At 69.7% G+C, this 55433-nt stretch carries 54 protein-coding genes, 2 tRNA genes and 1 riboswitch (2 of these 57 only partly in view); of the genes, 32 read left to right on the top strand and 24 right to left on the bottom strand.

The annotated features are described in order from the left end of the window. From pknB to Pka01_RS20100, 6 genes are all read right to left on the bottom strand, one after another. On the bottom strand, window positions 1-1030 hold the 5' portion of the coding sequence (gene pknB / locus Pka01_RS20125; RefSeq protein ID WP_203884349.1) for a Stk1 family PASTA domain-containing Ser/Thr kinase. 824 nt of this gene lie to the left of the window's left edge; only the first 1030 of its 1854 coding nucleotides appear in the window; its start codon is at window positions 1028-1030; the stop codon falls past the left edge of the window. Between the two features lie 318 nt (window positions 1031-1348). Beyond that, window positions 1349-2806, bottom strand: coding sequence for a peptidoglycan D,D-transpeptidase FtsI family protein (locus Pka01_RS20120; protein WP_203884348.1), 1458 nt, complete (start codon window positions 2804-2806; stop codon window positions 1349-1351). Then, window positions 2803-4146, bottom strand: a complete 1344-nt coding sequence (locus Pka01_RS20115) for an FtsW/RodA/SpoVE family cell cycle protein (RefSeq protein ID WP_203884405.1) — start codon at window positions 4144-4146, stop codon at window positions 2803-2805. Before Pka01_RS20115 ends, Pka01_RS20120 begins: the two co-directional genes overlap by 4 nt. 26 nt (window positions 4147-4172) lie before the next feature. Continuing rightward, the gene (locus tag Pka01_RS20110; RefSeq protein ID WP_203884347.1) at window positions 4173-5456 is read right to left on the bottom strand and encodes a Stp1/IreP family PP2C-type Ser/Thr phosphatase; all 1284 of its coding nucleotides are present in this window, start codon (window positions 5454-5456) and stop codon (window positions 4173-4175) included. Further along, window positions 5453-5917, bottom strand: a complete 465-nt coding sequence (locus Pka01_RS20105) for an FHA domain-containing protein FhaB/FipA (RefSeq protein WP_203884346.1) — start codon at window positions 5915-5917, stop codon at window positions 5453-5455. Before Pka01_RS20105 ends, Pka01_RS20110 begins: the two co-directional genes overlap by 4 nt. Window positions 5918-5934: 17 nt before the next feature. After that, entirely contained in the window at window positions 5935-6675 is a 741-nt protein-coding gene (locus Pka01_RS20100) for an FHA domain-containing protein (RefSeq protein WP_203884345.1), read from the bottom strand. 158 nt (window positions 6676-6833) lie between these two features. Between Pka01_RS20100 and Pka01_RS20095 the strand changes: the two genes are divergently transcribed. Together Pka01_RS20095 and Pka01_RS20090 are read left to right on the top strand one after the other, a co-directional pair. Beyond that, window positions 6834-6916 (top strand) — tRNA-Leu (locus Pka01_RS20095). 351 nt (window positions 6917-7267) lie between these two features. Further along, window positions 7268-8461 carry an MFS transporter gene (locus Pka01_RS20090; RefSeq protein WP_203884344.1) on the top strand — a complete coding sequence of 398 codons (1194 nt, stop codon included), beginning with the start codon at window positions 7268-7270 and terminating at the stop codon, window positions 8459-8461. Here Pka01_RS20090 and Pka01_RS20085 read toward each other — a convergent pair. Both Pka01_RS20085 and Pka01_RS20080 read right to left on the bottom strand, forming a co-directional pair. Continuing rightward, window positions 8421-9425, bottom strand: a complete 1005-nt coding sequence (locus Pka01_RS20085) for a hemolysin family protein (RefSeq protein ID WP_203884343.1) — start codon at window positions 9423-9425, stop codon at window positions 8421-8423. The genes Pka01_RS20090 and Pka01_RS20085 overlap by 41 nt on opposite strands. Beyond that, window positions 9422-10867 carry a hemolysin family protein gene (locus Pka01_RS20080; RefSeq protein WP_203884342.1) on the bottom strand — a complete coding sequence of 482 codons (1446 nt, stop codon included), beginning with the start codon at window positions 10865-10867 and terminating at the stop codon, window positions 9422-9424. The genes Pka01_RS20085 and Pka01_RS20080 overlap by 4 nt, the downstream gene beginning before the upstream one ends. A gap of 191 nt (window positions 10868-11058) precedes the next feature. On the opposite strand from Pka01_RS20080, the gene Pka01_RS20075 reads away from it, so the two are divergent. The 4 genes from Pka01_RS20075 (at window position 11059) to Pka01_RS20060 (ending at window position 15722) form a co-directional block, all read left to right on the top strand. Then, entirely contained in the window at window positions 11059-12657 is a 1599-nt protein-coding gene (locus tag Pka01_RS20075) for an LCP family protein (protein WP_239115145.1), read from the top strand. 167 nt (window positions 12658-12824) lie between these two features. Next, on the top strand, window positions 12825-13703 hold the full coding sequence (locus Pka01_RS20070) for an Fpg/Nei family DNA glycosylase (RefSeq protein ID WP_203884340.1): 879 nt from the start codon (window positions 12825-12827) through the stop codon (window positions 13701-13703). A gap of 199 nt (window positions 13704-13902) precedes the next feature. Beyond that, window positions 13903-14226, top strand: coding sequence for a rhodanese-like domain-containing protein (locus Pka01_RS20065; protein WP_203884339.1), 324 nt, complete (start codon window positions 13903-13905; stop codon window positions 14224-14226). Between the two features lie 46 nt (window positions 14227-14272). Next, a riboswitch (TPP riboswitch) is annotated at window positions 14273-14395 on the top strand. Beyond that, window positions 14385-15722: a purine-cytosine permease family protein gene (locus tag Pka01_RS20060; protein WP_203884338.1), complete on the top strand. Its 1338-nt coding sequence runs from the start codon at window positions 14385-14387 to the stop codon at window positions 15720-15722. It overlaps the preceding riboswitch by 11 nt. Here the strand turns inward: Pka01_RS20060 and Pka01_RS20055 are convergent. Next, window positions 15676-16602 carry a DMT family transporter gene (locus Pka01_RS20055; RefSeq protein ID WP_203884337.1) on the bottom strand — a complete coding sequence of 309 codons (927 nt, stop codon included), beginning with the start codon at window positions 16600-16602 and terminating at the stop codon, window positions 15676-15678. The genes Pka01_RS20060 and Pka01_RS20055 overlap by 47 nt on opposite strands. Window positions 16603-16683: 81 nt before the next feature. Between Pka01_RS20055 and Pka01_RS20050 the strand changes: the two genes are divergently transcribed. Next, window positions 16684-17241 carry a CGNR zinc finger domain-containing protein gene (locus tag Pka01_RS20050; protein WP_203884336.1) on the top strand — a complete coding sequence of 186 codons (558 nt, stop codon included), beginning with the start codon at window positions 16684-16686 and terminating at the stop codon, window positions 17239-17241. A 78-nt stretch (window positions 17242-17319) separates the two neighbouring features. Here the strand turns inward: Pka01_RS20050 and Pka01_RS20045 are convergent, their stop codons facing one another. Further along, window positions 17320-17916: a methylated-DNA--[protein]-cysteine S-methyltransferase gene (locus Pka01_RS20045; RefSeq protein WP_203884335.1), complete on the bottom strand. Its 597-nt coding sequence runs from the start codon at window positions 17914-17916 to the stop codon at window positions 17320-17322. A gap of 101 nt (window positions 17917-18017) precedes the next feature. Here Pka01_RS20045 and Pka01_RS20040 point away from each other — a divergent pair, with 101 nt between their 5' ends. Continuing rightward, window positions 18018-19919, top strand: a complete 1902-nt coding sequence (locus tag Pka01_RS20040; RefSeq protein ID WP_203884334.1) for a PAS domain S-box protein — start codon at window positions 18018-18020, stop codon at window positions 19917-19919. 123 nt (window positions 19920-20042) lie between these two features. After that, a complete protein-coding gene (locus Pka01_RS20035) occupies window positions 20043-20495 on the top strand; it encodes an ATP-binding protein (RefSeq protein ID WP_239115144.1) in 453 nt (150 codons plus the stop codon). 75 nt (window positions 20496-20570) lie between these two features. Here Pka01_RS20035 and Pka01_RS20030 read toward each other — a convergent pair whose 3' ends face one another. Beyond that, on the bottom strand, window positions 20571-20738 hold the full coding sequence (locus Pka01_RS20030) for a hypothetical protein (protein WP_203884333.1): 168 nt from the start codon (window positions 20736-20738) through the stop codon (window positions 20571-20573). A 686-nt stretch (window positions 20739-21424) separates the two neighbouring features. Here Pka01_RS20030 and Pka01_RS20025 point away from each other — a divergent pair. Beyond that, window positions 21425-22123, top strand: a complete 699-nt coding sequence (locus tag Pka01_RS20025; protein WP_203884332.1) for a response regulator transcription factor — start codon at window positions 21425-21427, stop codon at window positions 22121-22123. Continuing rightward, the gene (locus tag Pka01_RS20020; RefSeq protein WP_203884331.1) at window positions 22120-23238 is read left to right on the top strand and encodes a sensor histidine kinase; all 1119 of its coding nucleotides are present in this window, start codon (window positions 22120-22122) and stop codon (window positions 23236-23238) included. The genes Pka01_RS20025 and Pka01_RS20020 overlap by 4 nt, the downstream gene beginning before the upstream one ends. On the opposite strand, the gene Pka01_RS40830 is transcribed toward Pka01_RS20020, so the two are convergent. Continuing rightward, the gene (locus Pka01_RS40830) at window positions 23230-23709 is read right to left on the bottom strand and encodes a hypothetical protein (protein WP_239115143.1); all 480 of its coding nucleotides are present in this window, start codon (window positions 23707-23709) and stop codon (window positions 23230-23232) included. The genes Pka01_RS20020 and Pka01_RS40830 overlap by 9 nt on opposite strands. 222 nt (window positions 23710-23931) lie before the next feature. On the opposite strand from Pka01_RS40830, the gene Pka01_RS20010 reads away from it, so the two are divergent. From Pka01_RS20010 to mptB, 3 genes are all read left to right on the top strand, one after another. After that, window positions 23932-24282: an STAS domain-containing protein gene (locus tag Pka01_RS20010; protein ID WP_203884330.1), complete on the top strand. Its 351-nt coding sequence runs from the start codon at window positions 23932-23934 to the stop codon at window positions 24280-24282. 6 nt (window positions 24283-24288) lie between these two features. Next, window positions 24289-25053 carry a glycosyltransferase gene (locus tag Pka01_RS20005; protein ID WP_203884329.1) on the top strand — a complete coding sequence of 255 codons (765 nt, stop codon included), beginning with the start codon at window positions 24289-24291 and terminating at the stop codon, window positions 25051-25053. A 464-nt stretch (window positions 25054-25517) separates the two neighbouring features. Continuing rightward, a complete protein-coding gene (gene mptB, locus Pka01_RS20000; protein ID WP_203884328.1) occupies window positions 25518-26927 on the top strand; it encodes a polyprenol phosphomannose-dependent alpha 1,6 mannosyltransferase MptB in 1410 nt (469 codons plus the stop codon). On the opposite strand, the gene Pka01_RS19995 is transcribed toward mptB, so the two are convergent. Then, complete coding sequence (locus Pka01_RS19995; RefSeq protein WP_203884327.1) at window positions 26818-29103, bottom strand: hypothetical protein; 2286 nt, start codon at window positions 29101-29103, stop codon at window positions 26818-26820. The two genes, mptB and Pka01_RS19995, sit on opposite strands and share 110 nt — an antisense overlap. A 151-nt stretch (window positions 29104-29254) precedes the next feature. Between Pka01_RS19995 and Pka01_RS19990 the strand changes: the two genes are divergently transcribed. From Pka01_RS19990 to serS, 4 genes are all read left to right on the top strand, one after another. Beyond that, the gene (locus tag Pka01_RS19990) at window positions 29255-30532 is read left to right on the top strand and encodes a glycosyltransferase 87 family protein (RefSeq protein WP_203884326.1); all 1278 of its coding nucleotides are present in this window, start codon (window positions 29255-29257) and stop codon (window positions 30530-30532) included. 22 nt (window positions 30533-30554) lie between these two features. Then, complete coding sequence (locus Pka01_RS19985) at window positions 30555-30995, top strand: DUF4446 family protein (protein WP_203884325.1); 441 nt, start codon at window positions 30555-30557, stop codon at window positions 30993-30995. A 109-nt stretch (window positions 30996-31104) separates the two neighbouring features. Further along, window positions 31105-32025: a prephenate dehydratase gene (gene pheA / locus Pka01_RS19980; protein WP_203884324.1), complete on the top strand. Its 921-nt coding sequence runs from the start codon at window positions 31105-31107 to the stop codon at window positions 32023-32025. 78 nt (window positions 32026-32103) lie between these two features. Then, window positions 32104-33378, top strand: coding sequence for a serine--tRNA ligase (gene serS, locus Pka01_RS19975; RefSeq protein WP_203884323.1), 1275 nt, complete (start codon window positions 32104-32106; stop codon window positions 33376-33378). Window positions 33379-33583: 205 nt separating this feature from the next. Here the strand turns inward: serS and Pka01_RS19970 are convergent, their stop codons facing one another. Next, complete coding sequence (locus tag Pka01_RS19970; RefSeq protein ID WP_061255882.1) at window positions 33584-33787, bottom strand: cold-shock protein; 204 nt, start codon at window positions 33785-33787, stop codon at window positions 33584-33586. Window positions 33788-34029: 242 nt separating this feature from the next. Between Pka01_RS19970 and Pka01_RS19965 the strand changes: the two genes are divergently transcribed. Beyond that, the gene (locus tag Pka01_RS19965) at window positions 34030-34824 is read left to right on the top strand and encodes an HAD family hydrolase (protein WP_203884322.1); all 795 of its coding nucleotides are present in this window, start codon (window positions 34030-34032) and stop codon (window positions 34822-34824) included. A gap of 53 nt (window positions 34825-34877) precedes the next feature. Here Pka01_RS19965 and Pka01_RS19960 read toward each other — a convergent pair whose 3' ends face one another. Both Pka01_RS19960 and Pka01_RS19955 read right to left on the bottom strand, forming a co-directional pair. Continuing rightward, on the bottom strand, window positions 34878-35408 hold the full coding sequence (locus Pka01_RS19960; protein ID WP_203884321.1) for a bacterial proteasome activator family protein: 531 nt from the start codon (window positions 35406-35408) through the stop codon (window positions 34878-34880). 119 nt (window positions 35409-35527) lie between these two features. Then, complete coding sequence (locus tag Pka01_RS19955; RefSeq protein WP_203884320.1) at window positions 35528-36490, bottom strand: NAD(P)H-quinone oxidoreductase; 963 nt, start codon at window positions 36488-36490, stop codon at window positions 35528-35530. Window positions 36491-36605: 115 nt separating this feature from the next. On the opposite strand from Pka01_RS19955, the gene Pka01_RS41620 reads away from it, so the two are divergent. Both Pka01_RS41620 and Pka01_RS19945 read left to right on the top strand, forming a co-directional pair. Beyond that, window positions 36606-39134 carry a MinD/ParA family ATP-binding protein gene (locus Pka01_RS41620; RefSeq protein ID WP_373318174.1) on the top strand — a complete coding sequence of 843 codons (2529 nt, stop codon included), beginning with the start codon at window positions 36606-36608 and terminating at the stop codon, window positions 39132-39134. Window positions 39135-39243: 109 nt separating this feature from the next. After that, window positions 39244-39332, top strand: a tRNA-Ser gene (locus tag Pka01_RS19945). Between the two features lie 112 nt (window positions 39333-39444). On the opposite strand, the gene Pka01_RS19940 is transcribed toward Pka01_RS19945, so the two are convergent. Further along, window positions 39445-40323, bottom strand: a complete 879-nt coding sequence (locus Pka01_RS19940) for a hypothetical protein (RefSeq protein WP_203884319.1) — start codon at window positions 40321-40323, stop codon at window positions 39445-39447. Then, window positions 40323-41567, bottom strand: coding sequence for a VWA domain-containing protein (locus Pka01_RS19935; protein ID WP_203884318.1), 1245 nt, complete (start codon window positions 41565-41567; stop codon window positions 40323-40325). The genes Pka01_RS19940 and Pka01_RS19935 overlap by 1 nt, the downstream gene beginning before the upstream one ends. 226 nt (window positions 41568-41793) lie before the next feature. Between Pka01_RS19935 and Pka01_RS19930 the strand changes: the two genes are divergently transcribed. Next, entirely contained in the window at window positions 41794-42459 is a 666-nt protein-coding gene (locus Pka01_RS19930) for a TOPRIM nucleotidyl transferase/hydrolase domain-containing protein (protein WP_239115142.1), read from the top strand. A gap of 30 nt (window positions 42460-42489) precedes the next feature. Here the strand turns inward: Pka01_RS19930 and Pka01_RS19925 are convergent, their stop codons facing one another. The 4 genes from Pka01_RS19925 to Pka01_RS19910 form a co-directional block, all read right to left on the bottom strand. Continuing rightward, window positions 42490-42945, bottom strand: coding sequence for a VOC family protein (locus Pka01_RS19925; protein ID WP_203884317.1), 456 nt, complete (start codon window positions 42943-42945; stop codon window positions 42490-42492). A gap of 78 nt (window positions 42946-43023) precedes the next feature. Further along, window positions 43024-43722, bottom strand: a complete 699-nt coding sequence (locus Pka01_RS19920; protein WP_203884316.1) for a TMEM175 family protein — start codon at window positions 43720-43722, stop codon at window positions 43024-43026. A gap of 248 nt (window positions 43723-43970) precedes the next feature. Beyond that, window positions 43971-44471 (bottom strand): HAD domain-containing protein, encoded by a 501-nt coding sequence (locus Pka01_RS19915; RefSeq protein WP_203884315.1) that lies wholly within the window; start codon window positions 44469-44471, stop codon window positions 43971-43973. 51 nt (window positions 44472-44522) lie between these two features. After that, complete coding sequence (locus tag Pka01_RS19910; RefSeq protein WP_203884314.1) at window positions 44523-45170, bottom strand: TetR/AcrR family transcriptional regulator; 648 nt, start codon at window positions 45168-45170, stop codon at window positions 44523-44525. A 64-nt stretch (window positions 45171-45234) separates the two neighbouring features. On the opposite strand from Pka01_RS19910, the gene Pka01_RS19905 reads away from it, so the two are divergent. The 5 genes from Pka01_RS19905 (at window position 45235) to Pka01_RS19885 (ending at window position 47789) form a co-directional block, all read left to right on the top strand. Continuing rightward, a complete protein-coding gene (locus Pka01_RS19905; protein WP_203884313.1) occupies window positions 45235-45681 on the top strand; it encodes a hypothetical protein in 447 nt (148 codons plus the stop codon). Beyond that, window positions 45678-46088, top strand: a complete 411-nt coding sequence (locus tag Pka01_RS19900) for an ester cyclase (RefSeq protein ID WP_203884312.1) — start codon at window positions 45678-45680, stop codon at window positions 46086-46088. The genes Pka01_RS19905 and Pka01_RS19900 overlap by 4 nt, the downstream gene beginning before the upstream one ends. A gap of 127 nt (window positions 46089-46215) precedes the next feature. After that, window positions 46216-46743 carry an EF-hand domain-containing protein gene (locus Pka01_RS19895; RefSeq protein ID WP_203884311.1) on the top strand — a complete coding sequence of 176 codons (528 nt, stop codon included), beginning with the start codon at window positions 46216-46218 and terminating at the stop codon, window positions 46741-46743. A gap of 138 nt (window positions 46744-46881) precedes the next feature. Beyond that, on the top strand, window positions 46882-47427 hold the full coding sequence (locus Pka01_RS19890; protein WP_203884310.1) for a MarR family winged helix-turn-helix transcriptional regulator: 546 nt from the start codon (window positions 46882-46884) through the stop codon (window positions 47425-47427). Then, window positions 47424-47789, top strand: a complete 366-nt coding sequence (locus tag Pka01_RS19885; RefSeq protein WP_203884309.1) for a hypothetical protein — start codon at window positions 47424-47426, stop codon at window positions 47787-47789. The genes Pka01_RS19890 and Pka01_RS19885 overlap by 4 nt, the downstream gene beginning before the upstream one ends. 12 nt (window positions 47790-47801) lie before the next feature. Here Pka01_RS19885 and Pka01_RS19880 read toward each other — a convergent pair whose 3' ends face one another. Then, the gene (locus Pka01_RS19880; RefSeq protein WP_203884308.1) at window positions 47802-48395 is read right to left on the bottom strand and encodes a TetR/AcrR family transcriptional regulator; all 594 of its coding nucleotides are present in this window, start codon (window positions 48393-48395) and stop codon (window positions 47802-47804) included. A gap of 80 nt (window positions 48396-48475) precedes the next feature. Here Pka01_RS19880 and Pka01_RS19875 point away from each other — a divergent pair, with 80 nt between their 5' ends. From Pka01_RS19875 to Pka01_RS19855, 5 genes are all read left to right on the top strand, one after another. Further along, complete coding sequence (locus Pka01_RS19875; protein ID WP_203884307.1) at window positions 48476-49294, top strand: class I SAM-dependent methyltransferase; 819 nt, start codon at window positions 48476-48478, stop codon at window positions 49292-49294. A 178-nt stretch (window positions 49295-49472) separates the two neighbouring features. After that, window positions 49473-50483: an aldo/keto reductase gene (locus Pka01_RS19870; protein WP_203884306.1), complete on the top strand. Its 1011-nt coding sequence runs from the start codon at window positions 49473-49475 to the stop codon at window positions 50481-50483. A 130-nt stretch (window positions 50484-50613) separates the two neighbouring features. Beyond that, the gene (locus Pka01_RS19865; protein ID WP_203884305.1) at window positions 50614-51690 is read left to right on the top strand and encodes an LLM class flavin-dependent oxidoreductase; all 1077 of its coding nucleotides are present in this window, start codon (window positions 50614-50616) and stop codon (window positions 51688-51690) included. After that, on the top strand, window positions 51687-52304 hold the full coding sequence (locus Pka01_RS19860) for a CE1759 family FMN reductase (RefSeq protein ID WP_203884304.1): 618 nt from the start codon (window positions 51687-51689) through the stop codon (window positions 52302-52304). Before Pka01_RS19865 ends, Pka01_RS19860 begins: the two co-directional genes overlap by 4 nt. 160 nt (window positions 52305-52464) lie before the next feature. Then, window positions 52465-54306 carry an AfsR/SARP family transcriptional regulator gene (locus Pka01_RS19855; protein WP_203884303.1) on the top strand — a complete coding sequence of 614 codons (1842 nt, stop codon included), beginning with the start codon at window positions 52465-52467 and terminating at the stop codon, window positions 54304-54306. 13 nt (window positions 54307-54319) lie between these two features. On the opposite strand, the gene Pka01_RS19850 is transcribed toward Pka01_RS19855, so the two are convergent. Then, window positions 54320-55433, bottom strand: the 3' portion of a protein-coding gene (locus Pka01_RS19850) for a DUF5919 domain-containing protein (protein ID WP_203884302.1). Its footprint extends 194 nt past the window's final position; the window shows 1114 of its 1308 coding nt (coding positions 195-1308); its start codon lies off the right edge, out of view; the stop codon is at window positions 54320-54322.

Below are 55433 nucleotides of genomic sequence, written 5' to 3'. Positions count from 1 at the left end.
TGTTGTCGTTGTCCTGCCGGCGGTGCCCGTCGTAACGGCCGCCCCGCTCCTCAGCCCCGTAGTTGTACTGCGGGATCGACCGGGTGCCCTGGCCGTTGGGGCCCTGCCCCGCGGCCATCGTCCGGGTGCGGTCCTGCCCGCCGTACGAGTTGTAGTTGCTGGCCATGGCCATGGTCTGCGGGTCGACCGGCATGCCGGACATCGCGCGCTGGATGTCGCGCCGCATCTCCTCGGCGCTCTGGTAGCGCTGGACGGGGTCCTTCGCCATCGCCTTGAGCACGATCGCGTCGGCCCACTTGGGAATCTCCGGGTCGATCCGCGACGGCGGAATCGGGTCCTCCCGGACGTGCTGGTAGGCGATCGCCACGGGGGAGTCGCCGGTGAACGGCGGCTGCCCGGTGAGCAGTTCGTAGAGCACGCAGCCGGTCGAGTAGATGTCGCTGCGGGCGTCGACGCGCTCACCGCGCGCCTGCTCAGGCGACAGATACTGCGCGGTGCCGATCACCTGGGCGGTCTGCGTCATCGTCGCGGCTGAGTCGGCCATCGCGCGGGCGATGCCGAAGTCCATGACCTTGACCTCGCCGTTGCGGGTCAACATGATGTTCGCCGGCTTGATGTCCCGGTGGACGATGCCGCCCCTGTGGCTGTAGTCGAGGGCCCGGAGGATGCCGTCGACCAGCTCCATCGCGCGCTCGGGCAGCAGTCGCCTGTCGGCGCGCAGCAGGTCCCGCAGCGTCCGCCCGTCGACGAACTCCATCACGATGTACGGCACGGGCGTCGCTTCCATCATGTCCTCGCCCGTGTCGTACACGGCGATGATCGATGGATGGTTCAGCGAGGCGGCCGACTGGGCCTCCCGCCGGAACCGCGCCTGGAAGGTGTGGTCGCGCGCCAGGTCGGAGCGGAGCGTCTTGATCGCGACAATACGGTCCAGCCGGATGTCCCGGGCGCGATACACCTCGGCCATGCCGCCACGCCCGACGACGCCGTCGAGCTGATAGCGTCCGCCGAGAAGTCGTGGCTGAGTCATTTCCTGCACTGTCCCTTGCCGTTCATCTTGGGGTGCCACCGCTGTCCATCATCGGTCCCTTTCCCCATCACGTCTCCTCATTCAGAGGTCTTGTGCCTTTTGGGGACCCCGGGGGGCCGGGAGCATCACCTGGCGTCGCGGTTGAGGCGGTCTGAATGGGGGTCGGGGTCGGGGACGGAGCCGGTGTGGGCGTCCGGGTGGATTGTGCCGCGGTGCTTACCATAGCCGACCGCGTCGCGTACGGGAGTGCCGACGTCACGTGAGCGGCGATGGTGCCGGTCCGACCAGGCCACCTGTCCGACAACGATTTCATTGAGATCATTTCTTGAGTACCGCCTGCATGACGTCACGGGCGATCGGGGCGGCGACGCCTCCGCCTGACGCGTCGTTGCCCGCGCTGCCGGATTCGACGAAGACCGCCACGGCGACCCGCGGGTTGTCCGCGGGGGCGAACGAGATGAACCACGCGTGTGACGCCTGGCCGGGCGAGGTCTCGGCGGTGCCGGTCTTGCCGGCCACCGTGATGCCGGGCAACTGGGCCGCGGTGCCGGTTCCGGACCGCACCACGTTCACCATCATCTTCGTCAACTGCGAGGCGACCTCGGGATCGACCGCCTCGGAGAACTCCTCGGGGTCGGTGGAGGTGACCTCGCTGCCGTCCGGTCCCATGATCTTGTTGACGAGGTAGGGCGTCATGACCGTGCCCTTGTTCGCGATCCCGGCGGCGACCATCGCCATCTGCATCGGGGTCATCTGGTTGCTGCGCTGCCCGATGGAGGTCTGGGCGAGAGCGGTCTCCCCCTCGTCCTTGCCGATGCTGCTTCCCGCGACGCTCAGCGGGATGGCGAGTTTCTTGCCGATGCCGAACTTCTCCGCCTGGTCCTTCAGCTTGTCGTAGCCGAGACCGACTCCGATGATGCCGAAGGGCGTGTTGCAGGAGATGGTCAGCGCCTCGAGCAGCGTGGCCCGGCCGCCGCACGACTCGCCGTGGTAGTTGACCAGCGGCGTGTTGCTGTCCTTGAAGGTCTTCGAGTCCGGCGCGTCGACCTCGGTCTCGGCGCTCCGGGACGAGTCGTCGCTGAGGAACGCCGCCGACGTGATCGTCTTGAAGGTCGAGCCCGGTGCGTAGGTCAGGTCGATGGCCCGGTCGAGCAACGGGTGGTTCGGATCCTTTTCGAGCTTGGCGTAGGCCTTGTTGACGTTGTCCTTGTTGGCCACCGCGAGGGGGTCGGGGTCGTAGGAGGGGACCGAGACCATCGTCAGGATCGCCCCCGTACGCGGGTCGAGCGCCACGACCGCTCCGCGCTTGCCCGTGTTCGCCAGGTCCTTGTAGGCGATCTGCTGGGCGTCGACGTTGAGCGTCAGGTCGACGCTGGCGCCCTTGGCCGGCTTGTTGGTGATCAGGTCGATCGCGCGCCGGACGACCAGGTCGGGGTGGCTGCCGTCGAGGTACTTGCCCTCCGCGCCCTCGATCCCCGTCGCGCTCTCGGGCGCGAAATAACCGACGGCGTGGGCGAAGGCCTTGCCCTGCGGATATCTCCGTTCGAACCGGTACGTGGGGTCCCCGGAGTCGACGGTCTTGGCCAGCGTCACCTTGCCGTTGTCGGCGGTGATCCACCCGCGGTCGACGGCGTAGCGCTCGTAGAAGGACCGCACGTTGCGGTTGTCGTGGCGCAGGCTGTCGCCCTTCACCGCCCCGAGATAGGTCACATTGGCCATGAGGAGGCCGAACATGAGGAGGCAGGCCACCGCGGCTCGCTTGAGCGTGCCGTTCATCGCTGCATCACCTGGGTGAGCCCCTCGTCCTGGATGGCCTGTGGCGGCGGCCGGCGGGCCGCGTCCGACATGCGTACCAGAACAGCGATAAGCATCCAGTTAGCCAGCAGTGCCGATCCTCCCGCGGACATGAACGGCGTCACCAGGCCGGTGAGCGGGATCAGCCTGGTCACGCCGCCGACGATGATGAAGACCTGCCAGGCGAGGATGAACGACAGGCCCCCCGCCAGCAGCTTGGAGAACGGGTCGCGGGCCGCTATCGCCGTCCGCAGCCCGCGCTGGACGATCAGCGCGTAGACCAGGAGGAGGGCCATCAGGCCGGTGAGGCCGAGTTCCTCGCCCGTCGCGGGGAAGATGAAGTCGGAGAACGCCAGCGGGATCAGGTTGGGGTGACCCTGCCCGAGACCTGTGCCGAGGATGCCTCCCGAGCCCATGGCGAACAGCCCCTGCATGAGCTGGAAACCGGCGGTCTCGTAGAGTTCCGGCGAGTCCGCGTGCAGCCAGGCGTCGAAGCGGGCCTCGACGTGGCTGAAGGCCATCCCGGCCAGTACGGCGCCGCCGGCGAAGAGCAGGATCCCGATGAGCACCCACGAGGTGCGCTGGGTGGCGATGTACAACATCGCGATGAACGTGCCGAACAGCAGCAGCGAGGTGCCGAGGTCCTTCTCCAGGATCAGCGTGGCGATCGCGAAGCCCCACGTGATGAGAACCGGGCCGAGGTCGCGGGCTCTGGGCAGGTCGATGAACAGCAGACGGCGGCCGGCGAGGGCGAGGACGTCGCGCTTGGCGACGAGGTAGCCGGCGAAGAAGACGACGAGCGCGAGCTTGGCGAACTCGCCCGGCTGGATGGAGAACTGGCCCAGGCGGATCCAGATCTTCGCGCCCTGCACCTCGCTCAGGCTGGCGGGCAGAACGGCGGGGATCGCCAGAAGGATCACTCCGGCGAAACCGGCGGTGTACGTCAGGCGTTGCAAGGCGCGCTGGTCCTTCAACACGATCAAAGTCGCGGAGAACATCACGACGCCGAGCGCCGTCCACATCAGCTGGGTCGTGGCGTTGGCGCCGGGCATGGGCGCCTGCTCCAGCCGGTAGATCATGACGATCCCGATGCCGTTGACCAGGGTCACCAGGGGAAGCAGGAGCGGATCGGCCCAGGGGGCGAATTTCGCGAGCACGAGGTAGGCGGCGAGCATCAGCGCGCCGAGACCGAGACCGTAGGTCAGCATGCCCGAGGGGATCTTGCCGTCCAACCCCAGGCCGACGCTGGCGTAGGCGCCCATGACGATCAGCACGGCGAAGGCCAGCATCGCCAGCTGGGCCCCGCGCCGCTTCGCGGTCATCGGGACGGGGGCGCCGTCGACAGCACTCACTTAGCGGACCTCGAGGGGGTCGGAGTGGCGCCGCCGTCCTGCGGGGGCGTGTTCGTGTCCGTCGTGCCGGTGGTGAAGCCCTTGAGCGTGGAGATCCCGGCCTGAAGGGTGTCGACGGGGATCCCGCTGTGGATCTGGTCCTGCTGGACGGCGGACAACGACGAGAGCTTCACGTGATCGGTGTAGGCGACCTTGTTCAGCGACAGCGGACCGAGTTGCGCGTCGACGCCGCGGAAGACCACGAGCTCGCCCCCGCTGGCGCCGACGTAGAACTGGTCCTGGGTCCACTTGTAGCCGAAGTAGCCGCCGGCCCCGAGCACGGCGGCCACGATCACGATCATGGTGGTCACGAGCGGCCAGGACCGGCGCTTCTTGGAAGGCCTCGCCGCCCGCGCGTCGGCCAGCGGCTCCCCGTCGAGGTCGTCGTCCACGATCACGGGCTGCGGAGCGGTGATGACGGTGGCACGGCCTGCCGGTGTGTCCGGCGGAACGCCGCGCACCCGTCCGGATCCCGCGGCCCCGACGACCGCGGCCGCGGTGAGCGGAGGCTGGGTGTCGTCGACCTCGATCACGTCGGCCAGCACGCAGGTGATGTTGTCGGGCCCGCCGCCCCTGTTGGCCAGGTCGATGAGCTGGCGGACGGTCTCTTCCGGGTCCTCGACCGTGCTGAGCGTGTGGTGCAGGGTCTCAGCGCTGACCACGGTGGACAGACCGTCGGAGCAGAGCAGGTACCGGTCGCCCACCTGGGCCTCACGGTCCTGCAGATCGGGGTCGACCTCGCCGCTGCCGTCCAGGGCGCGCAGCAGGATGGACCGCTGGGGATGGTTGGCGGCCTCCTCCTGGGTGATGCGGCCGTCGTCCACCAGCGACTGCACGAGGGTGTGGTCGTGGGTGATCTGGTAGAGCTCGCCGTTGCGCAGCAGGTACGCGCGGGAGTCGCCGACGTGGATCAGCGCGAACCGGGGCCCGTTCCAGAGCATCGCGGTGAGGGTGGTGCCCATGCCCTTGAGGCTCGGGTCCCGGGCCACCATCGCGTGGAGCTGATGGTTGGCGTCCCGGACCGCCGCTTCGATTTCGGTGAGCAGGTCACCCCCGAATGCGTCCTTGTCAAGGGACGACATGGCGGCGATGGCGACCGAACTGGCCACCTCGCCGTGAGCATGCCCGCCCATGCCGTCGGCGACGGCGAGCAGGCGCGCGCTGGCGTACGCGGAGTCCTCGTTGCCTTCGCGGAGGAGGCCGACGTCCGAGCGGGCGGCGTAGCGGAGTGCGATTGTCATTTGCGCAATTCGATGACGGTTTTGCCGATGCGGATCGGAACTCCGAGAGGCACCGGCGTCGGGCGGGTCACTTTAGAGCGTTCAAGGTACGTGCCGTTGGTCGAGCCGAGATCTTCCACGATCCACTGGCCGTCCTGGGGGAAGAGCCGGGCGTGCCGGCTCGAAGCGTAGTCATCGCTGAGGACCAGCGTGGCATCGTTCGCTCGGCCGATGGTGATGGGAGTCTCCGTGAGGTTGATGATGGTCCCTTGCAGGGGGCCACCGGTGACGATCAGCTGACGAGGATCCCCCTTCTTGGCCCGGGACGGGGGTTTGGCCACTTTGGCCGGCTTCCGTGCGACCGCGGGCGCCGTACGGGGGCCGAACAAGTCTGTCCGGATGACGCCGACCGCGGCAATCACGAAGAACCACAGCGCCGCCAGGAAGGCGAGCCGGATCAGCAGCAGCGTTAGCTCGGACATGGACGGTTTGTCTACCTCTAATCGCGGCGGAACACCAGTGTCGTGCGGCCCAACGTCACCCTCGTCCCGTCCTGCATCTCGATCCTGCGGATCGGCTGGCCGTTGATGAAGGTGCCGTTCGTGGAACCCAGATCGACGAGTACGACCTGCTGCCCCTCGACTCGTAGCTCGGCATGATGCCGTGAGACGCCGGGATCCACCAATCGGAGATCGCAGTCGGTGCCTCGGCCGAGCAGCGTGACCGGAGTTGTCAGCTCGTACGACCGCTGCCCCTGAGGGTCGTCCTGGGTGGAGACCAGAAGCCGAGGGCGTCCGCCGAAGGCGCCTGGGCGGCCCGCGGGCAGGTCGCTCACCGGCTGGCGGATCTCGTCCTGCTCGACCGTCGCCCCCCGGATGACGCCCGAACGGATCCGGAACAGCCCGACCGCGAGGTCGTCGGCCGTCTCGAACCGCATCCTGACCGGTCCCACGAACGAGTAGCCCTGCTCCGTGGCGTACTCCCGGGCGAGGTTGGCCAGCTCGTGGCCGATGCTGTCGGCGTAAACCTCGAGCCGCTCGCTGTCGGTCGTCGAGAGTTCCACCACGAAGTCGTTCGGCACGAGGGTCCGGCCCTGGGCGACGATCGCCGCCCGTTCGTCCATCTCCCTCTGCACGGCGCTTGCAACCTCGACCGGCTGGAGGTCGGACTTGAAGGCCCGCGCAAAGGCACCTTCAACCAAGCCTTCGAGCCTGCGCTCGAAGCGCTGAAGGACTCCCACCGGCTACCTCCCTTCCATTCTGTCTATGGTCGCGACCCGCTCCGGGGCTTCAGCGAGCTCCTTCGCTCCGTCGTCTAGAAGGATCGTATCCGGGTTCGGTAGCACCGGCGGTTGCGTGCTAACCTTTCCAGGCACCCAGCGATGGGAGCACCCGTAAGGGGCAAGTGGCGGAATGGCAGACGCGCACGGTTCAGGTCCGTGTGTCCGAAAGGACGTGGGGGTTCAACTCCCCCCTTGCCCACAGATTCATCGACGGCCTCAGGTGGCGGAAGCAAAGCTTCCATCCTGAGGCCTTTTCTGTTGCGTCATGCCCGGGCGTGTTTCCGTCGGACCCATGGTGGCGGGGGCGTTTCCGCCCTCCGCCGAGGATCCGCGGGGAGCCCGGAGAAGACGGATCGGCGGTGTGGCCGATCGCCATGATTCCTCCCCCGTCGTCCGGCCGATTTGTGATCACCATTGTCCCGGCCGGCCTTGCACTGCGCTTTCTGCCGGCTTGCGGCACTCTCCGGAGCGGCTTAGATCACTTTTCCATGTGTCTCATGATATGAACATATTTGTCTTAAATGGAGAGATACGGCCTAGCATGCCTGGCATGGGAAGACCGAATCGCTGGGCCATGCTGAGCCTCGGCATGGCGGCACAGGGCGCCGGATGCGTGTTCATGTACGGCCTGCCGTTCCTGCTCCCCGCCCTCGAGGCCGAGCACGGGCTCACACTCGCCGAGGCCGGGGTCGTCGTCGGCGCGCCCAGCGCGGGCATGCTCTTCACCCTCATCGCGTGGGGCTGGGTCGCCGACAGGTACGGCGAGAGGCTCGCGATGACCAGCGGACTCGCCCTCGCCACGGTCTTCCTGGGGGCGGCGGCGTTCGCCGGCCATCCCGCCGTGCTCGCGGCCCTTCTGGGCCTGGCAGGCGCCGCGGGCGCCTCGGCGAACGCCGCGAGCGGACGGGTCGTCCTCGGCTGGTTCCCGAAGGAGCGGCGCGGGGTCGCGATGGGCTGGCGGCAGACCGCGCAACCCCTCGGCGTGGCCCTCGCCGGAGTGATCGCCCCACCCGCCCTCCACCTCGGGGGCGTCCGGGGCGCCCTGCTGGCCATGGCCGCGATCTGCCTCGTCACGACCTGCTGTGTCGGGCTGATGGTGGTGGACCCCCCTCGTTCCGAGACGTCCGGCGGCTCACGTTCCGCCTCGCCGTACACCGACCCGGCGCTGTGGCGGGTGCACGCGGCCAGCATGTTGCTCGTCGTCCCCCAGTTCGCCACCGCCGCCTTCGCGCTGACCTACCTGGTGGCCGAGCGCCACTGGGCCGCCGCGACGGCCAGTCAGGTGATCGCGGCCGCGCAGCTCGCCGGCGCGGGCGGCAGGCTCCTGTGCGGCAGGTGGTCGGACCTCGCAGGCAGCCGGGTCGGTCCCATGCGGCGGCTCGCCCTGGTCAACGCCGCCGTCATGCTCGTGCTGGCGGCGGCCGTGCAGGCCGGGAACACCGCGGCTCCCGCCCTGCTCGTCGCGGCGTTGGTGATCTCGATGAGCGGGAACGGCCTTGCCTTCACCGCCGTCTCAGAACTCGCCGGCCCGGCCTGGGCCGGCCGGGCCATGGGAGCGCAGAACACGGGGCAGAACCTGATCGCCGCCGGCACGCCCCCGATCCTCGGCGCCCTGATCACGCACGCCGGGTTCGGCACGGCCTTCGCCCTCGCGGGGGCGCTGGCGCTGGCCGCGTCGACCGCGACGCCCGGCGTGCCGATGATCACGCCGCGAGCAGTTCGCCGACCAGTGTCGCCAGACTGATCATCCCGATCGCCTCGCCGTTCCTGTCGGTCACCAGTCCCAGCTCCGCGTGGGCGTCCTGGAGCACCGTCACGGCGTCGGGCACCGTCGTCACGCTCGGGAGCCGGGGGGCCGGGGTGGCGAGTTCGGCCAGTGGCCGTCCCGGCTGGACCAGCACGTCCCGGACGTGCAGGACCCCGACCACGTCCTGGTGTGAGACGACGAGCATGCGGAGATCCCCGCTGCGGGCCGCCGTCTGCCGCGCCTGGAAGTCGTCCGCGTCCACGGACACCACGGGCGCCTCGTCGAGCGGCACCGTCAGCCGCTCGATCGTCTGCGACTGGACCCGCAGAGCCCGCGTGAGCAGATCGTGCTCGTCCCGGTCGAGCATGCCCATCCGGCCCGACTCGGCGACCAGCATGGCGAGCTGGTGCGGCGTGCGCGTCGTGGCCAGCTCGTCGCGCGGCCGGACGCCGAACAGCCGCAGCAGCCCGTTGGTCGCGCCGTTCAGCACGGCGAGCAGGGGGCGGACGACCCACGTGAAGCCGCGGAACGGCAGCGCCAGAGCCATCGCGGCCCGCTCGGGGCGGGTCAGCGCCCACGACTTGGGCGCCATCTCCCCCACGACCATGTGGAGGAAGGTCACGAGCGCGAGCGCCACCACGTAGGCGACGGGGGTGCGCGCCGACTCGGGCAGGAGGCCGAGCACAGGCTCGAGCACGTGCTCGATGGCGGGCTCCGCGACCATGCCGAGTCCCAGGGACGACAGCGTGATGCCGAGCTGGGCGCCGGCGAGCATCAACGGCAGCTGCCTGCCCCCGCGGACGGCTCCGCGGGCGGCCAGCTTGACCAGGTTGCCGCCGGACAGCGCCGCCTCCTCCAGGCGGTGCCGCTTCGAGGACACCAGGGCGAACTCGGTGGCCACGAAGAAGCCGTTGGCGATCAGCAGGAAGACGCCGAGCAGGATCGCGCCGAACTCGCTCATGCGGGCCTCCCCTGGAACAGGGCGGAGAAGAGCTCGGGCGCGTAGTCGACGTGGTTGTCGTTGTCGGCCGCGGGCTCCTCGCCGGGCCGCTCGCCGTCCGCCTCCTCGTCGTGGAGCCCGAGCCGCACCCATTCGGGGACGTGGCGGTGGACGCTCAGGACCTTGAGCCTGGCCCGGTGGACTTCCGGCTCGTCGTCGCGGAACAGGTCGGCCTCCTGGGCGACGGCGGTGGTGACCTCGTCCCCCGGCTCGGCGATCCGGCCGAGGGAGGCGAGCACCAGGCCGGCGATCGTCTCGTAGTCCTCGCTCTCGGGGAGGGCCACGCCGGTGGCGCGCTCGACCTCGTCGAGGCGGAGCGTGCCCGGCACGTCCCACGTCCCGTCCCGGTGGCGTACGACGCCGAGGGGCTCGGGGTCGTTTTCGTCGACCAGTTCGCCGACGAGCTCCTCCGCGAGGTCCTCGATGGTCAGCACGCCGGCCAGCCCGCCGTACTCGTCGATCACGCACGCGAACGTGTCGCCCGACGCGGACATGCGCCGGAGCAGCTGGGGCAGGGGGAGCGTCGTGGGGACCAGCAGGGGCGGGCGGGTGAGGTCGCCGATGAGGCCGGCGGAGGGAGACCCGGCCTCCAGGTACTCCCGCACGCCGGTGACGCCGACCACGTCGTCGGTGTCGGTCCCGAGCACGGGGTATCGCGAGCGGCCGTGCTCGCGCAGGCTCTGGAGCAGGTCGGCGACCGGCCGGTCCGCGCGCAGCGAGACCACCCGGGGGCGGGGGACCATGACGTCCTCGGCGACGTGGTCGCCGAACTCGAGCGACCGCTTCAGGAGCTCGGCCAGCCGCGGCGGCACCTCGCCCGCCGAGGCGGAGTCGGCCACGATGCGGGACAGCTCGTCGGGCGTCGCACCGTGTTCGAGCTCCTCGACGGGCTCGATGCCCACGAGGCGGACGAGCCTGGTCGCGGCCGCGTCGAACAGGTGGATCACCGGACCGGCGATCTTCAGATAGAGCAGCGTGGAGCGGGCGAGGAACTTCGCGACCGCCTCGGGACGGGCGATGCCGACGTTCTTGGGCGCGAGCTCACCGAAGATCATCTGTATGATCGTCGCGACGGCGACACCGATGGCGACGGCGAGTCCGGCAACCACCGTGTCCGGCACGCCGAGGTCCCTCAGCGGGCTCCTGATGACGTCGGCGATCGCCGGTTGGGCGACGAAGCCCACGAGCAGGGTGGTGACGGTGATGCCCAGTTGCGCGCCCGACAACATGAAGGACAGGCGGCCGGTGACCTCGAGGGCCCGGCGGGCGGCGGCGTCGCCACTCGCCGCCTGGTCACGCAGTGCGCCCCGGTCGGACGCCACGAAGGCGAACTCCTGCGCGACGAAGTAACCGGTGGCGAGGGTGAGGATGAGGACGGCCAGTAGGCCTGCGGCGGCGCTCATCGCGCGTCGACCGAATGATCAAGCGATCCCGTGCATACGCACGGGCAAGTACTCCACGGGTCCGAGCCGGACACGGTAATCCTTTCGAGCGGAGGTCTAATACCGTAACGGCTGCGTCGGCTCAGGTGTTTCCGGTGTCTCTTAGTTGGCCGGTACGAGATGGTCTGGGTACCTTTCGCGGGAAAAGCTTGGTGAGCGATCTGCGTTCCCGCGAGGATGGAGACGTACCGTTCAAGGCAGGGGCGGTGGCCGCCCACATCGAGGTCAAGGCACTAAGGACGGGGATTCACGTGGCCGAGGACGACGACGACGCGACTCGCGCGCTTCGCCGCCCCGGGGGTGGCGGCTCACGACCGGCGGGACGGCCCGCCGACGATCCGTGGGCACGTGGAGGGTCCCCGCAGGATCCCCGATCTGCGGGACGGGACGACCCCTGGGCGGGTGGCGGATCCGCATCGGACCCCCGGCCGGAGACACGACCCGTCGACGATCCGTGGCAGGCGGGACCGTCCGCGCGCGACCCCTGGTCGAGGCCGCCGGCGGACGACGCCTGGGGCGCGCGCCAACCCGCGGGGGATGCCGGACGGGCACGGCCACCCGCGGAGGACGCCTGGACGGCCGCGGGGCAGCCCGCGCACCCCGTCCCCGACGCCGCTCGCGGGGCCGCCTCGCGCGCCGAGAGTGACGACCTGGGGAACACCACGCCTCGGGTCACCTCCAAGGTGTACGGCAAGCCGCGATCGGGCCAGGCGCCCGTCCGCCCGCTTGGCGGGCAGCACGGCGGACCGCCCGGTGGAGACGTCCCGGGATCCTCGAGTGGCGGCGGGGGCGTCAGGCGCCCCCGGAACATCGGCAAGATCGTGCTGCGGTCCGTCGCCGTGCTGCTGGTCGTCCTGATCGTCGCCACCGTGGGCGGATATTTCTGGATCGGTTCCAAGCTGCAGACGGTCGAGGCGTTCACCGACTACAGCGGCAGGCCGGCGGCCACTCCGGGTGAGGACTGGCTGCTCGTCGGCTCGGACAGCCGGGCGGGGCTGTCGGCCGAGCAGCGCAAGAAGCTCGCCACGGGTAAGGCCGTGGGCAAGCGGACCGACACCATGATGTTGCTCCACATCCCGGACAGCGGACAGCCGACGCTCGTCAGCCTGCCCCGCGACTCGTACGTGCCGATCCCCGGGCACGGCAACGACAAGCTGAACGCCGCCTATGCCTTCGGCGGCCCGAAGTTGCTGACCAGGACCGTGGAGCAGGTCACCGGGATCCGGATCGACCACTACATGGAGATCGGCTTCGGCGGGTTCGTCGGCATCGTCGACGCGGTCGGCGGCGTGAACATCTGCGTGAAGCAGAACATCAAGGACAAGAAGGCTGGGATCAACCTGAAGAAGGGTTGCCAGGACATGGACGGCGGGACCGCGCTCGGCTACGTCCGGACGCGCAAGACCGGCGCCATCCCCGACTTCGACCGCACCCAGCGGCAGCGTCAGTTCTTCTCCGCGGTCGTGCAGAAGGCGGCGAGCCCCGGCACGCTGCTCAACCCGTTCACGTCCGTTCCGCTGGCGCTGAGCGCGGCGGACTCCGTCGCCGTCGACCCGGACTCGGGCCTGTTCAACCTGCTCTCGGTCGGCCTCGCGATGAAGGGCGGCCCGGTGACCACCGCCGTGCCCATCGGCTCGCTGCCCACGATCAACGGCGCGGCAGTGGTGAAGTGGGACACGGCCAAGGCGGTGCGCCTGTTCGACGCCCTCGCCGAGGACAAGCCCATCCCGAAGGACACCATCACCAAGTGACGACGCGCGCCGGGGCCGTTCCCTCCGGAACGGCCCTCGCGTGTGCGACCCCGGGCCGGCGGCCGGGGCGCGAGCTCGCTCTGGGCATGCCCTGACGCCCGGCTGACGGCTCAGCGGCTCGCGTCGGGTCCTCGCCCACGGGGACGCGCGCGGATTACTGTGGGGGCATGCCCGAGCTACCCGAGGTGGAGGCGCTGGCGGAATTCCTCCGTGAGCGAGCCGTGGGGCGTGCGGTCCTCGGCGTCGACGTGGTGGCCTTCCAGGCGCTGAAGACGGTCGACCCCCCGGTGAGCGCGCTCGGCGGGGTGACCGTCACCGGAGTTTCCCGGCACGGCAAGTTCCTCGACATCGACTGCGACGGGGTGCACTTCATCACGCACCTCGCCCGTGGCGGATGGTTGCGCTGGCGCGAAGACCTCACGGGCGCCAAGCCCGTCCGCCCCGGCAAGGGTCCCCTCGCCGTCCGCGTACGGCTGTCGCCCGGAGACGACGGCCAGGCTCCCGGGTTCGAGCTCACCGAGGCCGGTACGCAAAAGCGCCTGGCCGTCTACGTGGTGAGGGATCCGGCCGAGGTCCCCGGCATCGCCGGCCTCGGTCCGGACCCGCTCGCCGAGGAGTTCACCCCCGAGGTGCTCAAGCGGATCGTGGATGGGAACCGCACACAGATCAAGGGGCTCCTGCGCGACCAGAAGGTGATCGCGGGGATCGGCAACGCCTACTCCGACGAGGTGCTCCACGTCGCGAAGATGTCGCCGTTCAAGATCGCCGCATCGTTGACCGACGAGCAGATCGCCGGTCTGCACGAGGCGATCGTGACGACCCTCCGCGACGCGGTCGGCCGGGCGAGGGGACTCGCCGCCAAGGACCTCAAGGCGGAGAAGAAGTCCGGTCTCCGCGTGCACGGCCGTACCGGGGAGAAGTGCGACGTGTGCGGCGACACGATCAGGGAGGTGTCGTTCGCCGACTCGTCCCTGCAGTACTGCCCGACGTGCCAGACGGGCGGCAAGCCCCTCGCGGACCGCCGCATGTCCAGACTGCTCAAATAGCTGATCGAGCCCCTCGAACAGGCGTCACACGGACCACGGCGGCGTGATGGTCGTTTCGGGAGCTCCAGCTGGTCGGCGCGGGTTTCGGGCGGCTCCAGTTCGGGGTGGGGGCCGTCCTGGCGCGTTCCATTCCGCCCTCTGGCGCCGCCGTCCGGCCAAGGCGGCCCGAGCTCTCCGCGCAAAGCCGCACAATGAACTCATGACGATGCCTGAGGTTGAGGCGAAAGCCGTTCCCGACGACGCTTACCTGCTCGACGTGCGTGAAATCGACGAGTGGCGGGCCGGCCATGCCCCGGCCGCCGCACATATCCCCCTGGGCGACCTGCAGAACCGGGTCGCCGAAGTGCCCCAGGGCCGGACGGTCTACGTGATCTGCCGGGTGGGCGGCCGGTCCGCCCACGCGACCGCCTGGCTCAACCACGTCGGCTGGGAGGCGATCAACGTCGACGGCGGTATGCAGTCCTGGGCGGCCGCGGGGTTGCCGATGGTGAGCGAGACCGGCCAGCCCCCGTTCGTCGCCTGAGCACCTTTGGACAATCCTGGATCAGATGTCATAATCCCGTTCAACATTTAAATACCGCGGGAGCTCGGGCGATACCGGGCTGAGAGGGCGGCTCCTCCACGAGGCGCGCCGCCGACCGCCTGAACCTGTCCGGATAATGCCGGCGTAGGGAGTGTGCGATGACGTCCGCCCTTGTCGATCCGCAGCACGCGGAAGTGCCGCTGACGCTCGAGGAGAAGGCTCCGAAGACCCTCGGTCTGCTCGATCAGGGAGCCTTCTGGGCCAACCTCGGAGTCAGTCTCCTCGGATTCTCGGGAGCGCTGTTCCTGCTCGACCCGTTGGGCGGCAAGCCGCTGACCTTCACGGGCGCCGTCCTCGCCGCAATCGTCGGCAGCCTCATCGGCACGGCGATGGTCGGCCTCGCCGCCATCCCCGGCGTGCGGACCGGCAAGCCCGCGATGGTGCTGCTGCGCGGCCTGTTCGGCGCGCGGCTGTCGTACGTCCCCACCGTTCTCAACATCGTGCAGATGCTCGGGTGGGGGGCCTTCGAGCTGTGGGTCATCGCCACGGGCGCGCAGGCGGTCTTCGGCACGGCCGTGCCGTACTGGGTGTGGGCGACGCTGGCCGGGGTGGTGACGATCGCGCTCACGATCTGGCCCCTGGGATCGGTCCGGCTGCTGCGCCGGTACGTCACCGTCGGCGTGGTGGTCTCGATGATCTGGCTGACGGTCGCGCTGTTCAGCCGAGGACCGTCGCTGTCCGAAGGATCGTGGGACGCCTTCGCCCCGGCGGTCGACTACGTGATCGCGCTGTCGGTCTCCTGGGTGCCCATGGCCGCCGACTACGCCCGGCACTCCAGGTCGAGCCGTACGGCCTTCGCGGGAGTGGTGGGCGGGTACACGATCGCGCAGGTCGCCTGTCTCGCCCTCGGCATCGCCGCCCTGGCCCTCGTCGGCAACGACACCGACAAGGTGTGGGACCCGTTCGTGGCCGCCCCGCTGGGCGCGCTCTTCTTCGGCATCCTCGTGCTGCGCGAGGCGGACCAGTCGTTCGCCAACGTGTACTCGACGACGGTCTCCCTGCAGAACCTCATGCCGCGGGTGGACCGGCGGATCATCTCGGTGGTGATCGGCGTGTTCACGATCGGCATCGCGCTGTTCGCCGACGTGAACTCCTACGGCGCGTTCCTCAGCGTGATCGGCGCGGTGTTCGTGCCGATGTTCGCCGTGCTCGCCGTCGACTACTTCCTCCTCGGGGGCGCCTCGCGCTGGAACACCGCGGAGGACGCCCCGTCGAGGTGGCTCATGGTGGTGCCCTGGGTCCTCGGCTTCTGCGCCTACTGGATCGTCACGGCGACGCCGACGGTCGGCTGGTGGGACACGATCTGGGAGAACGTCCGCTCGGCCGTCGGCTTCACCCACCAGCCGTGGACGAACGCGGCGCTCGCCGCCTCCCTCGTCGCCGGCCTGGTCACGCTCGCGCTGGGACGGCTGAGCCGGAGGACGGCTTCCGCGTAGCGAGGGCGACGCCGGAGCCGCTGACCACCAGGCCGAGCACGATGAGCGGGCTCAGCGGCTGATTCAGGATCGCCCAGGCCATCACGGCGGTGACCGAGGGCGTGAGGAAGAACAGGCTGCTGGCCCGGCTCGCCTGAGACCTGCGCAACATCAGGTAGAGCAGGGAGAACGCGCCGATCGAGTTGACCAGGGCCAGCCACAGGACGGCGGCCGTGAAGGGCCCCCACGCGCTCACGTGGGGGCTCTCCACCGTCAGCGCGAGCACGCCGATGACCGGCACGCTCGCGAGCAACTGGACGGCCTGGCCGCTGCGCAGGTCCATGTCGGCGCAGAACCGCTTCTGGTAGAGCGTGCCGAGGCTGAGCCCGAGCAGTCCGCCCACGCACAGCAGCAGCGCGGGGCCGGCGGACGACAACTTCTCGGCCACGGCGAGGACGACTCCGAGCGCTCCCAGACCGAAGCCCGCCCACTGCCGTGAGCTCACGCGCTCGCCGAGAAGCGGCACCGCGAGTATCGCGGTGAGCACCGGATGCAGACCCTGCACGAGCGCGGCCATGGCGCCGGTGACGCCCAGCGACATGGCGGTGTAGAAGGCGCCGAACTGCACCGCCTGCAGCAGCAGTCCGGCCACGACGACGTGCCCGAGCTTCCTCCCCCGAGGCCACCGGGCACGTGTCGCCAGGGCCGCGACGGCGAGCAGGACGCCCGCGAGCGCGAAGCGGCACAAGGTCAGCAGCAGCGGCGGTGCCGCTCCGAGCCCGATCACCCCCGCGATGAACGCGCTGCTCCACAACACGACGAACGTCCCAGGCGTCGTCGCCGCGGCCAGCCGTGCCAGGCGTGTGCCGGACTCCGCCGACGCGCCCCGCGTGATGACCATGCCGCCCCCCGATAACCACTCAAGATGGTTATTACGATGTCGGGCCGACCGATAACCTGTCAAGCTGGTTAGCATGGCGACGTGTTCACCTTCTGGAGCGGCAACCTGGCCCTGGACTTCGCCGGCACGGTCGGGCATCGGGACACCGACCGGCAGGAGTTCGTCGGCACGCCCCGGCTGCTCGCCGACTGGGTGAAGGCCGCCGGGCTCCTGGACGAACCTCCGGTTCTGGACGAGCGCGACCACGCCCAGGCCGTGCGGCTGCGGGAGGCGGTCTATCGCCTGGGGGTGGCCGCGCTGCGCGGGCGGGCGCGGACGGCGCGGGATGTGGCGGTGGTCAACGAGTTCGCCGGCCACGTCCCTGTTCGGCCGCTGCTCGTCATGGACGGCACCGGCGAACTGCGGCTGAGCCGTACGGGGTCGATGGACGAGGTGCTCGCGGTCGTCGCCAGGTCCGCGGCGGAACTCCTGGGCGGACCCGACCTCGCCCGCGTGCGCGAATGCGAGAGCGCGCCGTGCACCCGGCTCTACGTCGACACGTCGAGGGGCGGTTCACGGCGCTGGTGCGACATGCGCGAGTGCGGCAACCGCGAGAAGGCGGCCGCCTTCCGCTCACGACGGCGACCGCAGGACGGATGAGGTTCCTGCGTGACCTGCCCGGCTCGCATGCGCGCGGGCCTCTCCGGCGCCTGCGCGCCTTCCCGGCCGCGGACGACGCTACGCGTGAGTGTGGTCCGATGCGCCGGAGGGGCGGGGTGACAGGCCCTCCAGGCTGAGCAGGTGCTCCTTGGCCACGACGCCTCCGGCGTACGAGCCGAGCGCGCCGGACGAGTCGACCGCGCGATGGCACGGAGCGAAGATGCACACCGGATTGCCGGTGAGCGCGTTCTTCACCGCGTGCAGAGCCTGCGGCCGCCCGATCCGTTCTGCGATTTCCTGATATGTCGTGACACTGCCGTACGGCACGGCCAACATCATCTGCATGACCGTCCGGGTGAAACCGGTCACGAGCTGGAAGTCCACCTGGGTCGCGAAGGTCCGGACCCTCCCCGCGAAGTACGCCTCGAGCTCACGCTTCACCGGGTCGAGGCGCCGGGGGTCGGGGCCGATGAACGAGCCGATGGCCCTCGACACCCGGAGGAAGACCGCGTGTTCGTCGTCGTAGCTGCAGGCCAGCACGCCTCGTCCGGTGACGGCGAGCGTCAGCCGTCCCACTGGGGTGTCGGTGGTGCCGAAGGCGACATCCGGCGGGGCCTCGCCGACATAGCCCGGCGCGGTCACGCGTAGCAGGGCTTCAAGGTCCCCAGTGGACATGGACCCACTTCCTCTCACTACGTGAGTGAAAGCGTATCGGAGGAGTCCCGACCCAGCGGAAAAGGCCATGATCACAGTGTGAAAGGAGGCACGATGGTGGCGTGGGTGATACCAGGGCGCACGATGGCGGGGACGACGAGATCGCCCGCGCGGTCGTCGCGAGCTCTCCCGACGCGATCGTCGCCCTCGACCGGGACATGGCGGTCCTGATCTGGAACGCCGCCGCGGAGAAGCTTTTCGGCTGGCCGGCCGACCAGCTCATGGGCAGGAGGGCGCCCATCGTCCCCGCCGAGCTGATGGCCGAGCACAACGCGGTGCTCGAACGGGTCCGCACGGGCGGCCCCGTCTCGCTCCGCACCCGGCGGTTCCACCGGGACGGCCGCCTCCTGGACCTTCGCGTGGACACCAGCGCCCTGCGGACGGCCTCCGGAGCGCTCCTCGGCTACGTCAACGTGTTCCACTCCACCCAGGACGACGACGCCGCCCGCGGCCGGGTCGCGAGGCGGGCCCGGCTCGTCAGCCGCCTGACCGACGTCGTCGGCGACATCAACGCCGAGCTGGACCTGCCCGTCGTCCTCGACCGCATCGCCGCGAGCCTCACCGAGCTCACCGGGGCCGACGCGGGTGGTTTCGTGTCGATCGAAGGAGACCTGCTCCGGCTCGTCGGCGTGCACGAACTGCCGGAGTCGATGCGGGGGATGACCGCCGACCTGCACACCAGCCTCGTCGGAAAGCTCCTGCGCACCGGCAAGACCGTGCTGCTGGAGACAGGCCCGGAGGGACTCCAGGACCTCATCTGGGCCCGCGTCGACGGGCTGCACACCATCGCGGTCGGCATCGCGGCAGTCGGCGGGCGTCCGTATGGAGCGCTCTACGCGCTGTTCGCCTCGAGCAAGGCGAGCCATCTTGAGCTCGAACTCCTGGAACTGCTCGCGGGACACGCCGGCATCGCCGTCGGCAACGCCATGGCCTACCAGGACGCCGTACGGCAGCGGGCCCATGAGCGGGCCGTCTTCGACGCGAGCGCGGACGGCATCGCCGTTCTCGACGGCGCGGGCCGGGTCATCCAGTGGAATCCCGCGGCCGCCGAGCTGACCGGCCTGCGCGCGCGTGAACTGATCGGAGGCCCGCCGCCCTTCCCGCTGCCCGCCCCCGGCGAGAAGCTCACCATCCAGTTGTCGTCGGGCCGCTGGCTCGACGTGCTCTGCGCGGAGATCCCCGAGACCGGCGAGAGCGTCGTCGACTTCCGTGACGTCACCAGGGCCAAGGAGCTGGAGGAGGCCAAGGACCTGTTCCTCGCCACCACGAGCCACGAGCTGCGCACTCCCATCACGATCGTGCGCGGCTTCGCCAGCACGCTCGACTCGCGGTGGGACCACCTGTCCGACGGCGAACGCCGCTCCGCCGTACACACCATCGCGGAACGTGCCAGGTCGCTCGGTCAGCTCATGGATCACCTGCTGCTCGGCTCGCGGGCCGGAGCCGACGAGCTCAAGGTCAAGGTGGAGGTCTTCGACCTCGGCGAGAGGGTCCGCGCGGCGACCCTGGGCCTTCCGGTCCTGTCCGACCGGCACCGCGTGGAGGTGGACATCCCTCCCGATCTCCCTGCCGTGTACGGCGACGAACTCGCGACCGACATCGTCCTCGGGCAACTCCTGGAGAACGCCTTCAAGTACTCCCCCGATGGCGGGCTCATCCGGGTCGAGGCCTGGGCCGAGGGCGAACGCGTCGTCCTCGCCGTCGACGACGAAGGGGTCGGCATCGAGCCTGCGGACCGGGAGCGCGTCTTCGAGCGGTTCGTTCAGGCGGACAGCGGGAACCGGCGCAGGTTCGGGGGAGTCGGCCTGGGCCTCTACATCGTTCGCAGCCTGGCCAGAGCCCAGGGAGGCGACGTCACCGCACTTCCCCGTCCCGGCGGAGGCACCCGGATGCGGGTCGCTCTGACAGGGGCCGGCCTAATACCTGATCCGACACACCGGCGGGGTAACGAGGTCGCCACGTAAGAGCTGATCTATCGTCCAATGTGCACAAGCTGTGATCGGAGCACGGTTTCCTGGACGATCGAACGGGGCATTTCGGTCCTACTGGGAGGCTCGTCTCCACTGGGGGATCGGGAAATCGGGGAGGTGAGTGCGTCGAGCGTCGTGATGTTGCCCTACGCACTGTCGAGCGTCGCCGCCGCACGCCAACGCCTCAGCGCCGAAATGCTGGCAGGGGGAATGCTTGTCGGCGCCGTGGACGATGTGGTCCTCGTGATGAGCGAGCTCTTGAGCAACTCGCTCCGGCATGCCCACCCGCTGGCGTCCGGCCAGCTCAGGGTGGCCTGGACCTGCTCCGACGACCAGGTCGAGGTGTCGGTGAGCGACGGAGGCGCGACCACGGAGCCGCGCGCAGGACGTCCCACGCTCTCGTCGCTCGGCGGCCGTGGGCTCGGGATCGTCGAGTACATCGCCGACCGCTGGGGAGTCCGCCACGAAGGGGACTCGACCACGGTATGGGCCGTCGTCCACGTCGCCTGGCAGGCCCGAAACGCAAACCCTAGAACGACCGAAACCCCGGCCCTGCGCGAGGTGGGGTGACGGTCTGACGGGTTTTTGGCGGGCCTCGGTCGTCCGGTCGGCGTGGGTTGCTTCGGTGGTGTCGGCTGGACGGTCCTAGCGGGACATCTTCCCGACGACGGTGATCACCGCGACGACCACCACGGCGATGAGCGCGACGAGGAGCAGGAACTTCAGCGTCGCGAACAGCGCGGGGATCACGAATCCGAAGATCAGCCAGAGGGCGAGAATGACGCCCACGACGGTCAGCACAGCACGGGCCATGCCCCCAAGGTACGGTCTGACGCCCCCGGTCGCGAGGTTGATCGCCGAAGACTCACGACCTTGTCCCAACCGTGACACGCTGCGTGTTGAACAGGTCACACCCACCCCAAGAGTTTCACGTGAATCCTCTTCCTGGCGTGATCATGCACAAGCTCGCGGGCCCTCTGGTGGTGTGATCATGCACAAGTTCGGAGACTTGGCGTTTGACGTGCGTATTGGCAGGTCGTGATCATGCGCGCCTTCGGACCAGGGGCCGCCGGCCTGGGCGCATGCCATCCGTGATCATGCAGCGACCCCGCATGGCGGGTGTGATGGGCAGGCGGGAGCCGTACGGGGTCGTCGGTATCGAGACCACTCTGTGTGCATGATCACGCAGGGTGGACGGCTAGGTCGATGCGCGTCGGCTCGAACCTGTGCATGATCAAAAAATGGGAAGGTGCAGGTCGGGCGGCCTGCCGCCGAACGTGTGCATGATCACGAAAAGTGAAAGCGCAGGCCATGGCCGACAACGCCGAACCTGTGCATGATCACGGCAGGAGTGTGCGCAGGTCAGCTTCGCCGTCCCCGAACCTGTGCATGATCACGCGGGAGAAACGGCGCGGGGAAGTCTTACGGTCTGGTGACGGGCTTCGGAGGGGACGGCATGCCGGTCATACCTTGGGGTTAGGCCATTCCCGAGGAGTCAGATGACTGGCAATCCCGCACGTGTCCTGGTCGTCGACGACGACCCGACCGTGGCAGAGGTCGTCGCCCGCTACCTGGAGCGCGACGGCCACACGGTCGAATGCGTGGGCGACGGCGCCGAGGCGCTCCGCCGGGCGCTGGCCGATCCGCCCGACCTCCTCGTCCTCGACCTGATGTTGCCGAAGATGGACGGTCTGCAGGTCTGCAGGAAGCTCAGGGAACGCTGGCCGGTGCCGGTCATCATGCTGACCGCGCTGGGCGAGGAGATCGACCGGGTCGTGGGCCTCGAGACGGGGGCGGACGACTACGTCACCAAGCCCTTCAGCCCACGGGAACTGGCCCTGCGGGTGCAGTCGGTGCTGAGACGCGCCCGCGGCGCGCTGGTCCCGACCGGCACCGGCGTGTTGCGCGACGGGGACCTCGTCGTCGACGTGGGCGCGCACGAGGTCACAGTGGGCGGCGAGGAGATCGTTCTGACCGCCAGGGAGTTCGACCTGCTCGCCTACCTGCTGCGCAATCCCCGCCAGGCGTTCAGCCGCATGGCCCTGCTCGACCAGGTCTGGGGCTGGTCCTTCGGTGACACGTCGACGGTGACCGTCCATGTGCGCAGGCTCAGGGAGAAGATCGAGCCCGATCCGACCGATCCCCGGCGCATCGTCACCGTCTGGGGGGTCGGCTATCGATACGAGCCCCTGACATGATCCTCCAGATCGTCGCCGTTTGCGCCGGGCTGGGCCTGATCATCGCAGGTCTGGGGCTGGCCCTGCTGCGGGTGCTCCGCCGGCGTTCCATCGGCGTGATGCTCGCGGTCGTGGCCGTGGTCACCGTCTCGGCGACGCTCGCCGGCGTGGTCGCGATCACCTTGGCGATGATCATCGATGGCCGGGCCAAGAACATCGTGCTCACCGTCGTGGCCATCGGAGGGCTCGTGGGGCTGGGCGTCGCGCTCATCAACGCGCGCCGGGTGGTGCTCGCCAGCAGGCGGCTGGTCGCCGCACTCGACGACGTGTCCCCCTCCGGCCGGTTCGCCCCTCCCGAGGGCCCGCTGCCCGCCGAACTCGACACCATCGGCCTGGCTCTGACCCAGGCGTACGAACGGCTGCGTCTGGGCCGCGAACGCGAGCAGAACCTGGAGAGCGCCCGGCGCGAGCTGGTCGCCTGGGTGAGCCACGACCTCCGCACGCCGCTCGCCGGGATGCGCGCGATGGCCGAGGCGCTCGAGGACGGCGTCGCCGACGACCCCGACACCGTCAAGCGCTACCACACGCAGATCAGGCTCGAGGTGGACCGCCTTTCCGGCATGGTCGACGACCTCTTCGAACTGTCCCGCATCCACGCGGGCACGCTGCGGCTCTCCCGAAGAAAGGTGGGCCTCGGCGACCTGGTCGCCGACGCCCTGGCGGGAGTGGAGCCCCTCGCCCGGGCCAAGCGCGTCCGCCTGTCGGGCGAGGCCGACGCCGTCCTGCCTGTCGACGCGGACGCCGGTGAGCTCAGCCGTGCCGTACGCAACCTGGTGGTTAACGCGATCCGTCACACGCCCGCGGACGGGACCGTCACCGTCCGGGCGGTCGCCGAGGGCGACATGGCGAGCCTGTCGGTCCTCGACTGCTGCGGCGGGATCCCCGAGGACGACCTGTCGCGGGTCTTCGACGTGGCCTTCCGCGGCGAGGCCGCCCGCACTCCCGGGCCGGACGGCGGCGCCGGGCTCGGGCTGGCCATCGCCCGCGGAATCGTGGAGGCCCACCAGGGCGTGATCGGCGTGGTCAACGAGGGACTCGGCTGCCGCTTCGAGATCCGGCTGCCGCTGTCAGCCTGAATCTCCTCCCGCATCTCCTCCTGCGTCGAATTCCGCACCGGCCTCAGGTTCCGTGTCGGCGGGACTGTCACGTCCCGGGCCGCGGCCGCCCGGCTCGCGGAAGGAGAACGCCTCGGCCATCGCGCGGAATGTGGGACAGGGCCATCGCCACATGCAACTTCTGCATCGCAGGATCGGATTGTTGGCGTCGCTCGTGATCCCCCCGGCGTCCCGGGGCTGGTGGAGATCCAGCAACCGGATGCCGAGCTCCGCGAAATTCAGCAGTTCGTCGCGTGCCTCGGAGAGGAACTCGAGGTCCTCTCCGGCCAGCCGCGCGCTTATGGGGACATATCCCTCGCGATTGATCAGCGAACGGAGCGGTTCGGCCGCGTCGCGCCACGACGACGCCTTCTCCGTGCGGACCTGGATGACTTCAAGCCGCTCCCTGAGCGTTCGTCGCTGATGATCCTCGGGAAGTTCACTGTTCATCATGCTCTCGGGCCCACTGTGCTCGGCGCCCGCCCTCCTTCGCGAAGTGACGACCAAGACGCGGAGGTTCCGGGCCCCCCATCCGGCCAAGCCGGTGTCGCATACGGTCAAGCTTCGCGCACTCTGCGTGTACTCGCTGCCCGAATCGGGGACAAAGGGCGGACGACTCATCGGTAATTCCGGAGGAACGTGACCCGAGGCCGGTACGGCGCTAGTGTGCGCCTCGTGGAGCTCAAAGTCGCGACGCAATCCCACGCCGGTCACGCCGTCATGGCGGTCGCCGGCGAAATCGACCTTTACACCGCTCCCCGGTTGCAGACGGAGTTCACCCGACTGCTGGAGACCGGGCCGGACCGGGTCGTCATCGACATGTCCGAAGTGGAGTTCTGTGACTCCACGGGCATGAACGTGCTGTTGTCGGCGCTCAAGCGGCTGCGTGAGCGCGGCGGCAGTCTGGAAGTGGCGGCGCCTCGACCCGCGGTGCGAAAGATCCTCCAGGTCACCGGCCTGGACTCGGTCTTCACCGTCCACGACACGGTGCCCGCGGACCTGCTCACGGCTGAGCAGCAGGGATAGCCGCACATGAGTGAACTGGTGGTGCCGACGCCGGACACCGCGGTCGTCATCCCGGCCAAGGACGAGGCCGACCGGATCGGCGCCACCGTGACCGCCGCCCTGAAGCTGCCCGGTGTGGATCTCGTGGTCGTCGTCGACGACGGTTCGGCCGACGAGACCGGCCGGGTGGCCAGGGCGGCCGGCGCCCGGGTCGTACGGCACAGCAGGAACAAGGGCAAGGCCGCCGCGATGGAGAGCGGGGCGGAGGCCGTGCAGCTCCTCGACGAGGACGTGCCGCGGAACCTGCTCTTCCTCGACGCGGACCTGGGAGAGACCGCCTCCGCGGCCCACGCGCTGATCACTCCGGTGCGGGCAGGCACGGCCGACATGACCATCGCGGTGTTCGCCACCCGGGTGAAGCTCGGGGGACACGGCATGGTCGTACGGCTCGCCCGCGACGGGATCAAGCGGCTGACCGGATGGGAGCCCGCCCAGCCGCTGAACGGCCAGCGGTGCCTGACCAGGGCGGCGTTCGAGGCGGCTCAGCCGCTCGCCCACGGGTTCGGCGTCGAGACCGGAATGACCATCGACCTGCTCACCAAGAGGTTCCGGGTGGTCGAGGTGGAGGTCGACATGGCCCACCGCGCGACGGGAACCGACTGGCGGGCCCAGATGCACCGCGCGAAGCAGTTGCGCGACGTCGGGCGGGCGCTCGCGGCCCGCGAACCGGCGATCAAGCATGGCATGGAAGCCATCAAGCAAGGCAAGGGCGGCCTCCGCCCCCGCCCCTGAGTGTGATCATTCACAGGGGTTCAACCGCCCCCCTCGGCGTGATCATGCACAGATTCGGCGATGGCCTGCCTGACCTGCGCCTCCACCGGCCGTAATCATGCACGGATTCGCCGATGTGCGTGTTGACCAGGCCCGACGCCAATCGTGATCATGCACGGGTTCGTGCGCATCCGCGTCCATCAGCCGTGACGGCTGTCGTGATCATGCGCGTGGTTCTCCTAGTCTTGCCCTCGCCGGCGGAAACGTCGTGTGTGATCGCGCGGGGCGTCCCCGAGGGGTTCCGTTGGTCGCGCATCGTCGATTGCCAGATCACAAACGCCATCAGGCCAGGTCGGCGAGGTTGCAGAAGAACGTGCGCATGATCACGGTCGACGAAAGGGCAGGTCAGGCATGCCGTCCCCGAATCTGTGCATGATCACGCCAAGGGAAGTGGCTGGTGGCGCGGCACATCCCGGAACCTGTGCATGATCACGCGCAGGGGGGTCTGGTTCGCCGGTGTGGCTGGGGCTGGGGCGGCTTCGATTCTGCTGACGATCATCATCAGTCTCCTCGGGCCGTCCGCGATGGTCCCCCCACTGCCGGGACGTCCGTGGCAGCCGCCCTTCTCACTCGGCGTCATGCCGGACGGCCGTCTCGTCATCGCCATGGCGGCCGCCGCGGTCGTCCTGGGCGCGGTCGCCCTGGCGGTCGGCCTCCGGCACGCGGAGCGGATGCCCGACGCCCGGTGGCTCCTGCTCACGGGCTGCCTCGTCGCCGTCGTCCTCGCCTTCCTGCCTCCGTCGGGTTCCGCCGACCATCTCAACTACGCGGCGTACGGGCGCATGGTCACGCTCGGCCACAACCCCTATGTCACCGTTCCAGCTGATCTGCCCGCCGACCCCGTCATCGGGGGGGTCGAGGAATGGCGGAACACGCCCAGCGTCTACGGGCCGGTCGCGACGGCCGTGCAGGCGCTCGCCTCCCTCATCGGCGGCGATTCGGTCCGGTTGACGGTGTTCGTCATGGAACTCGCGAACGCCGCCGCTTTCGTCGCGACCGCACTGCTTCTGCACCGGTTCACCCGGCATGATCCCGTACGGCGGCGTCGCGCGGCCCTGTTGTGGACGGTCAACCCGCTGCTCGTCTACCACCTCGCGGCGGGCATGCACCTCGACACCCTCGCGATCGCCTTCGTGATCGCCGCCCTCGTCGTCGGCCGGGGCAGGGGCGTCCTGCTCGGCCTCGGGATAGCCGTGAAGGTCACCGTCGGCCTGGTCGCCTTAGGTCCCGCGTGGGAGCTGCGGAGGTCGCCGCGGAAGCTGGCGCTGGTCGCGGGGTCGGCGACGCTGACCGTGCTCGCGGCCTACCTGCTCGCGGGCCCCGACTCGCTCGACCAGGTCCGCAACGCCAGCCAGTCGTTGTCGCTCGCGACTCCCTGGAAGCTCGTCCAGCACGCGGCCCAGTCACTCATCGGTCCGGGTGCCTATCGTGTGTGGATCCAGCTCGCGTCCTACGCGCTGCTCGCGGCGCTGGCCTTCCTGTTGATCAGGGCCTTCCGGCGGGACGGCGAGCTCGACGCCCCGCGGGTGGCCCTCGCCTTAGGCGTGGCCTGGCTGTTCGCCACGCCCTACGTGCTGCCGTGGTACGACGGGCTGGCCTTCGCCCTGCTCGCGATGGTGGTCTGCCCGGCCCTCGACGGCTTCCTCGTCGTACGGCTGGCCGTGTTGTCCCTCGGCTATCTGCCGGCGCGCCAGATGGATCAGCCGGACGGCCTGGGCTGGCTGGTCACCGTGGTCCGTTCGCAGGTCGTGCCATGGTGTCTGCTGGCGCTGACGATCGGTCTGGCGTGGTGGGCGTGGAGAGCTGGAGCGCGCGGACGGACGCGGCCAGCGTGAGTGGGACGGCCACGGTCAGGGCCATCGCCGGGATGGCGACGCCGGAGTCGTTCAGGAGGAATCCGGCCAGGGCCGCGGTGAGCGTGCCGAGGAGACCGGCGCGCAGCGCGGGCGCGTGGCCGTACGCCTGACTGAGCGCGGGCGCCCCCCACGTGGACGGCCGGGAGAGCACGAGGAACAAGAAGGCCAGGGCCACCAGCGAGAGCAGGGTCAGGGGCAGGTTCCCCAGGGTGTGCAGCATCGCCCCGAGCTTGCGGCCGACGACCGATCCGCCTTCGCCGTCGACGACCTGCTGGACGAACGTGCCGAGGTGGGTCCTCTGGTCGGCAGGCCGCATCCAGTCGGCGACGGCGATCAGCCCCACGGCCACGACTCCGCCCGCGCCGATCACCGCTAGCCTGATGACGGACACACGACGACCGGTGATCAGCAACAGGAACACGGCGAACCCGAGGATGAACGACGGCACGCCGCCGAAGTCGGCCCCCCAGCCCGGCCAGCCGTCCGCGAAGATCGCCAGTAGTCCGTAGGCCAGGCACAGGACCAGCGCCCAGCGCTTCCAGCGGCGAAGGGCCTGGCTGATTCCGGCGAGCAGCAGGATCGTGCCGGTCGAGTAGATGGCGAAGGCCATGTTCCCGAACCCGTAGAACCGGCCGCCGGTGACCGGCTCGTATCCCGTCACCGCGTTCACCTGGAGCCTCGACCCGGTCATCACGTCGATCAGCAGGGCGAGCGAGCTCACTCCTGCGACCACGGTGAGCGGCCCGAGCACGTGCCCGCGCCACGGCCCGGCGAACGCCACCCCGGCGATCGCCCCGGCCATGACCAGGATCGTGCCGCACAACGCGGCCATCGGGTGGGCCAGGCTCCACCACGGCACGAGTTGCGCCAGGAAGGTCGACACCGGGACGGCGGCGCTGACCACCGCGACGATCTGCGCGGGCACGAACATCCGCCGGTACCGCCGCATCACGACGGCGGCGAGTGCGTAGAAGAGCAGTTGCGCGACGACGAGGACCAGGAAGAACGGCTCTCGCACCTGCTTGAGCACCTGGCTGGCGAGATCGGCGTCCGCGAGGCGGGCGACGGATTCCTTCGCCGTCCCGTCGGACGGGCCGTCCGGCTGCCACGGGCGGCCCACGACGCCCTCGGGGCTGGGGATCCCGAGGACGTGGGTGACGGTCGCGGTCAGGTCGGTGAGGGTGACCAGCGCGTCCTGTCGGGTGGAGGACGCGGTCAGCCACCCCGGCCCGTACGGCCCGGCCGCCGGATCCGAGCCCGCGGACCCGGCGGGGCCGGTGGCCATGGCCACGTGCAGATGGGCGGTGGCACCGGAGTCGGACAGGCCCGCGACGAGCACCGTGGCGCCGGCCGGCACACGAGCCAGGATCGAGCCGACCGTCCGGTCGGCGGCGGCCGCCGCGCTCTGCCGGGCCGTCCCCTCCTGGTTCCAGACCTGGGCGATCTCTCCCGCCTCCGCGAACACGACGGTGTACGGCGTCAGGTCCGGCAGCTCGTCCGGAGTAGCGGCATATTTCTGGATCTTGCCGGACTTGTCGGCAGCCGCCAGAGCCGCTCCCGGCCCGATCGCGGCGACGCGGCCGCCCGCGTCGACGATCGTCTGACCGAGCAGGCCGATGTCGGCCTTGTAGGAGCCCGCCCGTTGCAACGCGACCAGAGCGGCCCAGCCGGGCACGGCCGCCGAGCCGTCCGGCGCCACGGCGGGGGCGGGCGCAGCGGTGCACGAGTCGCCGCCTGTGCCCGCCCGCTGGCCCGCGGACACGGTCAGCCAGCCGCCGGCCGGGCAGGTCACCGGCAGGCCCTCAGGCGGGACCGTCCTCGTCGAGAGCGACGCCACGCCACCCTTTCCTGCCAGGGCCCACAGATTGGGCGTGCGCGCCGGGTCGAGGTCGTCCCACCGCAGCCCGGGGACGCCGATCAGGACCACGCGACCCGCGGGTGAACCGGCGGACGAGGCGGCGAGTCCGGAGCCGGGCAGGGCGGAGGGCGCGGAGGCGGCCAGAGCGCCGGCGGACGAGGCCGAGAACGCGGAGCCGGGGAGGGGGCCGGACGACGCGGAGGCCACGCCTGTTCCCGACACGGCCAGCAGCGCGAGGAGCGCGGCCGCGATGAGGATGAGATGACGGACCGCTGTGGATCGCTGAGCGCCGTGCACGGTTCGCGGGCTCCTCGGCTCTGGCTGGACGGGCGAACGGGAAGAACGGTGGTCAGGCGGAGAAACGACGCGGGACACCGCGGCGCTCCCCATGCCGTGACGACAGGAAGGCGACTGGAACAGAACAGAGTCCACGGTAGCCTCCCTCATCATGACGACTGGCCGGATGACCGCCGCGGCGAGGTCGGTGCGGGCGTGGCCCGGGTACCTGATCTCGCTGCTGATCATCGCGGTCGCGGCGACCCCGCTGATCGCCTACTGGCTGACCAATCCCGACGACCAGCGACTGGTCGACCTGGACGTCTACCGGACCGGCGGATCGGCGCTCCTGCTCGGCCTGCCCGTCTACGACGTGATCACTCCGGCGCCCCAACTGCTGCCGTTCACCTATCCGCCGTTCTCGGCGATGCTGGCGGTCCCGCTGGGCGAGATGTCGTGGCCCGCGGCGCAGTTGGTGTGGACGGTCGGCATCGTGGTGGCCCTCGCGGTCACGGTGGGGTACTCCTTCCGGCCCCTGCTCGAGCGCTTCAGCGGCCGCCTGGCCCTGCCCGTGCTGTTCGGCCTGCTGGCCGCCGCGTCCATGTATCTGATGCCGATCAGGGATCAGGTCAGGTTCGGCCAGGTCGATCTCTTCCTTGTGGCGCTGTGCCTCCTCGACTGCGTGGTGCGCAAGCCGTGGTGGCCCCGCGGGATGCTGATCGGCCTCGCGACGGCCGTGAAGCTCACGCCCGGCGTGTTCCTGATCTACCTGGCCGTCACGGGCTTCCCGCGGCGCGGCGGGGACCCCGGACAGCGTCGCGCCCTGTACATGGCGGTGTTCACGGCCGCTCTGCTCACGCTCCTGCCGTTCCTGGTGATCTTCAACGACGCGAAGGACTTCTGGTTCTCTGCCCTGCTCGACTCGGAGCGGCTCGGGGCGAACGCCGCGACGACCAACCAGTCGCTGCGCGGCATGTTGCTCAGGCTCTACCTGCCCGGCTGGCTGACCGCCGTGATCTGGCTCGCCGCCGCCGCGGCGATCGGCTGGTACGGCTTCCGCCACGCCCGCAGGGCCTTCCGCGACGGCGACCCGATGACGGGAGTCGCGTTGACGGGCCTGATGGCCGTGCTGCTCTCGCCGGTCGCGTGGATCCACCACCTCGCCTGGGTCGTCATCGTGATCGCGGCGCTGGCGGGCTCGGGGACGGATGCCAGACGCCTTCTGGTCGCCGCGGGGGCGTGGCTCTACTACGTGCTGCCCATCCCCTGGTGGGGGGTGTCGATCAAAGCCCTGGAGATCCCCGTCCTCAGCCCGGTCGTCGGCAAGATCGTGCAGGACGCCTTCGGCCTCGGCGCGATCGGCCTGGTCTGGCTGCTCGCCTCCTGGCTGCCCCGGCGGCGCGACGCCGATCGGGCAGCCGGGTCTCCGGTTCCCCGTGCGGTGCCTTGACCGAGTGGTTACGCTCGGTGGCGTGCTGGTTACCGTAGTTGTGATGGTCGGCGCCCTCGCGGGAGCGACCGGTGTGGCGATCGGCCTGCTCGCGCTCAGGAACGCGCGAGCCTCCGTCGAGGAGTGTCTCGACGCCCTCGCCCGGCGCAGCGCCGTCGAGGGCGCCGTCGACAGCAAGGCCATCCGCGACGTCGCGGTGTACCGGTACGACGCCCTTGAGGAGATGACCGGGCGGCTCTCGTTCTCCGTTGCGCTGATCAACGGTTTCGGTGACGGCGTCGTGCTCACCTCGATCAACGGCCGCTCGGAGACGCGCACCTACGTCAGGTCCGTGTACGGCGGCAGGGGCGGCCAGCCGCTGTCGCCCGAGGAGGAGCAGGCCGTCAGGGCCGCCCGCCTCGGTCTCGGCCCCGAGGTCGAGCCCCCGCGGGCGCGCCGCCCGTGGAGTGTCACCGCCCGCTGATCGAGGGCACCCGCGCACGCCCGGGCGCAGGTGGAGGGTGACGGGGCGACGTTCGCGCGGGTTGGCGATGCTGCGACTTCGGACTCCACAGTGCCGCTAACCTGGTCGTATGTCGAAACTCGCCTACCTAGGACCCCAGGGCACGTTCTGCGAGGCCGCCCTGAGGATCTTGGCGCCCGACGCCGAGGGCGTGCCCTGCCCCAACGTGGGAGCAGCTCTCGACGCCGCTCGCCGGGGCGAGGCCGGCGGGGCCGTCGTGCCGCTCGAGAACTCGGTCGAGGGAGCGATCACCCAGACCCTCGACGAGCTCGCCTGGGGACGGCCGCTCCTCATCACGGGCGAACTGCTGCTGCCGGTCGAGTTCTACCTGCTCGCGCGTCCCGGCACCGAGATGCGGCACATCAAGCGGGTCATCACCCACCCGGCTGCGCACACCCAGTGCCGCGGCTTCGTCGAGCGCGAACTGCCCGGCGCCGTCGTGGTCGCGGCGTCCTCCACCGCCGCCGCCGCGCAGGAGGTGGCCGCCCCGGGCTCGCCGTACGACGCGGCGATCAGCCCGGCCATAGCGGGTGAGTACTACGGGCTGGTCCAGGTCGCCGCGGGGATCGGCGACCGGTCCGACACGGTCACCCGGTTCGTCAAGGTGAGCCCGCCCGGCGAGTTGCCCGAGCCGACCGGCGCCGACCGCACCTCGCTGGTCGCCTATCTCAGGAACGACCATCCCGGCGCGCTGCTGGAGATGCTGAGCGAGTTCGCCGTCCGCGGGGTCAACCTGACCCGGATCGAGTCCAGGCCGACCGGCGACGGCATCGGGCGGTACTTCTTCCACTTCGACTGTGAGGGCCACATCGCCGACGCCAGGGTCGGCGAGGCGATCTCGGGCCTGCACAGGCTCTCCGACGACGTGCGCTTCCTCGGCAGCTATCCGCGGGCCGACCAGGTCGCCACGCAGATCAAGCCGGGCACGTCGGACGGCGACTTCTCCGAGGCGGCCGGCTGGCTGAGCCGCATCAGGGAAGGCCGGGTCTGACCGTTCCGTCCGCTGTGCGCCGTACGCCGTACGCCGGTGACGGGCGGGGGCCGTACCGGCTCCGGTAGCCTGTGATCTGTGATTGACCTGCGTACCCTTCGTGAGGAACCTGATCGGTTCCGGGCGTCGCAGCGCGCCCGGGGCGAGGACGACACGATCGTCGCCACGCTGCTCTCCCTCGACGAGCGCCGTCGCAGCGCTCTCAGTGGCTTCGAATCGCTGCGCGCCGAGCAGAAGAGCATCGGCAAGTCGGTGTCGCGGGCCTCGGGTGAGGAGCGGACGGCGCTGCTCGACCGCGCGAAGGACCTCGCCGCGCAGGTGAAGGCCGCCGAGGCGCAGGCGGACGCCCTCGGCGAGGAGCTCGACCGCATCGCGCTGAGCGTGCCCAACCTCGTCGAGGAGGAGGCGCCGCCCGGAGGCGAGGACGACTACGTCGTGATCGAGGAGGTCGGGGAGAAGCCGAACTTCGACTTCGAGCCCCGCGACCACCTGGAGCTCGGGGAGCGGCTCGACGCGATCGACGTCGAGCGCGGCGCGAAGGTCTCCGGCGCGCGGTTCTTCTTCCTGAAGGGCGTCGGCGCGCGGCTGCAGCTGGGCCTGCTGAACATGGCGATGCAGCAGGCCATAGAGGCCGGCTTCGTCCCGATGATCACACCTGTCCTGGTGAAGCCGGAGTCGATGCAGGGCACCGGCTTCCACGTGGCCCACGACAAGGAGATCTACCGCCTGCCCGAGGACGATCTCTACCTCGTGGGCACGTCGGAGGTGCCGCTCGCGGCGTACCACTCCGACGAGATCCTCGACGCTCGTGAACTGCCGCTGCGCTACGCCGGCTGGTCGTCCTGTTTCCGCCGGGAGGCCGGCTCGTACGGCAAGGACACGCGGGGGATCATCCGCGTCCACCAGTTCGACAAGGTGGAGATGTTCTCGTACTGCCGGCCGGAGGACGCCCACGAGGAGCACCTGAGGCTGCTCGCCTGGGAGAAGGAGATGCTCGAGAAGGTCGAGCTCCCCTTTCGCGTGATCGACGTGGCGGCGGGCGATCTGGGCATGTCCGCGGCCAGGAAGTTCGACTGCGAGGGCTGGCTGCCCACTCAGGGCCGCTTCCGTGAGCTCACCTCGACGTCCAACTGCACCGAGTTCCAGACCCGCAGGCTGCGGGTCCGCTACCGGGACGCGGACGGCAAGCCCCAGCACGTCGCCACGCTGAACGGCACCCTCGCCACCACCCGATGGATCGTCGCCATTCTGGAGAACCACCAGCAGGCGGATGGTTCGGTCGTCGTTCCGAAGGCTCTGCGGCCATATGTCGGTCTCGACGTCCTCGAGCCGGTCAAGGGCCGGGCCCGCTGATTTTCCTGTCCGCTCAGCGCGTAATCACTGATTGCGCGCTGAGCGAGGAAAGCCGGGTGTTCTGTCCGGATGGAGCGGTCCGGACAAATGTTTACTCGGTGTACCTATTCACCTTGGGTCGAGAGCGTTCACGCCGGACAAATAGCCCAAAACACACCAAAGGCGGAGTTCGCAATGCGAACCCCGCCTTCAGTGAGTCAGTGGATCAGAGCGCCCGCACGTTGGAGGCCTGCGGACCCTTGGGGCCCGAGGTGACCTCGAACTCCACGCGCTGGCCGTCCTCCAGGTTGCGGTAGCCGGAGCCGGAGATCGCCGAGAAGTGCACGAACACGTCGGGCTCACCGCCGTCCGGTGCGATGAAGCCGAAGCCCTTCTCAGCGTTGAACCACTTGACGGTTCCCTGAGCCATTAATGCTCTCCCTAAGGAAGTGAATCTTGGGGCACCACACCTCGTGGGCCCCGGTGTGTCGCACAGCTCCCCGGGTGGCTCATAACAGTCAAGCTGGTTTTCGCTACGGGAACAGCTAATACAACGCCATCACATCTAACACTATGGCGCGCGTTGGTGTTCCATCTCTGGGTGAGATTTCTTCTTCCAGGCACCCCTCGAAGGTGTGCCAACGCATAACAGAGTGCAAACTGGAACGCGTCATGACCAGCCCTCGTCTCGTCGCCACAGATCTCGACGGCACCGCGTTGCGTTCCGACGGCAGCGTCTCCGTCCGGACGGCCGCCGCCTTCGCCCGGGTCGAGGAGGCCGGCGGCACGCTGGTCTTCGTCACCGGCCGCCCGCCTCGCTGGATGCACGCCGTCGCGGGAGCCGTACGGCACCGAGGGCTGGCGATCTGCGCCAACGGGGCCCTCGTGTACGACCTGCACACCGAGGAGGTCGTGGACGCCCACCTGATCGCCCCCGACATCCTGGAGGAGTCCGTCCGGCGGCTGCGGGACCGCATCGACGGCCTGACGTTCTCCGTGGAGTACGAACAGGGCTTCGCCCACGAGTCGGACTTCCCCGTGAGCGGCTGGGACGCCCAGAGGCTGAACGGGGAGCGGGTGGCGAGGTCGACGCTGACCTCCCGGCCGTGCGCCAAGCTGCTCGCCCTGCATCCGTCGATGCATCCGGACGACCTGCACCGGAAGGCGCTGGACATCGTGGGAGATCTCGTGACGCCCACGCATTCGAGCGGGCGCGGCCTGATCGAGATGAGCGCGTACGGAGTGACCAAGGCCTCGGCGCTGGCCGCGCTCGCCGCGAATCTGGGGATCAAGCCCGCCGACGCGGTCGCCTTCGGGGACATGCCCAACGACCTGCCGATGCTGGCCTGGGCGGGCACGTCGTACGCCGTCGCGAACGCCCACAAAGACGTGTTGGCCGCCGTCGATCATGTGACGGCGGCCAACAACGACGACGGAGTCGCCAGGATTCTCGAAGATCTGTTCTGAGGGGGCGGGGACCGCTTACCAGCCTCGCGGGTGGGGGCTTACGTATGCGGGCCTTACAGGTAGGGGCCGCCGCCGTGGCGGGCCGCCTCGTCGTGGCCCTGCTGGCTCATTCCGCCGGGAAGCGCCCGGCGCATCTGCTCCAGCTGCGCCCGTGCGGCCATCTGCTGGGCGAACAGGGTGGTCTGAATGCCATGGAAGAGACCCTCGAGCCAGCCGACGAGCTGGGCGTGTGCGACCCGGAGCTCCGCGTCGCTCGGAGGGGCGCCGTTGTCGTCGGTGAGGGGAAGCGAAAGCCGTTCCAGCTCGTCGACGAGCTCGGGGGCGAGCCCGTCCTCCAGCTCCTTGATGGAGCTCTGGTGGATGTCCTTGAGCCGCTTGCGGCTGGCGTCGTCAAGGGGGGCCGCGCGCACCTCTTCGAGAAGCTGACGGATCATGCTGCCGATCCGCATGACCTTCGCCGGCTGCTCGACGAGCTCGGCGACGGAACGCTCCTCCTGCTCGCCCTCCGTGCCGCCGTCGCCGGACACCGAGAGGCCCTCGGGCCCCACGACCACGATGTGCGGGGTGCTCTCGTCTGCGTTCATCGGTCGATTACCACTCCTGATTCGCTTCCTGGCCCGCTCCGCCCCGTGCCGGCCGTCCGGCGGCCCGTTCCGCTGAGCACCCAGGCTCGCTTAGTCGTGCTCTCGCGATCCAACCTAGCTCACCGGACCAACAGGATCTTTCCGATGTGTTCGCTCGCCTCGAGCATGCGGTGAGCCTCCGCGGCGCCGGACATGGGGATCTCGGCGTGGACCATGGGGCGGATCGCTCCGGCGCTGATCAGCGGCCAGACGTTCTCCACCACGCCGCGGCAGATCACGCCCTTCTCGTCGACCGGGCGCACGCGCAGTCCGGCGGCGGACAGCGAGGCCCGCTTGGCCATCACCTTGCCGAGATCGATCTCGCCGGTCGTTCCGCCCTGCATGCCGATGAGGACCAGGCGCCCGCCGATCGCCAGGGCGTCCAGGTTCTGCCGGAGGTACTTGGCGCCGATGATGTCCAAGATGACGTCGGCCCGGTTCCTGAACTTCTCGGCGAAGTCCTCCTCCCGGTAGTTCACGCCCTCGTCCGCGCCCAGTTCGAGGCAGCGCCGTACCTTCTCGTCGGAACCCGCGGTGACGAGCACCTGCGAGCCGAACGCCTTGGCGAGCTGGATGGCCAGGGTGCCGATCCCGCTGGAGCCGCCGTGGACGAGAAGGGTCTCGCCCTTGCGGAGCCTCGCGGTCATGAAGACGTTCGACCAGACCGTGCAGGCGACCTCGGGAAGGGACGCGGCCACGTCGAGCGCGAGCCCGTCCGGGATCGGCATGACCTGCTGCCACGGGACGGCGACGCGCTCGGCGTATCCGCCGCCGGCGAGCAGCGCGCAGACCCGGTCGCCGACGGAGAAGCCCTCGACCCCGGCGCCGATCTCCGCGATCACTCCCGAGCATTCGAGGCCGAGGATGTCGGAGGCGCCCCTGGGTGGTGGATACTTGCCCTGCCGTTGGAGGACGTCGGCCCGGTTGACCGCGGACGCCGTCACGTCGATGACGACCTGACCTGCGGCGGGACTCGGATCGGGCACTTCTTGCCAGTCCAGGACGTCGGGTCCGCCGGGCTCGGAAATCACGATCGCACGCATGTCACCTAAAGTAGCGTGGCGGTCGAACTCTACGGTTGCCCGCATTCCGCGTAATACGGGACGCTAATCTCCAATGTGTTTGCTGCCCATTTAGCCCATCCCGAGGGGGTACACGGTGGCGAGACATGATCGAGAGGATCCTCATTCTCTCGAGGACCAGCTCGCATGGCTGGACGCGATCAAGGAAATGCCCGACGAGGTGGACATCGCGGTGAGCGCGGTCACCTCCGCTACCCTCGCGTCCGCCGCGTCTCCTGGCGCGTCTTCCACCGCGACGCCTCCGGCGCAGCCCGCAGGCCACGAGACCCCTTCGCCGTACCCCCCGGACCCGTGGAGCCTCGTCCCGTCGGAGCCGGCGTCAGGAGCGCTGTTCCGCAACGCGGTCGACTCGATGTACGGCTCCGCGTCGGTGGCCGTGGCCGACGACGCCGGGGTGGCCGCACCGCCCGTTGAGGACACCGGGAGCGCGGATTCCGCCGAGTCGGCGCTCGGGTCCGCCGGCATCGCGTCCGCGTCCGTGTCCCCATCGGAGTCGGCCCTACGGACGGACCGGGTTCAGGGCGACCGGGCTCAGGACGATCAGGCTTGGGGCGATCGCGCGGAGTCGGCGGAACGGCCGGCCGAGGCCGCCGACCCGTTCGGCACCGCCTTCCGTACGTCCACGCTGGGGTCGGCCACCAGGTCGTCGGCGCTGGAAGAGGCAGAGCGCTCCGCGACCCGTGAGGACGGCGACGCGGCCAAGGCGGCAGGACGCGAGGAGGAGCCCGCCTCGGGATCGGGCTTCGGCGGCGGGTTCGGCGGCGCCCTCGGGGGCGCTTTCGGCAAGGGCGCCTTCAACGACTCTCCCGCGGACACCGACTCCTTCAGCCTGGGAGCCTTCGCCGAAGCCGAGACCCGCAAGCCGGGGCGCACGTCGACGGAGTCCCCTTCCGGCTCCGCGGGCCCCTCTGGTTCGTCTGGTTCTGCCGCCTCGACCGATGAGCCGCTGCGGGGTTGGCTGGAGCCTGCCGTACCGGTCGACCAGGTCTCCTCGTCCGGAGCGGCGGACGGACGCGGCCCGGTGGACAAGGCCGCGCCTCCCGAGTGGCCGAGCATGCCCGAGCGGCTGCCTTCGGACCGGTCGTCGGCCACGGACCATTTCGAGTCCTTCCCCGGAGAGGCCCTGCGCGCCGAGTCCTTCAAGGGGGATCAGGCGCGCCCCGAACAGTTCTCCGGAGATCGCGGCGAGCGCTTCTCCGGTGAGCGTTTCCCGGGCGAGCAGGTCTCCGATGATCGCTTCTCCGCGTTCTCCGGAGATCGTTTCGCCGGGGACGCCGCGCAGCGTCTCCCGTCGGAGGCCGCGCCGGCGGACCCGTTCGCGCCGGACCGTTCCGCCTCGGTCTCCGGGGAGCATCCCTTCCGGGCGGACCGGATGTTCCCATCGGACCGGCCGGACGGCTTCACGGGCCAGGATGCGACGTTCCGCGTCGCGAGCCCCGAGGTGGAGCCCAAGCCTCCGATGAAGGAGGACCCGTTCTCCGGCTCTCTCCGCGACGACCTGGCCGTCGACGAGCGCCGGTCGTTCGGGCGGGACGGCGACCTCGACGATCGAGGGCAGTATGAGCCGCGGCGTCGGCAGGCCCCGCCGCCGGCGGCGTTCAGCGCTCCGTCGCGGCCCGCTTCGGGCACCAAGCCGTCGGCGGACAGCCTCGACCCCGACAGCCTCCTCAAGGGCCGCAGGAATGCTCCGAAGGGCGGCTGGCGCAGGCTCGTCTACAAGGCGTCGGCCGGGTGGATCAAACCGGGCGAGCCCTCAGAGGTGCGACGCCGCCGTGAGCTGATCAACCGCGCGCGCACGCCCGTCGCGACGGGCCACCACCGGGTCGCCGTGCTCAGCCTCAAGGGCGGAGTCGGCAAGACGACCACGACGGTGGGCCTCGGAGCGACGCTGGCCCAGGTCCGCGGCGACCGCGTGATCGCCGTCGACGCGAACCCCGACCGCGGAACCCTGTCCGACAAGGTCGAGCTGGAGACGTCGGCGACCGTACGCGACCTGCTGAACGAGCGCGGACAGATCAAGCGGTACGTGGATATAAGGGCATTCACGTCGCAGGCTCCGTCGCGGCTGGAGATCCTCGCCTCGGACCGGGATCCTTCGGTGTCCGAGGCGTTCAGCGCCAAGGACTACGCGGCCGTCTCGCAGGTGCTGGAGAACTTCTACTCGATCTGCATCACCGACTGCGGGACCGGGCTGCTGCACTCGGCGATGTCCGGCGTCCTCGGGCTGGCCGACCAGATCGTGCTGATCAGCTCGCCGTCCGTCGACGGCGCCCGCGCGGCGTCCGCGACGCTGGACTGGCTGGAGGCGCACAACTACGGGGACCTCGTGCGAGCGGCGACCGTGGTGCTGTGCAGTGTCCGGCCGCGGTCGAAGTCGACCGTGGACCTGGACAGGCTGGAGGCGCACTTCTCCGCTCGATGCCGGGCCGTCATCCGGGTGCCCTACGACCCGCACCTGGAGGAGGGCGCCGAGATCGATCTCGAGCGCCTCCAGGAGGCGACCCGGGAGGCGTACCTCAAGCTGGCGGCCAGCGTGGGCGACGCGTTCGCCGGGCCGCAGACGCTGGGAGAGCGCCGGTTCTCGGAGATCCCCGACCAGCTGTAGCCGATCTCCCCGGCGTGGACGACCTCGAAGATCGTTTGATATGCGGTCGTGGTCGTCCACGATCGGTGAGAGAGTAAGGTGCACATGACGTCTTCGCCAGGCGTCATTTGGAGAGCTCGCCTAGTGGACGATGGCGGCGGTCTTGAAAACCGCTAGGCCGGGTGACCGGTCTCGTGGGTTCGAATCCCACGCTCTCCGCTCAACCTCCTGAAACGGTGCCTGACCAGCGGGTTTCGCTACGGTCGGGCATCGTTCGCCGTTTCAGGGGTGCGCAGCCGTAGGCCGCCTTGAGGAGGCCTACGGCCGCTGCTCACGGGATATTCACGGGATGATCATGGCGGGTGGCCGGCGGGCGGGTGAAGCCGTCGGGCTCCGGGAAGCGCCGACGCGGATGCCGGGTGAGCCGATAGCCGCCGACGCCGGTGACGGCCGCGATGGCGCCGCCGACGGCTGTCCAGGCCCAGCGGGTCGACAAGTCGGGGAGCCAGTCCCAGCTCCAGCCGGTGTCCTTCTCTTCCTCGGCCGCGACCGGCGGCGCCGAGGTCAGTACCGTTCCGGCGGCGACCGGCTGGGTCAGCGAGGCCTTGAGCTCGCCGCCCTCCGGCTGGATGTCGTCGCTGTCATGGGCGGTGATCTGCATCGCCACCTGCATCGGCAGGCCCAGATCCTGCTCGGGCAGTTCGGTGACGGCCAGTCTGACGTAGTAGGTGCCGGGCAGCGGGTCGCCGGACCACGGCTCGGCCCAGGCGCGGACCTGCCGGAGGGTGCAGCCCAGGGTGACCGATGCGGCGTCGTCTGCGGCGGTCGGCGTCTGGGCGCCCGCCGTACAGGCCTGGCGGCGGCGGAGCCCGTCGAAGACGTCCACGGCCCAACCGGATGCGCCGTGCCGGGACGTTGCGGGCGGCAGGGTGACGGTGATCGCGATCTTGTCGGTCTGCCCGGCCTCGGCGGTGAACGACCAGTAGAGGTAGTCGCCGGTTGAGCCGGCCAGCTGCACAGGCTGTCCGGGCTGGACGGCGGTCGCGGTCAGGAAGGAGGATCCGGCCGTGGTCACCGGCGCCAGGCTCTCCGACGGGGACGGTGTCGGCGAGGCGGTGTCGGCGGCGGCCGGACCGGCGGAGAGCAGCAGTGCGGCCGCGGCGGCGGACAGCGCCCCGGCGCAGCGGCGGATGGAAGTTGTACGCATCATCAGTTTTCCCTCCAGATCGCGACCCGCCAGCGCGCCAGCCAGCCGAAGAGCAGGCCGCCCACCAGACCGGCGAGGGCCAGCAGGCCGAGCAGGCCCCAGCCGCGGCCCAGGTCGGGGCCGTTGGGGGCGGGAGAGGAGTCGACGACGCCGACGGTCAGCTCCAGCGGCATACCCGGCGTCGCGGCGGTGGTGGCGGTGGGCGAGGAGAAGGAGTTGCTGACCACCAGGCAGACGGTCTGGTCGGGGGCGTCCTGCTCGGCGGACCAGCGCAGGCCGGTGGAGAGCACATCGGTGCGGCCGCTGCCCGCGTCGGTGCCGCGAACCAGCTCCCGGCCGTCCTTGGAGACGGCCCGCAGCAGCACGCCGTAGTCGCGGTTGAGCGCGCGGTCCAGGGAGACGCTGACGGAGGCCCGCAGCTCCTGCCCGTCGCGGACCGGTACCCGGTACCAGCGGTGCTCCTGGAACTGCTCCCGGTCGGTGTAGGCGCCGGGGCTGAGCAGCGGGGCACCGGCGCAGTCCTCCGTGCCGTCCACCTGAGCCGGGGTCTGGGTGTAGGTGGTCGCGGCGCGGTCCACCAGCTGGTTGATCCGGTTCGTCAGCTGGGTCTTGCTGGTGACGGCGGTGTAGGTGCCGCCGGTGGCGGAGGCGATGCAGGTGAGCTGCCTGCGCACCTTGTCGTTGAGGGTCAGGCCGAGGGTGTCCACCACCAGGTGGGTGCCCTGCGCGGCGAGCTCCCGGGCGACCTCGCACGGGTCGGGCGGGGCGCAGGTGTCCTCGCCGTCGGTGATCAGGACGATTCTGCGGGTGGTCTCGCCGGTTCCCAGGTCCCGTGCGGCGGCGCGCAGCGCCAGGCCCACCGGGGTGAAGCCGGTGGGGCGCAGGGTGGCGACGGCGGTCTTGGCCTCCAGCTTGTCGATCGGGCCGATCGGCACCAGCTGCTGGGTGTCCTTGCAGCCCACGGCCTTGACGTCGCCGGGGTAGGTGGCGCCGAGGACGCGGATGCCGACCTGGGCCTCGGCGGGCAACGCGTCGAGCACCTCGTTGAAGGACTGCTGGAGCACCGAGATCCGGCTGTGGCCCTCGATGTCGCGCGCCCGCATGGAGCCGCTGATGTCGAGGACCAGCTCGACCTTGGGCGGTTCCTTCGGGGTGGTCTCGTCGGCGTGCGCGGGCGGCACACCGAATATGGAGAGGGCGGCCAGCATCCCGAGCAGGGCTAAGGCCGGGCGTCGTCTGATGATCACCCGGCGATCTTAGTGATCATCAGATCATGGACGGATCACCGTCCTTGCCCGGCAGCCCCGTAGCCGTTCCGTCCGCTCCGTGCCGGGTTGACTCCCGGGGCCCGCGATTCCCTCTGAGGAGGGCGCCGGTTCCGTCTGGTCGCGATCGGTAGGTATCTGCCGTGACTGCGTAAGGTGACGGTTGTCAGTCGGTCATCGTCTGATCCAACCGGACCGGGAGACCGCCATGGATGCCACCAACCGCCGAGAGCTCGCCCGCCGGGCACTCGAGGGGTACGACAGTGGTCCTGACGCCTCGGACCGGGCGACGGCCCGCGCCCTGCCGAAGGTCGCCGACGCCGTTGCCGTGGTGCTCGTCGAGGGCCTCAGCGACCAGATCGCACTGGAGACGGCCGCGATGGGACGCGGCCGGGATCTGGAGGCGGAGCGGGTCGTGATCCTGCCGATCGGCGGGGCGCACGCGATCGGCCGCGTCCTGACCGGGTTCGGCCCGCCGGCCACCCGGGTACGGCTTGCCGGCCTGTGCGACCTGCATGAGGAGGAGATATTTCGGCGCGGACTGGTCGCGGCCGATGTCGGCTCACCTCGCACCCGTACCGACATGGAGCACCTGGGGTTCTACGTCTGCGTGAAGGATCTGGAGGACGAGTTGATCCGCGGCGTGGGCGCCGCGGAGGTCCAGGAGCTCTTCGACTCCCAGGGAGACCTCGGGTCGTTCCGCTCGTTGCAGAGTCAGCCCGCCTGGCGCGGTCAGGAACCCGAAGCGCAGATGCGGCGGTTTCTGAGCAGCGGCGCCCGTCGCAAACTGCGCTACGCACGGCTGCTCGCGGAGGCGGCGGTCGGCCGGGACGTCTTGCCTCGCCCGCTCGAGGCGCTGCTCACTGCCGTTTGACGCGGCCCGGCGGTCGAATGCGATTACGGGTCAGGCGAACCAGCTGTCGTAAGCGCTGCGCAAGCTGTCTTGAGGCGGGTCCGGGAGCAACTGGAAGAACTTCCACCCGTATCCATGCGGATCGAGGACCTCGGCGTACCGCTCGCCCCACGGTGCGTCGACGGAGTCGGTGATGACCTCGCATCCGGCCGAACGGCAATAGTCCGCGGTCGCCTCGACGTCGTCCACCTCGATGCCGACGACCACACCCAGGCCCCGCGGACCGGCCACCGTGGCGCGTTCACGCTCGCTGTCGGGAAACGGCATGCCGGTCAGGGCGTCGACGAGCAGTTGGAGATCGCCGCGTCGCAGGATCGCCATGATTGCCCGGCCGTCGGGGCCGGACATCGTCCCGGTCTTCTCGAATCCGAGCCCCTCGTAGAACGCGGCCGCCGCAATTACATCCTCGGCTCGCAGGCCTATCCGGAAGGGCGCCTCGCCGGTCATCGCACCTCCACCGTTCGCCGATCGATCGTGCCTGAGCACGATGCATCAGTACGAGAAGCCACGTCCAGTGCGGCCGGCTCACCCGCCTCGGCGACTGAGGCGGGGCAGGCCCTCGCTGGTGGCGAAATAGAAGATCGGTAGCAACAGGAACAGGCCCAGCGCGATGGCCGGGTGCACGAACCAGCCCAGTGCGCCGCCGAGCGCGTAACCGACCACGCCGGTGGATGAGCGCATCCGGCCGTGGCGGATGTAACGCCGGTGATCCCCGCTCGTGAGCAGATCGGGTCTCCGAGCGAGATGGATGTAGATCCATCGCCAGCTCGCGCACATGGCTGCGGCGATGAGCGCGTACAGGGCGACGGCGGTCCGAGCGTCCGCGCCGCCGATGTCGGATTGCACGGCATCGGAGACGACCGCTGTGGGGAAGGCCAGCGCGGCGGTAGTCAGCAGCAGGGTGAGGTTGGCCGCGTGCAGTGAGCGGTCGACGACGCGGACGCGCGTGAAGGCCTGGTGGTGGTTCAGCCAGATCACCCCGATATAAGCGAACGAGGTGAGATATCCCAGGTAAACGGGCCACTGGTGCCACAGTGCAGGCAGCAGTCCGCCGCTGGGGTGGTCGGGGGTGCGCATCTCCAGGGCCAGGATCGTCATGGCGATGGCGAACACCGCGTCGCTGAAGGCCTCGACCCGGCCGGTGCCCGCCTGTGCGAAGCCTTCACCCCCGTGTCCCGTCGGGGGACCGGTGGGCGAACCCGCCTCTGACCCGTCTGCCGTCATTGCGCCTCCGCCCAACCAGGGCGCGTACGGCACCAGCCGGGTTTCCGCAGGAAGATGCCCGCATGGCCGACGATGACACCCATTCCGGGGCCGCTTCGAACGCTCTGGATCGAGGGCGGATGGAGCGATCAGTCCCACCACATGACGACGGCCTGCCCTCGTCGGGCAGCCTCCCGGTAGAAGCCGAGCAACTCGGCCAAATGCGTGATCAGGTACCCGATTCCGGGACGCCTGGTGCTTGGATCGGGTTACAGCTGTGCCAACCAGTCAGCGATGACGGTGAAGTCGGCGTCTGTGAGACCGCGGCGAGGATCGACGCGATGGAGGAGAGCCTTCCGGCCATGGTGTGCGGACACCCAGAGGCGATCGGCGTCGGAGATTTCGTCATCCACCCAGACGAACGGGCGCCCGGCCGCCCACTGGACAAGACCACGGGTCTTCCAGTGCAGCGGGCCGTCCTCCTCCGGGTCCGGCCAATCCACTACCGGCAACTCGGGCAGGCCGAGGATCGGAGCGATCAATTCGTTCGCGTCGGCCATCCATGTCGTCGCCCACACCAGGTCGCACGGCAGCGCCGACAACCGTGTCCCGTTCAGGGGATCGATTCTGGCCAGCAGCGGATTCGAGCCTGCTTGTGATGCCGAGCGGTTGTCCGGGTGTTCATGAATACGCAGTTGCGGTGCGCCGAACGGGATGAGCGGTCCGTCGACGTCGAGGAAAAGCAATGGACGGTCCGCGGAAGCCGGCATTGCCGCAGAATAAACGATGGCCGAGCGAGGAGAGGCTTCACGCCGGGCTGATCAGGATCCTTTTGGCGGTTCGGGGGTCGCGGTCGGCAGGAGCAGCTGATTGAGGGTGTCGCGCAGCCACTGCTCACACCGCTCGTAGGGCCAGCCGTGTTCGGTGTGCAGTTGCGCGTAACTGTCGGTGGACAGCAGCACCGCGATCGTGGTGGCGGCGGTCGCGGTGTCCAATCCGGGACGTAGGGCGTTGAGTCGTGCCAGGCGTTGGGCGCAGATGGCGGCGCCGTCGCGGTGGCGGGCGGCCCCGGCGGCGTACGCGACGGCGAGGTCGGCGTCGACGTGGGCACCGGAACGCAGTCCGGTGATGATGTCGCGGCACCGCTCGTTGAGTTGGCGGGTCAGGCGCACCATCAGCGAAATGACCTCGTGCGCGTCCTGTGACCGCTGAATCCGTGCGGCCAGTTCCGGGATCTCGGCGATGGTGTCCACCTCGTCGAGCATCGCTGTGATCAATTGCGGTTTCGTGCCGACACTTGCGTAGATCGTTTGCACGGCCACGCCGGCCTCCCGGGCGATGTCGGCGACCGAGGTGTGTGCGTATCCATGCTGGGTGAACAGCTTCGATGCGGCCAGGATGATGTCCCGGCGGGTCTGGGCCGCCTGGATCCGGCGTCGATTGGGCCGTGAACCGTCTTGCGCCGCCACGCCGTTCACCTTAATCTCGTTCTAGTCACTGTAATGTCATTCCAGTCACTGGAATAGGTAGCCAATGACGACCCTACCGATCCCCACCCGCGCCATGCGGATCACCGCGGCGTCCGCCGCCGGCACTTCCGCACTGGCGACCTTCGCCCTCAGTCGCGTGGTGTGGCCCGACCCGCCCGGCGCGATCACCCCGTCGGATGACCTCCTGCCCTACTTCCTGATCCTTTCGGTGGTCGAGGCGCTCTTCTTTGGCGCGGGCGTCGCGTACGCCATCGTCGGCGCGCCCGTCGCGCGACACACGGCCAAGCCCACCCGGCCTGCCTGGGCGCTGTACGTGAGCGTCTGCTTCATGCTGCTCAGCTGGTGGCCGCACGACAACCTGCATCGCGTCCTGGACCATCACGACTTCGCGGGCCTGGCCCGCATCGAGTACCTGTTCCACGTTCCGCTGATGGCCGGCGCCGCCTGTGTCGCCCTCTATACCCTGCGAGCTCGCCGGGAGGCGCGATGACCAGACACGAGCAGATCATCCGCGGCATCTACCGAGACCTGTTCGAGACCGGCGACACCGACCTCGCCGACCGCTTGGTGACCGCCGACTTCGTCGACCACGCCGCACCGCCCAGTCCTGCCGGGCCCGGCCCCGACAATCTCAAGGCCGCCGTCGCGTTCCTGCACTCCGCACTCGGCGATATCCGCTACGAGGTCCACGAGGTGCTGTCGGCCGGAGATCAGGCCGCCTATCGGGCCACCCTGACCGCCGTACAGCACGGTCCGTTGTTCGGGCATCCGCCCACCGGTGGGCGGTTCAGTATGCAGCAGATTCACATGGTCCGCTTCGACGGCGACCGGATCGCCGAACACTGGGCCTGCCGCGACGACCTCGGCGCACTACGTCAGCTCGGGCACCTGCCCTGACCGCTCGCCACACCCGGCCCGATACTCGCTCGTCCACGATGCGTAACTACTTCGTCACTTAAGTGAGTATGGTCACCGACCGCGAATGGCCCGAAGCATGGAGTCTCCCGAAAGAACGGAGGCGGATGTGGCCAGTGAGTTCCAGCGGAGAAAGGTCATCGGAGTTTTCCACGCGATGGATGTGGACGGCGACGGCCGGCTGACCGAGGCCGACTTCCAGGCGCTCGCCCAGCGTTGGAAGGCCGTCGCCGGTCCTGTCGATCCGGAGCGACTCGCCTCCGTCATGACCGGCTGGTGGCCGGTGCTCAGGTCCGCCGCCGGACCTGACGGCGGCGACGGCGTCACCCTCGACGACGTGCTGCTCGTGGTGGAGAACCTCAATGGCATGGCCGACGCGGTCTCCGGTACCGCCGACGCGATGTTCGAGGCCATCGACCTCAACGGGGACGGTCTCATCTCACGCTCGGAGTACGGCGCGCTCATCGAGACGTGGAACGGCACGCCCACGGCGACCGATGAGGTCTTCCCCCGCCTCGACCTGGACGGCGACGGCCACCTCACTCGCGATGAGTTCCGTACTCACTGGACGGAGTTCTGGGCGGGTGACGACCCGGGCGCTCCCGGGACCTACGTCTTCGGCGCATTGGTGCGATAGCCCGGCGGCAGCGTAGCCGGGTCTTGCGGCGCGCATCACGCCCGCGCCTGCACGGGCGTGATGCGTTCGCCGGGGCCGGATGGTCCGCGCATCCGGCTTCCCCATTTATGGAAGTACGTATTAAAGTGGTGCTTCACTATGAATGAGGTACCTAAAATCACGCCCGACGCGGACGGCCTGCTCTTCGACGCCCAGGCGAGAGCCGCGATGACCCAGTTCATCGGCGACGACGACACTCTTGCCTTGGAGGCCGCAGCGGCTGTTCGCACCGCCTTCCACGCCATCGAACGCATGCGGGCCCACGGCACTGAGAACCGCGGGCTCAGCTCGGGGGCGCTGGACATCCTGCTGCGCCTGAGCGCCTCGTCCGACGGGACCGCCATCGGGGATCTTGCCCAGTCGGCAGGAGTGAGTTCCCGTAACGTCACCGGGCTCGTCGACACCCTCGAGCGGGACGGCCTGGCGCAACGGACCCCCGCCCCCCACGACCGCCGCTCCGTCCTGGTCGGGATCACGCCTGCCGGACAGGAGTGGATCGAAAACTTCCGGCGGCCGACCCAGGCCGCCATGGCGGCGATCTTCCGGGACTTCGCCCCCGCCGAACTGGCCCAGTTGCGTCATCTGTGCCTGCGTCTCACCGACAACCAGCACAAGCTCGCCGAGTATCTGAACGGAGCCCGATGACGACCACCGCGCAGACCGTCCGCGGTTACCACGAGGCCAGGTTCCGGGGTGACGTGGCCGCAGCGGCCGCGCACCTCGCGGAGCCCTTCAGCTTTCGCAGCCCGTTCATCAGGTCCACCGACCCGGTCGGTCATCTGGCCGGGCTACCGGAGTTCGTCAAGATCGTCACGGACGTCGACCTGATCAGCGAACTGTACGGCGAGGCCGAGGCCACGCTCGTCTACGACGTCCACACCGCCACTCCCGCCGGCGTCCAGCGCACCGCCGAGCACTTCCGCCTCGACGACAGCGGCAAGATCACCACCATCATGCTCATCTTCGACGCGGCGCCATGGCAGCCGATGGCGCAGTTGATGACCTGACGACGTTCGGCGTCACGCCCCTCGCAGGACGGAGCCGATGGCCGTGGTCACGACCTTGTGCACGGCTCCCTCCTCCGGTGGGACGCCTTTCCTGTCGGCGAACAGCAGGTGCCCGGTCCCGATCAGCATGGGAGCGAGCAGGTCGACGTCGGCGTCCGCCGCGATGCGGCCCAGTTCGCGCTCGGCGGCCAGGTAGGAGGCGATCATGGCAGTGGCCTCCGCCAGGACCGGGACGCCGGTCGGCCTGGACTGGCGCAGCCGGGCGCGCAGGTCGTCTCGTGAGGTGACGAGGCCGACGATCGCCACGGCGACCGACTGGAACAGGTCCGTCAGCGTGTCGGTGAGGTTGCCGGCGACGGTGCCGGTTCCGGCGGACTCGCGCAGGGCCGTGGCCTGTCCGTCAATCCTGGCGACCCGGTCGAGCACGAGTTCGGCGAGGAAGGCGTCGAAGTCGGTGAAGTGCCGGTGCAGGACGCCTTTGGCGCAACCTGCCTCCGTGGTGACCGCCCTGCTGGTCAGCGCGTTGGGTCCGTCCCGGAGCAGGACGCGCTCGGCTGCGTCGAACAGCTGCTCGCGGACGTCGCGGATGGCCACCCCTGTCGGCACCGGGCATCCCTCATTCCTCGCCGAGCCTTGCCGTACCTCGCCTGATTGACGAGTGGGCATGTGCCCACCATAGTGGGCGCATGCCCACTATACCTTTCGACCGGCAGCCCCCTCATGAGGACCGGCGGCGGGCGGAGTCGTTCGGCTCCGATCCCGAACGCTACGACCGCACCCGCCCGCACTACCCCGATGCCATGGTGGACGCGATCGTCGCCGGCAGCCCCGGCCCCGACGTCCTCGACGTCGGCAGCGGCACCGGCATAGACGCGCGGCAGTTCCAGGCGGCCGGCTGCAAGGTGCTCGGGGTCGAACCCGACGAGCGCATGGCCGACTTCGCGCGGCGCGGCGGGGTCGAGACCGAGGTGGCGACGTTCGAAGTCTGGGACCCCGCCGGCCGGAACTTCGACGCGGTCGTCGCCGGGCAGGCCTGGCACTGGGTGGACCCGGTGGCGGGGGCGACGAAGGCGGCACAGGTCCTCCGGCCCACCGGCCGGCTGGCGGTGTTCTGGAACGTCGCCCAGCCTCCCCCGGAAGCGGTGCAGGCCTTCTCCGCCGTCTATCAGCGGGTGCTGCCCGACTCGCTGGCCTCGATGGCCTACCGCCAGATCGCCCCCAGTCGGGACGGATACTCGGCGCTGTCCGCCAAAGCCATTGACGGCATCCATGAGGCGGGCGCGTTCGGCGAGCCTGAGCAGTGGCGATTCGACTGGGAGCGGTTCTACACCCGAGACGAGTGGCTGGACCAGTTGCCCACTCACGGCGGCCACACCCGGCTTCCGCCGGCCAAGCTGGACGAGGTGCTCACAGGCATGGGAGCCGCCGTCGCCGCGCTGGGCGGCGGCTTCACGATGCACTACACCACGGTGGTGGTCACCGCCATGCGCACCGGCGGCGCCTGACCTGTTGAACCCGATCGGCGGTTCGTACGCCACGCAGGGCGTAGATCTAGCGTCTGAAAGGTCCCAAATGGCGCCAAGGGTGGCGCAAAGTCTGAATGAGGGATCTTCGCCCGGATGTCCGGATGGATGGAACGTGAGAAAGGAGCAGCGCCCTCAACGTGCGGAGAGGTTCACCACCATGGGCATCAGATCCTTCCTTCCCGGCAGCCTGGGCTTCGGCACCGCGCCGCTGGGCAACATGTACCGCGCCATCCCCGACGACGAGGCCGCGGCGACCGTCGCCGCCGCGTGGGACGCGGGCACCCGCTATTTCGACACCGCTCCCTTCTACGGCGCGGGCCTGGCGGAGATCCGGCTGGGCGAGGCGTTGGCCGACCGTCCTCGAGACGAGTTCGCCCTGAGCACCAAGGTCGGGCGGCTCATCCTCGACGAGACCGAGGACCCGTCGGCTCGTGACCTCGGCGAGAAGGGCGGGTTGTTCGAGCACGGCCGTCCGAACAAGATCGTTTATGACTACAGTGCGGACGGCGCCCGCAGGTCGATCGCCGACAGCCTCAAGCGCCTGAAGACCGACCGGATCGACATCGTCTGGGTGCACGACGTCTCCCCGGACTTCTGGGGGGACGAGTGGCTGGCCGCCTTCGATTCCGCCCGCACCGGCGCCTTCCGCGTCCTGCAGCAACTGCGTGACGAAGGCGTCATCAAGGGATGGGGCCTGGGTGTCAACCGGGTCGAGCCGCTCGAGGTGACCCTGGACCTCGACGAACCGCGTCCTGACGCCTTCCTGCTGGCCGGCCGTTACACGCTCCTCGACCACGAGCACGCCCTGCAGCGACTGTTCCCGGCCGCGCAGGAGCAGGGCGTCGACATCGTGGTGGGCGGGCCGTACAGTTCCGGAATCCTCGCCGGCGGGACGCACTTCGAGTATCAGAAGGCGCCGGCTTCCATCGTCGCGAAAGTGGAGCGCCTGAGGGCCCTCGCCGAGCAGTTCGGCATCACGATCAAGGCGGCGGCGCTGCAGTTCTCCCTCGCGCACCCCGTCACAGCCGCGGTCATACCCGGCGCCTCACGGCCGAGTCGCATCGCCGAGGACGTCGCCGCGCTGAGCGAGACGGTCCCGGCGGCATTCTGGACGGCGCTGCGTGAGGAGAAACTGATCGCGCCGGACGCCCCCGTGCCCACCGATTGACCGCGGCCCGCCGTGACACGTATGTACGGCACGTGATGCGGACGTGCAGGAGGCGTCAACGCCGGGGCGCTTTCATCGGGACGTGACCGGAGAACCGGTCGTAGACGACGTTCACGAACTGAGGCACGTCATGCATTTCGGCATCTTCACCGTCGGCGACATCTCGCCCGATCCGGCGACCGGGCGCGCGCCGACCGAGCATGAGCGCATGAAGCGGATGATCGAGACCGCGATCAGGGCGGAGGAGGCCGGCCTCGACGTCTTCGCGATGGGCGAGCACCACAATCCGCCGTTCGTGACGTCCTCGCCCACCACGCTCCTCGGCTACATCGTCGCCCGGACCAGCAAGATCCTGCTGTCGACGTCCACCACGCTGATCACCACGAACGACCCGGTGAAGATCGCTGAAGACTTCGCGACGCTCCAGCACCTCGCAGACGGCCGCGTCGACCTGATGATGGGCCGGGGCAACACCGGCCCGGTGTATCCGTGGTTCGGCAAGGACATCCGCGACGGCATCTCGCTCGCGGTCGAGAACTACGCGTTGCTGCGCCGGTTGTGGCGCGAGGACGTGGTCGACTGGCAGGGCAGGTTCCGTACCCCGTTGCAGTCGTTCACCTCGACTCCGCGTCCGCTCGACGGCGTTCCGCCGTTCGTCTGGCACGGCTCGATCCGCAGTCCGGAGATCGCGGAACAGGCCGCCTACTACGGCGACGGGTTCTTCCACAACAACATCTTCTGGCCGAAGGAGCACACCCGGCGGATGATCGACCTGTACCGCACCAGGTTCGAGTTCTACGGGCACGGGCCGGCCGACCAGGCGATCGTGGGGCTCGGCGGGCAGGTGTACATGCGGCGCAAATCGCAGGACGCCATCGCCGAATTCCGGCCGTTCTTCGACAACTCCCCGGTGTACGGCCACGGGCCGTCGCTGGAGGAGACCATGGAGCAGACGCCGCTGTCGGTCGGCAGCCCCCAGCAGATCATCGATCGGACCCTCCAGTTCCGGGAGGACTTCGGCGACTACCAGCGCCAGCTGTTCAACGTCGACGGCATGGGCCTGCCGCATGAGGCGGTGCTGGACCAGATCGAGTTCCTCGGAGAAGAGGTCGTCCCCGTGCTCCGCAAGGAGTTCGCGGCGTCGCGACCGGCGCACATCCCCGACCCGCCGACGCACGAGTCGCTGAAGGCGGCGGTTGCCCGATGAGGCGCACCATCGCCGTGGTGTCCGCCGGGCTCGGCCGTCCGTCGTCGAGCCGGCTTCTCGCCGACCGCCTGGCCGCGGCCGCCGAGCGTGAGGTCCGTGAACTGGGTGACGAGGTCGAGGTGCGTGTGGCCGAGGTCCGCGACCACGCGCACGACCTGGTCGACGGCATGGTCAGCGGTTACCCGGCCCCGGAGCTCAAGGACGCGCTCGACACGGTGGCCGGGGCCGACGGGCTGATCGCGGTGACGCCGACGTTCACGGCCTCTTACAGCGGGTTGTTCAAGGCGTTCTTCGACGTCCTCGACATGGTGGACGACAACGCGCTGGCGGACAAACCAGTGCTGATCGGCGCCACGGGGGGCACCGCGCGGCACTCGCTGGTGCTGGAGAACGCGGTCCGGCCGCTGTTCGTCTATCTACGAGGCGTGGTCGTGCGGACGTCGGTGTTCGCGGCGCCGGAGGACTGGGGCGGCACGGCCGCGCCGGACCTCCTGGCACACCGGATCGACAGGGCGGCCGCCCAGCTCGCGGTCGAGATCCATCGGCGGGGCGCGCCGGTGGTCCGGGACCCGTTCGCACCGACGCCGTTCGCCGACCTGCTCGATGCCGGTTGACCTGCTTGACTCGCCTGCCCCGGCGCGGGCCGACCCGCTCGACGCATCCGCCCCGATTCGGTCTGGGCCGAGCTGCTCAGGTGCTGTCTGACCTGGAATAGCGGCCGTACGCCGGCCGTTGCCGAGGTGGGCGTGCGGTCGGTTCCGGAGGGAGTCCTGGATGGGCGAGCGGCTGCGGTTCGAGGTGCTCGGTCCGGTGCGCGCCTGGCGCGGCGACGACGAGCTCGAGCTGGGCTCCCCGCAGCAACGGGCGATTCTCGCGATCCTCCTGCTCCAGGCAGGTCTGCCCGCCTCGCCCGACCAGCTGATCGCCGCGATCTGGGGCGGAGCGGCGCCACGTGCCGCGGTCGGCGTGGTCCGGTCGTACGTGTCGCGGCTGCGCCGCGCCCTCGACCTCGGCCACCCGACAGCGGTGATCGAATCGGTGGGCGGGGGTTACGCGTTGCGGACCGAGCACCTCGACCTCACCGAGTTCCAGCGGCTGCTCGGCGTCGCGAGGGAGGCTCGTCGCGCCGGCGACCCGCCCGCCACGGCGACCGCGTTGCGTGAAGCGCTCGCCCTGTGGCACGGCACCCCGCTCGCCGGGGTCAACGGCGACTACGCCGAGTTCGAACGCGTACGGCTCGGGCAGTTGCGGCTCACGGCGATCGAGGACCTGGCGGCGGCCGACATCGAGTCCGGCCGCCACACCGAAGCGGCCGCCGAGCTCGCCGAGGTGATCGCCGAGCAGCCGCTGCGGGAGCGGCCGCGTGAGCTGCTGATGCTGGCGCTCTACCGGTCCGGACGGCAGGCCGACGCGCTCGCGGAGTTCGGGCAGGTGCAGCGCCTGCTCGCCGACGAGCTGGGGCTGGACCCGGGCCCGGACCTGCGGGAGATGCAGCGGCGGATCCTCGCGTCCGACCCGGCGCTGCTCGCCCCAGCCGTGCCGGCGCCCGCGACCGCCGTCACATCGCAGGGCCCCACGCAGCTGCCTCCGGACCTGCCGACCTTCGCCGGCCGCGTCGAGGAGCGGTCCCGGATCGCCGACGCCCTCACCCCCACCCACGCCAGCGTCCCGGTGGTCGGCCTCGAAGGTCTCGCCGGCGTCGGCAAGACCACTCTCGCCGTACACCTCGGGCACGCGGTGGCCGTGGACTTCCCCGACGGCCAGCTGTTCGTCGACCTCGGTACGGCCGGCGAGCCCCTGGCCGAGTTGTTACGCGGCGTCGGCGTGCCGGCCGCGGGGCTGCCCGAGTCGTTCAGCGAGCGGATGGCGTTGTGGCGGACGCTGACCACCGGCCGCCGGCTGCTCGTCGTGCTGGACGACGCCCGCGACGCCGATCAGGTCCGGCAGTTGCTGCCGGGGTCCGGCGGCTCCGCCGTCGTGATCACCGCACGGCAGCGGCTGTACGGCCTGGCACACGTCCACTGGCTGAAGCTGACCGGGCTCGGCGAGGACGACTCGATCGTGCTGCTGGAACGGCTCATCGGCGCTGACCGGGTGCGCCCGGAGCTCGCGGACGTCCGCGAGCTGGTACGGCGCACCGCCGGCCTGCCGCAGGTGTTGCAGGCTCTCGGCGCGCGGATCGCCTCGCGGCCGGGCTGGACCATCGCCGAGGCGAAGCGGCGGGTCGGCAGGCCCGGGCCCGGCTCGCCTGTGCTCCCGGCGGAGTGCAGGGCCATCGAGCAGCCGTTCACGTCGGTGATGGAGCAGTTGTCCCCCGAGCAGGCGCGGGCGTTCCGGCTGATGTCCGTGGCGGACCGTCCGGATGTCTCGCTCGGTGCCGCGGCGGCCCTGCTGGATCTTTCGCTCGGCGACACCGCGGTCCTGCTGGAGTCCCTCGTCGACATGCACCTGCTGGAGACCGGCGACCTGGACCGGTACTTCTACCAGCAGCCGTTGCGGGAGTTCGCCGTCAGCCGGGCCTTCGCCGACGACGGCCCCGAGGCGATCCAGGCGGCGCTTGCCAGGCTCGCCCAGTTCGACAGGTCCGAGAAGGGCCGGGTTCGCGTCGACGCGTAGTGCCCCGCAGCCGTCATTCGGCCGGCTCGGGCTCGTGATCTGAGGCGGTCCGCCAGAGGGCCTCGGCCTCCTCGACGAAATGGACGAACCACCGCTCGTCCGAGGAGGGCACCACGAACTTCGGCTCACCTGACGCCTGGTAGGTGAAGTACTCCATGAAGAGCGCGGACATCTCCCCGCGTGTGCTCACGGACGCGTCGACCGCGACCATGCCCATCGCGAGCGGATGCGAAGTCAGTCGTACCGTGAGATCGCCTCCGGTGGAAAGCCGGAGTTCGCGCAGAAGGCGCAGCGTGTTCCTTCCGCGCTCCCGCAGATTTTCCGGAGATCGCCCGGCGTAATACCTGTCGGCTGCCGTCGTCACGGCATCCGATTCAGGATCGATCAGCAGGAATCGAATCCTGCACCCCTTCGTCAGCCATTTTTCGAAATTCCCGTAATTGTTGTGGACGAGGGTGTTCCTGGTCGCCCCGGTGATGAGCAGTTCGTCCGCCGACTCCATCGCGGTGATCAGCTCGCCGTCGAATTCCTCTTTGAACTGCGGGCGTTGCGCGTGGGTGGGCTGAGGCCCGGCGAGGGGCGGCCAGGGGTTTCCGTCCTCCCACATCCTCTCCGCCTCCAACACGAAGTGCTGGTACCAGAACCCGTCGTTGCTCTCGAACTGGATCACCGGAAGGGACTCGGCGGGCGCGTGATATTCGTAGTGCTGGACGCATATGGTGCCGGCCGGGCTCTGCGTGTCGATGGCGTTCACGCTCATCGAGGGCACGTGCCTCAGCACCCGGATCTCCACGTCGCCCCGGGTCTCGTCCCGCAGGAAGGCGATCTCTTCGAGAGAGGCGTTGATCCTCGCCGCCAGGCGCCTGGGGTCCGAGCCCCTCTCCGCCCGGGCGGCGGCGTGCCGAAGCAACGCGTCATCGGTGGGGTCCAGCAGGAGGACGCGGACCTTCGCGCCGTTGAGGAGCAGTCGGCGGAGATCGTTTCGCATCGTCTGGACGGTCCGGGCCATCGAAACGCCGATGTACAGATACTGCGTGGCCGACGCACGCCGCTGGGCGAGGTCGGCCGGGAATTCCGTGCGCAGTATCGCCAGGGGATCTGCCTCACGAGACCTCGCTATTTCCGCG

This window comes from Planotetraspora kaengkrachanensis, assembly GCF_016862895.1.
GTDB lineage: Bacteria > Actinomycetota > Actinomycetes > Streptosporangiales > Streptosporangiaceae > Planotetraspora > Planotetraspora kaengkrachanensis.
The sequence above is the reverse complement of the archived record's forward strand: the minus strand, read 5'-3'. Positions and strand labels throughout refer to the sequence as shown.

What these genes read in the sequence shown, in the direction of transcription:
- Pka01_RS20120 (WP_203884348.1), bottom strand. Translation starts at nt 2,806, where the DNA reads ATGAACGGCACGCTCAAGCGAGCCGCGGTGGCCTGCCTCCTCATGTTC.
- Pka01_RS20115 (WP_203884405.1), bottom strand. Translation starts at nt 4,146, where the DNA reads ATGACCGCGAAGCGGCGCGGGGCCCAGCTGGCGATGCTGGCCTTCGCC.
- Pka01_RS20110 (WP_203884347.1), bottom strand. Translation starts at nt 5,456, where the DNA reads ATGACAATCGCACTCCGCTACGCCGCCCGCTCGGACGTCGGCCTCCTC.
- Pka01_RS20105 (WP_203884346.1), bottom strand. Translation starts at nt 5,917, where the DNA reads ATGTCCGAGCTAACGCTGCTGCTGATCCGGCTCGCCTTCCTGGCGGCG.
- Pka01_RS20090 (WP_203884344.1), top strand. Translation starts at nt 7,268, where the DNA reads ATGGGAAGACCGAATCGCTGGGCCATGCTGAGCCTCGGCATGGCGGCA.
- Pka01_RS20085 (WP_203884343.1), bottom strand. Translation starts at nt 9,425, where the DNA reads ATGAGCGAGTTCGGCGCGATCCTGCTCGGCGTCTTCCTGCTGATCGCC.
- Pka01_RS20080 (WP_203884342.1), bottom strand. Translation starts at nt 10,867, where the DNA reads ATGAGCGCCGCCGCAGGCCTACTGGCCGTCCTCATCCTCACCCTCGCC.
- Pka01_RS20070 (WP_203884340.1), top strand. Translation starts at nt 12,825, where the DNA reads ATGCCCGAGCTACCCGAGGTGGAGGCGCTGGCGGAATTCCTCCGTGAG.
- Pka01_RS20065 (WP_203884339.1), top strand. Translation starts at nt 13,903, where the DNA reads ATGACGATGCCTGAGGTTGAGGCGAAAGCCGTTCCCGACGACGCTTAC.
- Pka01_RS20060 (WP_203884338.1), top strand. Translation starts at nt 14,385, where the DNA reads ATGACGTCCGCCCTTGTCGATCCGCAGCACGCGGAAGTGCCGCTGACG.
- Pka01_RS20055 (WP_203884337.1), bottom strand. Translation starts at nt 16,602, where the DNA reads ATGGTCATCACGCGGGGCGCGTCGGCGGAGTCCGGCACACGCCTGGCA.
- Pka01_RS20045 (WP_203884335.1), bottom strand. Translation starts at nt 17,916, where the DNA reads ATGTCCACTGGGGACCTTGAAGCCCTGCTACGCGTGACCGCGCCGGGC.
- Pka01_RS20030 (WP_203884333.1), bottom strand. Translation starts at nt 20,738, where the DNA reads ATGGCCCGTGCTGTGCTGACCGTCGTGGGCGTCATTCTCGCCCTCTGG.
- Pka01_RS20025 (WP_203884332.1), top strand. Translation starts at nt 21,425, where the DNA reads ATGACTGGCAATCCCGCACGTGTCCTGGTCGTCGACGACGACCCGACC.
- Pka01_RS20020 (WP_203884331.1), top strand. Translation starts at nt 22,120, where the DNA reads ATGATCCTCCAGATCGTCGCCGTTTGCGCCGGGCTGGGCCTGATCATC.
- Pka01_RS40830 (WP_239115143.1), bottom strand. Translation starts at nt 23,709, where the DNA reads ATGATGAACAGTGAACTTCCCGAGGATCATCAGCGACGAACGCTCAGG.
- Pka01_RS20005 (WP_203884329.1), top strand. Translation starts at nt 24,289, where the DNA reads ATGAGTGAACTGGTGGTGCCGACGCCGGACACCGCGGTCGTCATCCCG.
- mptB (WP_203884328.1), top strand. Translation starts at nt 25,518, where the DNA reads ATGATCACGCGCAGGGGGGTCTGGTTCGCCGGTGTGGCTGGGGCTGGG.
- Pka01_RS19990 (WP_203884326.1), top strand. Translation starts at nt 29,255, where the DNA reads ATGACGACTGGCCGGATGACCGCCGCGGCGAGGTCGGTGCGGGCGTGG.
- pheA (WP_203884324.1), top strand. Translation starts at nt 31,105, where the DNA reads ATGTCGAAACTCGCCTACCTAGGACCCCAGGGCACGTTCTGCGAGGCC.
- Pka01_RS19970 (WP_061255882.1), bottom strand. Translation starts at nt 33,787, where the DNA reads ATGGCTCAGGGAACCGTCAAGTGGTTCAACGCTGAGAAGGGCTTCGGC.
- Pka01_RS19965 (WP_203884322.1), top strand. Translation starts at nt 34,030, where the DNA reads ATGACCAGCCCTCGTCTCGTCGCCACAGATCTCGACGGCACCGCGTTG.
- Pka01_RS19960 (WP_203884321.1), bottom strand. Translation starts at nt 35,408, where the DNA reads ATGAACGCAGACGAGAGCACCCCGCACATCGTGGTCGTGGGGCCCGAG.
- Pka01_RS19955 (WP_203884320.1), bottom strand. Translation starts at nt 36,490, where the DNA reads ATGCGTGCGATCGTGATTTCCGAGCCCGGCGGACCCGACGTCCTGGAC.
- Pka01_RS19940 (WP_203884319.1), bottom strand. Translation starts at nt 40,323, where the DNA reads ATGATGCGTACAACTTCCATCCGCCGCTGCGCCGGGGCGCTGTCCGCC.
- Pka01_RS19930 (WP_239115142.1), top strand. Translation starts at nt 41,794, where the DNA reads ATGGATGCCACCAACCGCCGAGAGCTCGCCCGCCGGGCACTCGAGGGG.
- Pka01_RS19925 (WP_203884317.1), bottom strand. Translation starts at nt 42,945, where the DNA reads ATGACCGGCGAGGCGCCCTTCCGGATAGGCCTGCGAGCCGAGGATGTA.
- Pka01_RS19920 (WP_203884316.1), bottom strand. Translation starts at nt 43,722, where the DNA reads ATGACGGCAGACGGGTCAGAGGCGGGTTCGCCCACCGGTCCCCCGACG.
- Pka01_RS19915 (WP_203884315.1), bottom strand. Translation starts at nt 44,471, where the DNA reads ATGCCGGCTTCCGCGGACCGTCCATTGCTTTTCCTCGACGTCGACGGA.
- Pka01_RS19905 (WP_203884313.1), top strand. Translation starts at nt 45,235, where the DNA reads ATGACGACCCTACCGATCCCCACCCGCGCCATGCGGATCACCGCGGCG.
- Pka01_RS19900 (WP_203884312.1), top strand. Translation starts at nt 45,678, where the DNA reads ATGACCAGACACGAGCAGATCATCCGCGGCATCTACCGAGACCTGTTC.
- Pka01_RS19890 (WP_203884310.1), top strand. Translation starts at nt 46,882, where the DNA reads ATGAATGAGGTACCTAAAATCACGCCCGACGCGGACGGCCTGCTCTTC.
- Pka01_RS19885 (WP_203884309.1), top strand. Translation starts at nt 47,424, where the DNA reads ATGACGACCACCGCGCAGACCGTCCGCGGTTACCACGAGGCCAGGTTC.
- Pka01_RS19875 (WP_203884307.1), top strand. Translation starts at nt 48,476, where the DNA reads ATGCCCACTATACCTTTCGACCGGCAGCCCCCTCATGAGGACCGGCGG.
- Pka01_RS19870 (WP_203884306.1), top strand. Translation starts at nt 49,473, where the DNA reads ATGGGCATCAGATCCTTCCTTCCCGGCAGCCTGGGCTTCGGCACCGCG.
- Pka01_RS19865 (WP_203884305.1), top strand. Translation starts at nt 50,614, where the DNA reads ATGCATTTCGGCATCTTCACCGTCGGCGACATCTCGCCCGATCCGGCG.
- Pka01_RS19860 (WP_203884304.1), top strand. Translation starts at nt 51,687, where the DNA reads ATGAGGCGCACCATCGCCGTGGTGTCCGCCGGGCTCGGCCGTCCGTCG.
- Pka01_RS19855 (WP_203884303.1), top strand. Translation starts at nt 52,465, where the DNA reads ATGGGCGAGCGGCTGCGGTTCGAGGTGCTCGGTCCGGTGCGCGCCTGG.